The organism is Calyptranema fuscum S582, from assembly GCF_055793305.1.
Genome location: NZ_JBSLYH010000054.1, coordinates 1 through 48,017, shown reverse-complemented (window position 1 = coordinate 48,017; position 48,017 = coordinate 1). Strand labels below are relative to the sequence as shown.

The window sequence follows — 48,017 nt, the reverse complement described above, 5'->3', positions numbered from 1 at the left end:
GGGCAGTTTCCAGGGGAGTTCCGCGGCTTCAGTGACAATGGACAGCAGGTGCTCACGTCTATTTCAGCGGAAGACATTAGCCGTCTGTATGACCTGGACGGCAATATCGTGGCGGAGTTTTCCGGGGTTGCTTTTTACAATGATCCAACAAACCCTTTTAGTAAACCCTTATTGCGCCAGTCTCTTGGGTTTAGCCCAGATGGACAACATCTGATGACGTTATCTAATGACGGTTATATTCGCATCTGGGCACTGGATAACGGCTTAGATGATTTGCTCAATCGTGCCTGTAACTGGCTGCGTCCGTATCTTGACAGCAATAATCCAACGGTGACCAATGATCAGCGGGCGCTGTGTGGAGTGGCACCGAGGGAGGATTGAGTGGGGGAGATGGGGAAGATGGGGGAGATGGGGGAGATGGGGGAGAGTGGTGACTTATGCGATCGCATCTCCATAAATTGCATAGGATAATAGGGATTATGAAGAGATTATCGAGTCATCAATCCTATGCAAATTGAAAATTATCCATTTGTCCAAGAATTAGTGACTGATACCTCTGGTCGAGTTTGCAAGGTTGTTTTAGAACTAAAAGACTATCAGCGTTTACTGGAAGCAATCGAAGACGAAGGGCTTTATCGCGCCATGCAGGTTGCTCGAAATGAAACGCCATTGAGTCGTGAGCAAGCTCTTCAAGAACTTGAGTAGCTATGAATGTTGAATACTTGCCTACATTTCTTAAGGATCTGAAGGCACTTAGAAGCACGCCAGTATTTGAGTCAATCAAGCGTTTGGTGTTTGAAGAAATTCCTGGCTACTCTGGTCTAGAAGAAATTGTCGGACTAAAAAAACTTAAGGCAAATGATAATGCCTACCGAGTCCGAGTAGGAGACTATCGTATCGGTTTTACAATTACTGGAAACGTAATTACATTTGTCCGTGTATTGCATCGGAAGGAAATTTATCGCTATTTCCCATAATGTTTATGTTCTGACTAACAATCGCATAGTGAGATCAGAGATTTGATAGGCGATCGCATAATGAGAGCTGAGACTTGAATGGCGATCGCACGGTGAGAGCAGAGACTTGAAAGGCGATCGCATGGTGAGACATAGGCTTGAATGGCGATCGCATGATGAGAGCAGAGACTTGAATGGCGATTGCAGAATGAGAGCAGAGACTTGAAAAGCGATCGCATAATGACAGCAGAGACTTGAATGGCGATCGCATGGTGAGAGCAAAGACTTGAATAGCGATCGCACTGATAGGCGAGGTATGATGTAACAGTATGAAAGGGTGATTTTCCAATCTCGAATTTCTGATGCCTACTCCAGAACAGATGCTGGCTTGTATACGAATATGCCAGACACTCTCCAACTTTTATTTGGATATCCATCTGTTTCGCTTCGACACCAGACATAAAACGTTTTATCTTCTGGCAGGAAACACAATCGGAGTTAGCATTTTTGCCGATGGGTTATGGGAGTTTGACGATGACACAGAAGCCTGATTTCCACAAAATATCCCGTAAAGAACTCAGACGCTATGTTTTGACCCATCGAGAAGATGAGGAAGCGCTACAAATCTATATGGAACGGCTCAAAAATGAACCGGGCGTGATTCGATATCAGGGTGGTTTGGCAGAGGAAGATTTAGCACAACTCGAACACCTGATTCACGAGCGAGTGCATCATCCTAATCTTTAAAGTTTTCTAGAGAGCGATCGCCCCAGATCCTCAGCATCTTTCTGGAAACTTGCTCACTGAATGCAAATCTGGTTAACAGATGCCGATGATTTAATAGCCCGTGCGATCGCTTTGTTTTATCGAGCGGCGATCGCGGCTTCCGTTTTGGCGATCGCTAGCAATGTTTTTAGTACCGAATCAGGGTTGAGGCTAATGGAATCAATCCCTTGTTCGACCAAAAATTCGGCAAATTCGGGGTAGTCGCTGGGGGCTTGACCGCAAATCCCAATCTTGCGATTAAATTGTTTGGCGGTTGCAATTACGCGCCGCAGTTTGCGTTTAACCGCTTCATTGCGTTCATCAAACAGGTGTGAAACTAGGGCTGAATCGCGATCGAGTCCGAGGGTAAGTTGGGTCAAATCATTGGAGCCGATGGAGAAGCCGTCGAAGACTGCACTAAATTCATCGGCTAATTCAACATTGCTGGGCAGTTCGCACATGACATAGACTTGCAACCCATTTTCGCCTTGCACCAAGCCATTTTTTGCCATTTCTGCCAATACTTTTTTACCTTCTTCGGGAGTGCGACAGAAAGGAATCATCGGAATTACGTTAATCAAGCCCATATCATTTCGCACCCGTTTGAATGCCTGGCATTCAAACCCAAAGGCGGCTTGATATTTCGGATCGTAGTAGCGTGAAGCACCACGCCAACCCATCATCGGATTTTCTTCGTGGGGTTCAAACTCTTGACCACCAATCAAGTTGGCATATTCGTTACTTTTTAAGTCAGACATGCGAACGATGACGGGATTGGGATAAAAGGCAGCCGCTAACATCCCAATTCCCGACGCCAGCTTGTCTACAAAGTAGGCAGAGCGATCGTCATATTGCAGCGTCAACTGGCTGATTTCCCACTTGGCAGCTTTATCTTTAAGCGTGTCGAAGTTTAGCAAGGCAAGGGGATGGACTTTGATGTGATTGGCAATAATAAATTCGGTACGTGCCAACCCTACTCCTGCATTAGGAATCAAGGATAGACGAAAGGCTTCTTGAGGATTGCCCACATTCATCATGACTTTGGTGCGGGTTTGGGGCAATTCATCCAGGTGTAATTCTTCAATCTCAAAGGGCAGTAAGCCATTGTAGACGCGCCCTTCTTCACCTTCCGCACAGGAGACAGTGACGGCTTGGTCGTCCCATAAAATATCGGTGGCATTATCGCAGCCCACGATCGCCGGAATTCCTAATTCGCGCGCAATGATAGCCGCATGACACGTGCGTCCCCCTTGATTGGTAATCACGGCACTGGCTTTTTTCATAATGGGTTCCCAGTCGGGGTCGGTGCGGGTTGTCACCAATACTTCACCGTCCTGAAATTCATCCAGCTTGCGAATATCGACGATTGTCCGAACCTTACCCGCCCCAATCATTTCGCCGACCGCTCGACCTGTCAGCAAGGGGTTTAGCGATGACGCCATTTCTCCTTGTTCGTTGCCTTCCTGCCCTTGCAAACGATAGGTGCGCAAGACATTCGTTGTTTTCTGCGAATGTACCGTTTCAGGACGGGCTTGCACGACAAACAATTCATTTGTTATGCCATCTTTTGCCCACTCGATATCCATGGGACTGTACGTGCCACGCACGGTGGAATAATGGTCTTCAATCACACACGACCATTGGGCTAATTGCAAGACTTCTTCATCACTCAGAGCAAATTTGGCTTGATCTGCTTTGGGCACCGGGATATTGGTCACCGTGCGACTACCACCAATGTCGTAAATCATTTTGATTTCTTTGCTGCCCAACCGCTTTTCTAAAATCGGTTTGAAGCCTTGTTTCAAGGTGGGTTTGAAGACAATATATTCATCCGGATTGACCACCCCTTGCACCACATTTTCCCCTAATCCGTAAGCAGCCGTCACCAGGGAAGCATTTTTGAAGCCCGTTTCTGTATCAATCGAAAACATCACACCAGAGGTTGCCAGGTCAGACCGCACCATTTTTTGTACTCCCACAGAGAGCGCAATATCGAAGTGGTCAAAGCCTTTGGTGGTGCGGTAGGAAATGGCGCGATCGGTGAACAGGGACGCAAAGCACATATGGCAAGAGTCCAAAACACCGTTGATGCCATTGATGTTGAGATAGGTTTCTTGTTGTCCGGCAAAGCTGGCGTCGGGTAGGTCTTCGGCAGTGGCACTGGAGCGTACGGCAACGTCCACTCCACTATGACGGCTGAGACAGGCGTCTAGCTCATTGCCGCTCAGGGTTTCACAGACTTCGACACTAACACCATAGCGTTCGGATAACTGCACATAGGCATGGATGATGGCATCTTCTAGTTCGGCTGGAAAGGGGGTGTCTAAAATCAGAGTTCGTGCCTGTCTGCCTCGTTCTCGCAGATTGTTAACATCTTCCACATTCAAGTCGTGCAACAGGTGACGCAGACGGGCTTCCAAGCCAGCTTTTTGCATGAAGTGGCGGAAGGCATAGGAGGTTGTGGCAAAGCCCGTGGGGACATTGACGCCTTTGGCACCGAGTTGACGAATCATCTCACCCAGTGATGCATTTTTACCCCCAACTAAGGGGACATCGATGATGCCAACTTGTTCAAACCACAACACCAATGCGGTTTCTTTTAAGGGTTGATCTAATACAGGAATCTCTAATTTCTTAACAGTAACCATGCTGAATCGTTCCAGTTAATAGGGGTTGAGAAGATGCAATGTTTTACTAAACTATTCTTTTGTAAAAAGATGACTGTAACGCTATCGATAGAATGATGGGATGCGATCGCCGATCTATTCATTCATCTCTTTGTAGTCATGAAAAAATACTTGAACAGCGACTAATTTTTCTCTCGCAAAAAAGAGAGTTTTAATCCGAACACATCGCCCAAGTTCCAATACAACTCAGCTTAACGAATCCAATCGGGTGCCAATTGGAAAACTTCATGAAGTATTAAGAGCCTATTCAAAATATTGAGGCTGAGAATGGGGTGAAATGACGATGTAAAGATTGATGATGACGCCCCACATGCTGCCGAAACAGTCCTTTAAGATCACAGTTCTAAATGAGTTGTAAGATCGACGGGCTGTGAGAGGCGAGCCCCGCAGGGGTGCGCCTCTCACAGCCCGTTTGAAATGACGATAGTGCCGATTACCTGTACGTACACCGTACTCTTAAAAGAGGAGAAATTGGTGCTAAAGTCTTCCTTCAAAAGGAAGATTTATGGAGAGCTGAAACAGATTGCTCCTCCTCATAGGCTGTTCTAAATAGCTGCTAAACAGCATGTGCTTGAGCGAAAAGATAGACGAAAATGAAAGAAAACAAAGGATCTATTTCTTCATTCTTCGTAATATTTTATCGAATCATTAATCGTTGTATTTTTATAGCGTGTAAACCAGTAAGCTGAATTTATATTGCTTTCTGTTCTCGTAATAGAAATCCTATTTGATTCTTGCTGATTCTTGAATCTAAATTGTGGTGCGTAGCATTACAGTTCAAATAAACAGTTCAAATAAGATAGCTATCGCGTTTTAATCAGTTTTTTCTTTTTAAGAAATGCTTAACTTAAACACAAAACAAGATACCGATCAGGCAACTGTTCAATCCGGTACGATCGCCACTGATCGAGTTAAATTGGGTGCGATCGCGACGAGTAAAGCCGATGCCATTCAGCAAGTGGGCTTGTTGTTGGTGAATGCCGGACGGATGAAACCGGGGTATGTCAACAGCATGATGGCACGGGAAAAGGTGGCGAATACCTATCTAGGGAATGGCATTGCGATTCCGCACGGCTTGCCCAAAGATCGAGAGTTGATTTTGGAAACGGGCATTGCCGTGTTGCAAGTCCCTGGGGGAGTGGAGTGGAACCCTGGTGAAACGGTGCATTTAGTCATTGGGATTGCGGCAAAATCAGACGAACATATCGAGATTTTGTCGAATCTGACGCATATATTGACCGATGAACTGGCGATTCAGCAGCTTGCCAAAACCACCAATCCGGTCGAGATTGTCGAACGGTTGACGCAGTCGCGATCGCCATCTTCCACCAGTGAACCTGCTGAACCAGATTTTGCCAAATATGTTGATGTCGTGATTCCAGGAAAAGCGGGGCTACATGCGCGTCCTGCCACTGCCTTAGTCAATCTAGCCAAAGAGTTTGAATCTGAAATTCGGGTGCGTTATGGGCAACATACTGCCAGTGCCAAAAGCTTAGTGTCGTTGCTGAAGCTGGGAGTAGAAGGTGGGCAAACCATCCGCCTGATGGCACAGGGACGTGATGAAGACCAGGCTTTAGAGGCTTTAAGAGCCGCGATCGCAGCGGGTTTGGAAGATGAGGAAGAAGCTCCGGCTGCCATCACCTTAGGGCGGGAATTGGTGTTTGAAACAGCGGCAATTCCAGGGATTTCTGCCTCTCCTGGGTTGGCGATCGCGCCGATCTATCAACTCAAGCGGGGCAAAATTGTGTTTGCGGCGACTGCCGTTAGCCCGGTGGAGGAGCAAAGCCGTTTGCGACAGGCGATCGCGGCTGCTCAAGTACAATTGCAAGACTTGTATGAGGAAGTGAAAGCTAAAGCCGGAGCCGCCAAAGCCTCGATTTTTCAAGCCCATCAAGAGTTTCTCAATGACCCGGATCTGTTGCAAGAAGCGATCGCACCGTTGCACGATAACCGCAGTGCTGCCTGGGCATGGCGACAAGCCTATGAACAACGGGCAGAAAGCCTGGAGAAGCTGACGGATGCTCTGTTGGCAGCACGGGCGACCGATCTGCGAGATGTCGGGCGGCGGGTGCTGCGCTTGCTGGCAGAAAAGGTAGAGGATGACCCCACCTTGCCCGATTATCCGGTGATTCTGATTGCCGAAGATCTGACCCCCTCTGATACGGCACAACTCAATCCATCGCTGACCTTAGGTTTTTGTACCGCCTATGGTGGTCCAACCTCCCACTCGGCAATTATTGCGCGATCGCTGGATATTCCAGCCGTTGTCGGGGCGGGCCCGGCGATTTTAGAGTGGGTCGATGGTACCCCCTGCATTCTGGATGGTGAAAGTGGCAATCTCTATGCCAATCCGTCTGAATCCGATTTGGCGATCGCTCAGGCGGCGCAGCAAGACTTGCGCGCCATCCGCGAAGCCGAGAAGCTAGCCTGCTACCAACCGGCGGTGCTAACGGATGGCTATCGCATGGAAGTGGTTGCCAATATTGGGGCAGCGTCCGAAGCCACGCAAGCAGTTGATGCCGGAGCAGAAGGGGTCGGGCTATTGCGCACCGAATTTCTCTTCCTCAATCGCTCTGAACCCCCGACCGAAGACGAACAATTCACCACCTACAGCCAAATGACCCAAGCTCTCAACGGGTTGCCGTTGATTGTGCGAACGTTGGATATTGGTGGCGACAAAGTGATTCCTTACCTCAACTTGCCCAAAGAAGATAATCCTTTTTTAGGCATTCGTGGCATTCGTCTCTGTCTGCAACGGCAAGATCTATTTAAAACCCAACTGCGTGCTATTTTCCGGGCAGCTCAAGGCGGCTCTATCAAGATCATGTTCCCGATGATTGCAACGCTGGATGATTTTATCAGTGCCAAGCACATTGCTGAAACGGTACGGGCGGAAATTGGGGCAGACCCAATCCCCTACGGCATGATGGTGGAAGTGCCATCCGCCGTGATGATGGCAGCAGAATTTGCCCAACTCGTTGATTTCTTTTCCATTGGCACCAACGACCTGACCCAATATACCCTGGCAATGGATCGGGGGCACCCGATTTTGGCAAAACAAGCCGATGGTCTGAATCCTGCCGTTTTGCGGATGATTCATCAAACGGTGCAGGCAGCAAAAGCCCAGGGCAAATGGGTGGGCGTTTGCGGTGGGGTCGCCGGAGAGCCGTTGGGCGCAGCCATCTTAACGGGATTAGGCGTGACGGAACTGAGTGTCAGCATTCCCAGTGTGGCTGCTGTGAAAGCTAAACTGCGAGGTCTATCCTTAACCCAAGTCCAGGCTCTGGCAGATCGGGCGCTCAAGTGCCGCAGTGCTCAAGATGTTCGCGCTTTGCGGTAAGGCGTTACCCTCCGTTCCGTTGATAGTTGCAGCTCTACCTTTATTGCTTAACCATGGTGCCTAACATTGCTACGATTACGCTCAATCCTGCGGTTGACCAAACTGCTGCCATTCCTAACTTTCGCGCAGGTGAGGTAAATCGGGTGGCGTGGGAGCAGTCTGATCCGGGCGGCAAGGGTGTGAATGTGGCGTCTTTTTTGACGGATTTTGGGTTTAAGGTCACCGTATCGGGATTTTTAGGAAAAGACAATTCGGAGATCTTTCAAACGTTTTTCGATCGCAAGCAGATCACGAACCGATTCGTATTAATTGCGGGACGGACGCGCACCAATGTCAAAATTATTGACGAGGTGCAAAATCAGGTGACGGATATCAATTTTCCCGGTCAACCGCCAACAGCGGAGGATCTGTCTGCGTTATACCGAGTCGTCGATGAATTGGCGATCGCCCATGATTGGTTGATTCTGTCGGGTAGCCTGCCTGCCAATGTTCCTGCCGATATCTATCGAGACTTAACCCACCGGCTAAAAGCCCAGGGTAAAACGGTGGTGTTAGATGCCAGTGGCGACAGCTTGCGTCATGCTCTTGCTGCCAGCCCCTATGCCATCAAACCCAATCTTGCTGAACTCGAAGAATTGTTAGGGCGATCACTGACCACTCCCAGCGACATTATCCAGGCTGCTCGTGAACTGGTTGCCCAAGGGATCACCTGCGTCGTCGTATCGATGGGGTCAAAGGGAGCCATGTTTGTGACCGCAGACGCTGCCATCTGGGCACGTCCCCCGCAAGTCGAAGTCGTCAGCACCGTTGGGGCTGGCGATGCCATGGTCTCCGGCTTTGTCACAGGCACCCTGCGGGGGCTGGCATTAGCCGACTGTGCCCGACTGGCAACGGCCTTTTCCATCGGTGCTCTCAGCCAGTTGGGTCCTCGTCTGCCCCCCCGCGAAACTGTTGAAGCCTTTGCCGCCCAGGTCAGCGTCGAGGCGGTATCCACATCGTATAAAATTGCATTGAAGGGAAACACCGATGACATCTAAAAAAATAGTGGCGGTGACCGCCTGTCCCACCGGGATTGCCCACACCATTATGGCGGCGGAAGCCTTGAAAAAAACTGCTCAGGTGATGGGACATGAGATTCAGGTTGAAACTCAAGGATCTGATGGGATCAAACAAGCACTTTCACAATCAGATATTGCCGCTGCCGATCTGGTGATTGTTGCTGCCGATATTTATGTTGCCCTCGATCGCTTCGCCGATAAACCCGTCTATGCCGTTTCGACCAGCAAGGCAATTCGTGAGACGCAAGCTGTGATCGAGGCAGCGATTGAAGAAGCCGATCACGTCGTCGCCATTCCCCAACCTGTTGCGGCACCTGTGCCAGCAGCCGTTGATACGCCTAAATATTTGGTTGGCATCACCTCATGTCCTACGGGCATTGCTCACACCTTCATGGCAGCTGAAGCCTTACGCAAAGGGGCTTTGGAATTGGGTCATGAGATCAAAGTCGAAACTCAGGGGTCGGTCGGGGCAAAAAATCAACTGACGGCTGAAGACATTGCTCGCGCCGATGCGGTGGTGATTGCAGCAGATACCCATGTGGATATTTCTCGTTTTGGCGGCAAGCGGCTCTACCAAACCTCTACAAAGCAAGCGCTTAAAAGCGGGACAGGAGTGATTCAAGCAGCGTTAGATTTACCCGAACCCGTTGCCGCAGGTGCGGTTGGCGAAGAAGATTATTTGCAATCCGTACGGCACGCCAAAGCCGAGCAATCTGCCAAGCGTTCCGGTCCCTACAAGCATTTGCTCACGGGTGTTTCTTATATGCTGCCTGTGATTGTCGCAGGGGGATTGATCATTGCCCTCTCGTTTGTGTTTGGCTTAAATCCACCTGCCGGAACCTTTGGCGGTGCGTTGATGCAAATTGGTGGCACCGCTGCCTTTGCTCTGATTGTTCCAGTCTTATCGGGCTTCATTGCGTTTTCCATTGCCGATCGCCCAGGTTTAGCGCCCGGTCTGATTGGCGGGATGTTAGCCTCAAACCTGGGCATGGGCTTTTTAGGTGGGATTCTTGCCGGATTTTTAGCCGGATACATTGCGTTATGGGTGCGTGAGAAAGTCAACCTGCCGCCCAACCTGGAGGGCTTAAAACCTGTATTAGTGATTCCTCTACTATCGACGTTGGCAGTTGGGTTATTGCTGGTCTATGTCTTTGGCGCACCTGTCAAAGCAATTTTGGATGGTTTGACAGAATTTTTGATGAATATGGGACAAGCCAATGCTGTCATTTTGGGGTTACTCCTGGGTGGCATGATGGCAGTGGATATGGGCGGTCCCGTCAACAAAGCTGCCTATACCTTTGCCGTTGGGCTATTGGCCAGTAATGTGTTTGCACCTATGGCAGCCGTCATGGCAGCGGGGATGACACCCCCGTTGGGTTTAGCGCTGGCAACGTTGATTGGCAAGCGACTGTTTACCCAAGAAGAAAGAGAAGCGGGTAAAGTTGCCACAGTTTTAGGGATTTCGTTCATTACCGAAGGTGCGATTCCCTTTGCGGCGAAAGATCCTCTGCGTGTCATACCATCTTGCATTGTTGGCTCTGCCGTCACCGGAGCCTTGTCGATGTTTTTTGGCTGTACATTACGTGCGCCCCACGGTGGCATCTTTGTGTTGGCAATTCCCAATGCGGTGACTCAGGGTGGCTTGTATGTCGTGGCGATCGCCGTTGGCACGTTGGTTACGGCATTAATTGCGGTTCAGCTAAAACGCTGGCAACCCAAACCTAAAGTAGAACCGACCCCAGAGACATTGTCTTCGGTGCATTAGCTATTAGCTGTTAGCTGTTAGCTGTTAGCTGTTAGCTGTTAGCTGTTGGCTGTTGGCCATTAGCTATTAGCTGTTAGCTGTTGGCTAATAGCTATTAGCTAATAGCTGTTAGCTGGGATGGGGTTCCGGGAGCTGTGCCCCCGGAACCCCATCTTTTAAGTTTACGTTTCCTCTTCTTCGACCGTAATCTCGATCAAAGATGCGATCGCCAGTGTGGTAATTTTTTCGCCTCTATTGGGTTTGAGGATGCGATCGCCAGTACCATCTTTACCCCACACTTTTAGATCATCAATGGCAACGCGAGCCGTGCGATCGCTACTGGTCAGCACCGTGATATCCGTGCCTGGAATCGCAGGGATAATGCCAGCCAGAGAATCGGTTTTGTTGGCAAATTGCATCGCTTGTAGCCCCAAATCACCCCGATTTGCCAGACGCAGCGTGGTCACGGGAATTTGTTTGGCATAGCCCTGCGTAGACACCACCAGGAAATGCTCCGCCTCGCTCAACGCCACACACCCTACCAAATGTTCTTGCTTACTTGTGCGTTGGGCAGGTTGACCCTGGGTGGTGCGACTGGTGATGGGCAATTGCTCATCATCTACGGCAAACCGCAGCATCCGTCCGCCCGATGACGCCACAATGATCTGTTCGCCGGGTCTGGCAATCACCGCATGGGCGAGTTCGTCATCATCTTTCAGTTTTAGCGCCGTCAGTCCCCTGCCCGTCAGGTTGGCAAATTCAGTGAGCGGCAAGCGTTTGATCCGTCCCTGTTTGGTTAGCAAGATCAGATCCAACCCGCCGATCTCAGTGGGCAGTGGAAACTGAGCCGCGATAATTTCTGGATCGCCCTGCGCTGTCTGCGGTAAGAGGGTCACCAGTGGCGTGCCCTTAGAGGTGCGATTCGTTTGGGTAATATTGTCAATCGGGATGGTATAAGCCTTGCCACTGCGCGTCAGAATCAGCAGATCTTGCTGGGTCGAGGCAGACTCAATTTGCAAAACCACATCCTCGCTTTCTTCCAGGGTCGGTTGGGCGGATGCTTCCTGTCGGGCTTGCTGTCGCTGAAATGCTTTGGGCGTCGAACGGCGTACATAGCCCCGTTGGGTAAATTCTAAAATTACTTCTTCTTCGGTCGCCGTTTCCTGTGCGATCGCTTCTGCCAGGGCAGTCGATTCTTGCTGACGCTGTTCATCGGTCTGAATTCGGGTGCGACGCGGATCATTAAACTTGCGCTTGAGTGCCCGCAAATCTTTTTTCAAAACTTTGAGAAATTCGCGGCGATTGGTCAACAACAGCTCTAACTCTTGCCGCCGTTGATCGAGTTCTTCAAATTCAGTTTGCAGATTTTGCTGTTCTAAGCCCGTCAGGCGGCGCAGAGGCATTGCCAAAATTGCATCTGACTGGCGATCGCTAAAGCCAAACTGTTCCTGGAACGTAGCTTTAGCCGTGCTGCCATCGGGTGCATGGCGCAGGATATCGATCACCGCATCCAGATTTTCTAACGCCCCCAGCAACCCTTCCAGGATATGAATCCGATTCTCTGCCCGTTCCAACTCATAGCGATATTGACGAGTCAGCGTTTCTTCGCGGAATTGGAGAAAATGCTGCAACATCTCTCGCAACGACATTTGCCGGGGTTGCCCTTCTGCCAACGCCAGCATAATCGCACCAAAGTTGGTTTGCAGCGTGGTCATTTTATACAGCTGGTTGAGCACCCGTTGGGGGTTGACCTCGCGTTTGAGTTCGATCACCACGCGCATGCCATCGCGATCGCTTTCATCGCGAATATCTTGAATGCCTTCAATACGGACCTGGTTGACCAAATCGGCAATCTTTTCAATCCAGGCGGCTTTATTCACCTGATAGGGTAACTCTGTTACCACAATTGCTGTGCGCCGATGGCGACCCCGCCCTGATTGAATCTCTTCAAATTGGGCAATGCCTCGTACCGGAATGCTGCCCCGTCCGGTTAAGTACGCCTCTCGCACACCCTGCGTATCAATGATTTCCCCTCCCGTAGGAAAGTCAGGCCCCGGAATCAGGGTGAGCAGTTGCTCATCGGGCAGATTGGGATTATCAATCAACGCGATCAATCCATCTACCACTTCACTCAGGTTGTGGGGTGGAATATTCGTTGCCATTCCGACGGCAATTCCGGAGGAGCCGTTTAACAGCAGAAAAGGCAATTGGGCAGGTAAAACGATTGGCTCTTGCTGGGAGTTGTCAAAATTGCCAATAAAGTCAACCGTGGCTTCGCCAATTTCATCAAGCAAGGCTTCGTTGCCAATCGCCGCAAGGCGAGTCTCGGTATACCGCATGGCAGCGGGTGGGTCATCATCGACCGAACCAAAATTGCCGTGCCCTGCCAGGACTGGATAGCGACTGGAGAAATCTTGCACCATCCGTACCAGGGCATCGTAAACGGCTTGATCCCCGTGGGGGTGATATTTACCCAACACATCCCCAACGACACGGGCACATTTACGGAAGGGGCGATCGGGGGTTAAACCTAGCTCATGCATGGCGTAGAGAATGCGTCGATGGACGGGTTTCAACCCATCCCTAACATCGGGCAAGGCGCGCCCTACAATGACACTCATGGCATATTCCAGGTACGATCGCTGTACCTCGGTATGCAGAGCAGTCGCAATAACTTGTCCCGATGATAGGTTTAACTGCTTAGCCATGAAATCTGTTCCCTAGTAGACCAAATCAAAAATTTTAAAGACGCTGGAGGAAATTCATTCCTTTGTGGAGGTGCAGCCTCACCTCCGAATATTGCAAAATTGAGTGCGTACAACTACGAGTAGACTCAATCTTTAATGTTGCTCGGGTAAAGGGATAAACCCTTATCTGGGAGACGTAGCCCCCATACCCTCTATCTTTAGCTGGATAGCGATCGCCATATACTCTGAAGTAGATACTCTATCGGAGATTGGTAATGCAAATAAACACGATTAGGAGTGATAACTTTAAGTTACATTGAGTTACATTTCACAATAACTTCACAGTAGTACTAAACCGCACTGCCGCAAAATGCTTCATCCTGAGATTAACAATGCAAGGAAAGCGATATGAGAACTGTTTTGATTGTGGAGGATGATTTAATCAATGCCCGTGTATTCTCTAAGATCTTGACAAAGCGGGGGGGCCTGGATGTTAAGCACACCGAAAATGTGGACGAGGTGATGCAGATTGCTCAAGCGGGCGAAGCCGACATCATTTTGATGGATGTCTCGCTGGCGCATAGCGTGTATCAGGGTAAGCCTGTTGACGGCATCAAGATTACCCAGATGCTGAAGTCTGATCCAAAAACTGCCGATTTGCCCATTATTTTGGTAACGGCTCACGCGATGCAAGGCGATCGCGAAAACTTCTTGAAACAAAGTGGCGCAGACGATTATATTTCGAAGCCTGTCGTAGATCATCAGAAGTTTGTTGATCAAATTATGGCATTGCTGCCAAAAGGATAAGTGCATATGTACTATATTGGCAAGTTTTTAAACGATTGGATGCACTAGTCACAGGATCTTGGGTCAACCCAATTCCTGAAAATCTCACCCCCCGTTCTGCAACCTGAAACCTCAACCCTTTATGATTGATGTCGGAATGTGTGGTCTCTAGACTCGTTCTGAAGACTCCTTCTGAGCAGCAGACATCAGTAGATCAAGGACAAACGCCTGTGCGGTTAAAGCGATGGTTTGGGTTAATTGGGGTAGGTCTGGGGCTGGTGGTCGCCCTGCTGGGGCATCTCACCACAACTGCGATCGCACAATCTCTTTCCCCCGATTCTTTAAATGCTGTTCCAGCCAGCCCCACGACTGAACTTCGTGGCGTTTGGCTGACCAATATTGACAGCGACGTGTTGTTTTCCCGCGAAAACCTTGAGCAGGCAACCCAACGCCTGAACCGACTTCACTTTAACACCATTTATCCGACCGTTTGGCATGGCGGTTACACCCTGTATCCCAGTGCAGTTGCCGAACGGGTCGTCGGTCGAGCCATTGATCCCCATCCGGGTTTGCAAGGGCGCGATATGCTGGCAGAGGCTATAGAACTAGGGCACAGTCAGGGTTTAGCCGTTATTCCCTGGTTTGAGTTTGGGTTAATGGCTCCTGCCGATTCCGACCTGGTACGGCGGCATCCCGACTGGCTGACCCATCGACGCAATGGCGACCAGGGAGTAATGGAAGGCGAGTTTCCCAGGGTCTGGCTTAACCCTGCTCATCCCGAGGTGCAGCAATTTTTTGTGGATCTGATTGGCGAAGTCGTAACGAACTACGACATTGACGGCATCCAATTTGACGATCACTTTGGTATGCCGTTTGAGCTGGGCTACGACGAGTATACGGTGCAGCTTTATCAACAAGAGCACGATGGGCGGTTACCCCCTGACGACCCGCAAGATGCCGAATGGGTCAACTGGCGATCGGTGCAACTGACTCGCTTGCTGGTCAAGCTGTTTTTTGCTGCCAAGAATGTCAAGCCAGACTGTCTGATCTCCCTGTCTCCCAATCCCCGGTTATTTTCCTATCAAATGTATCTCCAGGATTGGCTCACCTGGGAGCGTCTGGGGTTTCTTGATGAGTTAATTGTGCAGGTCTATCGCAGTGATATTAATCGCTTCATCTGGGAATTGGATCGTCCAGAGTTGGCGATCGCCCGTGAGCAAACTCCAGTCAGTGTGGGGATTTTGACGGGATTGCGGGTGTTGCCCGTCGGCATCGAGCAAATTGCCCAACAAGTCCTGACCAGTCGCGATCGCCAATTTCATGGCGTTTCTTTCTTTTTCTACGGAACCTTGGGCGATCGCGATGCTGCCTTTGAACAGCTATTCCCTGCCCCTGCCCGTCGTCCAGAGTAAAAGTACAGCAATTGACGTTGCGGATAGATCTTTCCGGAGAAAAAGGGTGTGTGCGGCGACGCCGCACACACCCTTTTTCTCATCAAAAGTGGCTTGGATTTAAGCGGGTGTGCCAAATAGCTGCGTCCAGTAACGGTTGCATGTGATGTTTCCGGTATCATTTGCCAGATTAACGTAGCCCACCCCAATATTCTCTAACTCAGGAGTCAGAAGATTGGCACGGTGTCCTGGACTATCGATCCAGGCTTGCACCACTTCAGCCGGTGTGATTTGACCAGCAGCAATATTTTCTGCCGCCCGAGTATATTGATAACCAGCCGCTTCCATCCGATCCCAGGGCATGGAGCCATCTAACCCGACATGATCAAAAAAGTCTTGGGTTGCCATCGCATGGCTATAGGTTTGTGCAGCCTGAGATAGTTGCGTATTTACTGCCAATGGTAGTAGCCCATGTTGCTGACGATAGTTATTGGTGAGTTGCACCACCTGGTAGGCAAAACTCCTGGATGTCGTGGCTTTTGCCGATAGGGTGAGGCTATAGGTTGTTTTATTTCCCGGTTGGGGAGTAACCCGCAAAAAATAGGTGCCTCGCTCTAGCCCCACAATCTCGATGGAGTCAGATCGCCGTCCAGGTGCAGTAGAATTAGCAATCAACTCGCCCGGATCGACCCGTCCATTTTGGTTGCGGTCTTGAACCAGTTCTAAATTGGCATTGGCTCTTAATGCACCTATTTTGGCAGTCAGACTACTTTGGCTTTTAAGATTAAACCTAAAAAAGTCTTTGATATCAGTCCCGCCAATTCGGTCTCGATACGTGCTTGCCTTGGCACTCACTGCGATCGCCTTTGCCCGTTTCATCATATTTCCGGCTAGATCTGGCATGTGTTGCTCCTTGCAAGTCGTTGGATTTCCTCCTCTATTAAGCAAGTGTGAAGACGCAGGAACATCCAAAAATTTACGGGAGTTAATTTTTGGGCTAAACAAAACGTGCGGGGTTTTCTCGCATAGCAAATCCGCTTAAGAAGATTTCCCGAGTTGTTGATGTGCCATCACTAAATATGCGGAGTCACCCTTTAACACCAAGGGATTCAGGTCAATGGCAACTGGCGATCGCCCACTATCAAGCGGGTCAATTGACCGATGCCGCTTCAATTTGCCACATAATTCTGCAAAAACAGCCGCATCACGCGTTAGCCCTGCATTTACTCGGTGCGATTGCCTATCGGCAGCAGCAATTTGATACCGCGATCGCCCATTTTCAAAATGCTCTGGCAGAGCACCCCCATCCGGCAGAGGTGCATAACCATCTGGCAGTGGTGTTAGATGCGGTCGGACAAGGGACAGAGGCGATCGCCCATTATCATCAAGCCCTGGCGCTGAACCCTGACTATGCGGAGGCGTGGCAAAATTTAGGAACGTCGTATCAAGCACAAGACCAGATTGCAGCAGCGATTAAATGCTATCAACGGACACTGGCACTCAAGCCCAATTCTGCGGATGCATACAACAATTGGGGCAGTGCTTTACGTCAGGCAGGACGGTTGCCCGAGGCATTGACAGCATACAATCGGGCGATCGCATTCAACCCCAACCATGTGTCTGCCCGATGTGGACGTGCCGATGTCTGGTTGCGTCTGGGCGATTTTCAATCTGGCTTTCGAGACTATGAATGGCGCTGGCGTCATCCGAGTTGCCCCCCTCGCAACCTGCCTCAACCCCTTTGGGACGGCTCGGCATTTCATGGAAAAACACTCTTACTTCATGCCGAACAAGGATTGGGCGATACGATTCAGTTCATTCGTTACTTACCCCTTGTGCGGGAACGGGGCGATCGCATTGTACTGGAACTCAACCAACCGGGCTTGGAGCGTTTATTGAGCGGACTGGAAGGCTTAAGTCAGATCGTGGTGAAAGGTGAAGCGTTGCCCCCATTCGATCTGCACATCCCGTTGATGAGTTTACCCCGCATCTTTGCGACGACGCCCAGCACCATCCCAGCCCAATTTCCCTATTTACACGCTCCCCCCGGCATACCATTGCCGCGTCAGAGTGACACAGACCCGGTGAAACTTCCCAAGGTTGGCATCGTCTGGATCGCCAATCTACAAAACCAATCGGGGCGCGATCGCTCCTGTCCATTTTCCCTATTCCAGTCGATTTTAGACTGTCCCAATCTCCAGTTTTATAGTCTGCAAAAGGCAATCCCTGAAAGCGATCGCCACCTCTTACAGGCTCGCCATATTCCTGATTTAGGAACGCAATTTCAAGACCTGGCAGATACCGCAGCGGCGATCGCCCAACTGGATTTGGTCATCACGGTCGATACGGTGACTGCCCACCTGGCGGGGGCACTGCACAAACCTGTCTGGGTGTTGCTCCCTTTTCTTGCCGATTGGCGTTGGCTGCAACACCGCAGCGATAGTCCCTGGTATCCGACCATGCGCCTGTTTCGTCAACCCCAACCCCGCGATTGGGCAGCAGTGATGCAAACGCTAGTGCGATCGCTCAAGCATAATATAGCAGCCGAGAGGCGGGTTGAACGGGGTGCAGGGGTTCCACCCCTGGCTGGGGGCACAGCCCCCACACCTCCACTATTCTAACCATCCACTCAATTGCTATAAATGGGACATACAGCCATGTTCAATTGCTTAAGCCACAGATTTTTTGTTGTGTGCCGCGCGGAGCGCGGCACACAACAAAAAATCTAACCATATTCAAGCGCGAAGCGCTGTAAACAAGGAACAACATGAGCCGACTGGATGGAAAAGTAGCACTAATTACAGGGGTGGGTTCTGGCATTGGTAGGGCAGCCGCTCAATTGTTTTGTCAACAGGGTGCCATTGTGTTTGGGGGCGATCGCAATCAAGCAGCGGGTGAAGCATTAGCCGCAGACCTGCAAGCCGCAGGATATGCGTTCTATTTTGGTCACGCCGATCTTTCGACCGAGGCAGGCTGTATTGCCCTGGTAACGCAGTGTTATCAGACCTGCGGACGGATCGATATTCTTTATAACAACGCAGGTATTTCAGTCGTGACTCCGTTTACATCAACGGATGCGGCAACGATCGAACAGATTCTGGCGGTTAACTTTTTGTCGGTATTTTACCTGTGTCAACAGGTGATTCCTATCATGCTGCAACAAGGCAGTGGCACGATCATCAATACCGCATCCGAATTGGCGATCGTGGCACAACCGTTGTATAGCGCTTACTGCGCCAGCAAAGGAGCCGTGCTCTCATTTACGCGATCGCTGGCACTGGAATATGCCCAATCCAACATTCGCATCAATGCCCTGTGTCCGGGCCCGATCGATACACCCATGTTGCAAATGGAATTTGATGTAGATCCCGATCCAGTCCAAGCCAGAGAATTGGGAATTGCGACGATGCCGATCGGACGGCTGGGGAAAGCAGATGAAATCGCCCAGGTTGCCCTGTTTTTAGCCAGTGATGCACCTGCGTTGATGCAGGGCTCAGCCATTGTCGTGGATGGGGCAAAAACGATTCTCTAATCACATCCGGGGGCGTTGTCGCTTCATAGTTGATTGGTCGCGTCAGAAAGGCGAGCCAATACCGCGATCGCAACAAAACCACCGATCAATCATTCAAATTAGTCGGATGCCAGGGTTATGCGTCAGTAGGAAATAGTAAGGATATGTACCGATTCCGACCGGCACTGCCGACCGAATGAGTGTGGCTGAGTTTCAATGACACAACGCTGATGTTTTGATTTCAGCAGGTCAGACGATGACTCTTGGCGACCGAGTTCAGTATCCTAGAAGTTCTAGACTACCTGACCTGAGCACAAAATTGCTCTTCCAATTATATCCTGCATTACTTTTATGGCTGTTACGCCCTGGAATCGTCGCCACGTTATTTCGTTGACTGACTTCACTCCTGAAGAATATGACACCGTTTTGCAAACTGCTGCCAGTTTTGGAGAAGTTTTATCCCGACGAACCAAAAAAGTGCCAGCCCTGCAAGGCCAGGTGATTGCCAACCTGTTTTTTGAACCCTCTACTCGCACCCGCAGTAGTTTTGAACTCGCCGCAAAGCGGCTTTCAGCAGATACTTTAAACTTTGCGCCGGGTACCTCTTCGATGACGAAGGGAGAGACGATTTTAGATACGGCAAAAACCTACCTGGCAATGGGCACCGACATGATGGTGATCCGCCATCGCGAAGCAGGGGTGCCCCAGGCGATCGCCAATGAGATGGATCGACTGGAAACCAGAGTCGGGGTCTTGAATGCAGGCGATGGTTTGCATGAGCATCCTTCCCAAGCCTTGCTCGACCTGTTTACCATTTGTTCCTTAATCGATCCCGACTATCCCCGCTTGGAATTGCTCAAAGATAAAAAGATTGTGATTGTGGGGGATATCTTACATTCACGGGTGGCTCGCTCGAATATTTGGAGCCTGACTGCCAGTGGTGCCAGCGTGCATCTAGCGGGACCCCCCACGTTATTGCCGAAATTATTTGCAGACTTTGTTAGCCCCAGAGGAAACGAAACCCGAATCACGGATCAGAGCAACCGGATCATGGCACATGGTCAAGCGGCGGAGCCAGACCCGATCTGCCATCCGTCCAGGAACCTCTTCCTGCATTGGCAATTGGAACCAGCGCTGCAAGATGCCGACTTTGTCATGACACTGCGATTGCAAAAGGAACGGATGACGCAGCATTTGCTTCCTAGCTTGCGTGAATATCATCGTTATTTTGGTATCACCAGCGATCGCCTCAAACTGTGTAAACCGGACGTACGAGTCTTGCATCCGGGGCCGGTCAATCGCGGCGTCGAAATCAGTTCTGAACTGATGGATGATCCTAAATTCAGCCTGATTTCTCAACAAGTTACCAGCGGGGTGGCGGTGCGGATGGCATTGCTCTATCTCATGGGCAGTGGAAAATTTTAAGCCACGCAAATGGAAACACATCCGGCACAATAAAGGTAGCGTTTACAAAAGCTGTAATGACCGCGATCGCCTCTTCCTTTTCTAGCCCAACCTCAACCGCAGACCATTTCAGTATCACCTTTGCACCCTTATCGCTGGATGAAGTCTATGCCCTGGCAGATAATGCTGCCAATGGTGCAATCGTGGTCATGAGTGGTATGGTGCGCAATAGCACCGATGGTCAAGCCGTTGTAGCACTGGAATACCAGGCTTATGAACCGATGGCGATCGCCATATTCAAACAAATTGCCGCAGACATTCATCAAACCTGGTCGGATGCCACCCATGTGGTGATTCACCATCGCATCGGACGACTCAAAGTTGGAGAGATCAGCGTTTTGGTTGCTGTCGGCTGTCCCCATCGCACAGAAGCATTTGCTGCCTGTCAATATGCGATCGATACGCTCAAGCACAATGCCCCAATTTGGAAAAAAGAACACTGGGCAGATGGTTCGAGTAGTTGGGTCAGCATTGGTGCCTGTGAACAAACAGGAGAGGGATGTTAAAACCGTTGATTGCTAATGAACAATCTTGAGGACGGGAGGTATGCGATCGCCCCAGGGTGCAGCAGCTTCAAAGGCAGCAGATGCTTTCAGGACGAGTGGATCATCTAAGTGACGCCCTGTAATTTGCAGTCCAACAGGTAATCCGTCATTGGTCCATCCGGCGGGAATGCTGGCGGCGGGCTGTCCCGTCAAGTTCATGGGAAAGGTGAAGCAGAGCCAATCGGTACGCCGTACCCGTTTTTCATCAATGCGATCGGGACCAACCGGAATTCCAACTGGAAAGGGGGGAACGCTGAGGGTAGGCGTCAGCAACAGATCGTATTGCCGCATAAATTTCCACATTTTGTTGCAAACCGCTTTACGAATCATATTGGCATTAGTAAAGTCTTCGGCTGTCCAGGGTTTGGAAAGGAAATCGCGTAGATAAGGAGTCATCTGATTGCCCAATTGGCCTGCCATTGCACGCATTCCCACCAGGTCACTTTCCATTGCAATAATGGCGGCGAACGCATCCGCCGGATCTTCCCAGCCCGGATGGGCTTCTTCAACGATGCAGCCCAAATCTTGCTCAAACACCCGAACGGCTTGTTCGACAATGTGGCGTACTTGCGGATCAACGGCAGCGTATCCCCAATTTGGACTGTAGGCAATTTTCAAGCCTTTAATCTCTCCCTTCAAGGTTTCCATCCAGTCAAAGTTGGCGGGGGGAAGGGTGTGGCGATCGCGGTCATCGGGGCCAGCAATCACTGACAGCATCAGGGCACTATCGGCAACGGTGCGGCTGACGGGGCCAATATGCTCGATCGACTCCCAGCTTGAAACCCCTGGATACCGTTCGTCCCGGCAACCCGGATAGGCAGGAACGCGACCCATTGACGCTTTGATGCCATAGACCCCACAAAAGCTGGCCGGAATGCGGATGGAACCACCCCCATCGCTGGCGATCGCAAAAGGACACATGCCAGTGGCTACAGCAACCGTTGAGCCACCGCTAGACCCGCCAGGCGTTTTGTCCAAATCCCAGGGATTGCGGGTGGGTCCAAAAACTGAATTATCGGTGACGGCAACATAGCCAAATTCAGGCACGTTGGTTTTGCCTAAGATAATCGCGCCTGCTGCTTTGAGCCGTTCCACAACAACATCATCTTCATCGGGAATAAAGTGTTCATAGGCTTTAGAACCGGAGACGGTACGAATTCCTTTCGTGCAAACCAGATCTTTAATCGCCACGGGAACGCCTGCCAATTCACCCACCGGATTGCCTGCCATGATGTCTGCTTCAATCTGCTTTGCTGCTTGCCGTGCCAGATCAGGGGTTGGAGTGCAAAAGGCGTTGAGCATGGGGTCAAGTTTTTCCATGCGATCGAGTGCTGCATCCACCACTTCAACGGCAGACAGTTGTTTAGCACGAATCAGTTTTGCAAGGGTAACGGCATCTATCTGGCAAATTTCATCAGCAGACATGACAAACCTCTCTGCGATCGCAGGTTTTAAAGGGGAGTAGGGTGTGGGGTGTGGGGTGTGGGGTGTGGGGTGTGGGGTGTGGGGTGTGTGGGTTGAATCTAGACCCCTAGATGTTGGTGGATTAGGTCGTTATCAAAACTCAATTGGTGAACACTGAGATAATCGACCAGTTCGCCTTTGACCATGATGTGAACGTGCTGAGCGATCGCCTGCACGACTTCCAGGTTTTGCTCAACGAGGATAATGGTCGTGCCCATCACCTGATTAATTTCTTTCAGCTTCTCGACAATTTCTAAGACAATATTGGGCTGAATGCCATCGGACGGTTCGTCTAACAGCAGAACTTTGGGACGCGCAACTAAGGCTCTGGCGATCGCTAACTGTTGCTGCTGTCCTCCAGAAAGACTGTCGCCTCGCTGGTTCAGTTTGGCTGCCAGCATGGGAAACAAATCCAGTAACCATTCGATATTGTTTTCGGTGGACTGGATGCGCTTGTATTGCCCTGACACAATGTTTTCTCGGACAGATAGGGAAGCAAAAATTTCGCGCCCTTGAGGGACATAACCAATTCCGCGTTTAACCCGCTCATAGGGGGGTAGGGGAGTCAGGTCGCGATCGTTAAGATGCACGTGCCCTGATGTGATGGGTAATAAACCGACGATCGTTTTCAGCAGCGTTGTTTTCCCAGAACCGTTGCGTCCTAGAACTGCCAAAATCTCTCCATCGCCAACCGTTAGGGAGACTCCATTGAGCACAGGAGCCATGCGATAACCGGAGTGAATCTGCGTCAGTTTAAGCATGAGCCTTTCCCAAATAGACCGATCGCACCCGCTCATCTTGTTGAATCGTGTCCATACTACCCTGGGTAAACACCTGCCCCTGAACCAACACGGTGACATCCGCTCCTAACTGCCGCACAAATTCCATGTCATGTTCCACCACAATGACGGTCGATCGCTGCGAAAGCTGTTGCACTAACGCAACGGTTTTCAAGGTTTCTCCCCGGCTCATGCCTCCGGTGGGTTCGTCGAGCAGCAAAAGTCGGGGATGGGTAACGGCGGCCATCCCGATTTCGAGCCACTGCTTTTCGCCATGGGAGAGGGTGGATGCAGGGGTGTTGAGGCGATCGCGCAATCCGATAATCTCCACGATCTCTGCCATTTGCAGTTGCCGTTGTTTCATATCAGAGGTGTGAACTGCCACTGCCAGCCAGAGGTTTTCGTAGACCGTTAATTCCTGATACACATTGGGAACTTGTAGTTTGATGCTGATGCCTCGTTGCGCCCGTTCATGAGGCATGAGAGCGGTGATATTGTTGCCCTCATAACGAATCTGTCCACTGGTGGGAGTGAGCCGTCCAGTCAACAAATTAAACACGGTTGATTTGCCTGCTCCGTTGGGACCAATGATGCAGTAGGCTTGACCCCCCTTAAATTGCAGATCGATGCCATCCACGGCCCAAAAGTTACCAAATTGCCGTTTGAGTCCGTACAGTTCCAGAATGGGTTGGTCTGGGAAGGGGGAGAGTGGGGAGGTGGGGGAGGTGGGGAGTGAGGAAGTAGACGGGTGGGGGAGTGAGAAGTGAGGGGTAGTGGGAATCACGCGATTCCAGAGGGATTCGAGGGCAGGGGCGAATCCTTCGGGCAAACCCAGCACAATCACCACCAAAATGATGCCTAGAATGAGCGGCGTTGCCTGCTGCGCAACGGTGCCCAAATAGTTGGATAACGCCTGGATCAGGGCGGCTCCCAGAAATGCACCCCAGAGTTTGCTGCGTCCGCCGACAATCACCCAGATGGCTACCAGCGTTGATTGATTGATGCTAAACACGGTGGGACCAATCGTGTTACCCCAGCAGGTGTGTAAAACTCCCGCCAAGCCTGCGATCGCCCCTCCAATGCAAAAACCAATTAGCTTGATGGCGCGAACATCGTAGCCCAGTAGCTCAGTCCGTTCTTCATTGACGCGAACGGCATTAAACACCCAACCAAACTGGCCGCGACGCACCCATTGCAAACCCAGCAAAACCCCAGCCGAAACGAGAATGACCAGCCAGTAGAATCCAGCGACATCTAAGTCCAACACAGTCGGAACTCGCTGCATCCCGTTAAAGCCACCCAGTGCTGCCTGTCCGATTTTGTATTGTTCGCCAGAGGTGGTAAGAAACAGGTTGTAGCAAATCAGGGTCGTTGCCAGCGTAATAATCGCAACGGATAAACTGCTGACCCGTCCATAGAACATAAAGTAGCCCAGGATCGCAGCCGCGAGGGTGGCGATCGCGACTCCCAGCACCAACCCAATCACCGTTGAACCGGGGAAATCCAGATTTTGGCTGACAACGCCGTAGGCATAGCCCCCTAATCCAAAAAAGACGGTTTGCCCAAAGCTAAAGATACCGCCGACTCCCCAAACAAAGGTGAGGCTGAGGGCCAGCAACCCCGAAATAAACCAGTAGGTTGAGTTCACCAGTGTGAACAGATCCACTGCTAACGGTAAGAGCAGCAGTAGCCCTAAGAGCAGCAAACCGGGAAGCGCGTGAAGCAGTTGACGGGAATGGGGCAGTTTGAAGGGAATCATAGCGATCGCCTCCAGGATCCAGAAATTCCGTTGGGAAAGAGCCGTAATATCACGACTGAGCAAACCAGTAGTGCCACCTGTCCCAAAACGGGAGTCGTGATCAGGGCAACCACGCTTTCCACAATGCCTAACGCCGCTGCCGAGGTCGCTGTCCCTAGAAGGATGGCAGGCCCTCCTGTAATCGAGGTCATAAATGCCCGCGCCATAAACAGCCCAGACATCGATGGTGTAACCGTCGTAAAGGGAGCCAGAATTGCTCCGGCGATGCCTGCCAGGGCAGAACCAAACACAAATGTCCACATATTGGTGCGGGCAGCGTTAATGCCGACCGCCGCCGCCATACTCGGATTCAGGGTGGCGGCCCTGGCCTCTAACCCGTAACGGGTGCGAGTCAAGACAAGGTAGGTGAACACGCTGAGGAGGAGGGCCAGCCCAATCATCAATACCCGATACAGGGCGATCGTTCCTTCTCCAATTGAAATGCTGCCAAACGGCATGGGAATGCTGCGCGTATCAGAGCTAAACAAAATGCGAGCCACCTGAATCAGGAACATGCTGATGCCAGCGGTCGCCAGCAGGGTATCAATCACCCGTCCATACAACCAGCGAATCACCAGTCGCTCAATCACCCAGCCCACTAATCCAGCCATCACTGGAGCCGCTAGCATTGCCAGCAAGAGCGGCAGACCTTGTTGCGTTAACACCAGCACGGTATAGGCACCGACCATGACCAACTCACCATGCGCTAGGTTGATCACCCCCATCATGCCCACTGTCACTGCAATGCCTAACGACACGATAACCAGGAGGGCAATTCCTGTCAGGGCATTTAATGACAGCAAAATCAGTTGATCTGCATCCACAACGTCATATCCAGAGATTAGCTAAATTGAGGGGTAAATTGCTCGAAGGTGTCGGGTTTGCCGATCAAATCACAGCGTCCTTGGTCGTCTGTGGCACGAATATCCGGGAACGGACCTGCTACCTTCTCAAACCGTTGGTTTTTGCTGGCTTGCAGAACGTAAACCGTGTGGTTGGTGTGGTGGGTTTTGTCGTAGGACACCGCCCCTTGAGGCCCGTTGTACACCATGCCGTCTTCCAAAATTTTGGTGACGGCTTCGCGTTCGGTCGTTCCTGCCTGTTGAACCGCTTGCGCCCACATCATGGGCACGACGTAACAGTCAAATCCCAACTCAAACAGATATTTGTCAGTGCCGTAGCGATCGCCAAAGCTCTTGACAAATCCCTTCATGCTCTCTGAGGGGTCATCCTGGAAGTAAGAACGAGAGGCATACACACCCGCTTTATCCAGCCGTTCGGAGCCATCGTTCTCATAGGCCATCGATAACGTCGGTGAGATCACCGGAATCTTTTCCTTCATGCCGGATGATGTCCACTGTCCGTAGAAGCCATCGTGAGTATCGCCCACCAAAATTGACATCACCACATCGGGTTTGGCCTGCTGAATCTTGGTAATGGTCGTGCTAAAGTCTGACACATCAAGGGGGAAGTACTCTTCGGCGATCACCTCCATGCCATATTTTGAGCCGTAGAACTTTGTCCACGCTGCTGAAAGCTGACCGTAGTTGTAATCTGCCCCAATGGTATAGACGGTTTTTGCATTCAGGGTTTTTGCTGCGAAGTCCATCAGTTTATCCAACTGTCCTGAAGGCGTTACACCACCGCAAAAGGTATATTTGTCACAAACGCCTCCCTCATATTGAGTGGGGTAAAAGTACAGCGTTTTGTACTTACCCACGATGGGTCGCACAGCCTCACGCGCCGCACTGGTGAGACAGCCCATGAGCACATCGACCTTATCCTGCAAAATCAACTGCTGTGCCAGTTGGGCCGCTTTCTGCACATCGGATTGAGCATCGTACAGCTTCGACTCAACTTTGCGCCCCAATATCCCACCCGCTGCATTAATCTCGTCGATCGCCATTTGATGGCAGGCAATTTGTCCCGCTCCCAAACTACTCAAGGGGCCCGTCTGGTCATAAATTGCTCCCACGATGATGGGTTTGTCTGATGAGGGCGAAGCAGGGGCGCTTGCATCCGTTTGAGAAGCAGTGGTGCACCCTTTCAACAAAAACGAACTGCCAAACGCGGCTGAACCATAGAGCAAAAACTTACGTCGATCTAATTTCCACGACATCCCCAAAAGCCTCCATCCCAAACAACATCAGTTCGATCGCCCGTTTATCGAATTCCCGTCAAACAGGTTGGAAGGATTATCAGCGATCGCTCCCTGGTTGTCGATACAGGTGAATTCCCCTCATGGAGATCTTGAAATTCCAGATAAATTCCGGTTTGTTCCGGGTAAATGTATCGCCGTATACGTAGAAGCAATAACGCTTCTATAACAATGTGAGCCACAGGCGATCTGTAATGGGACGGATGGACATTCAAGCTGCACTGGATTTAGCAGACGAGTTAGTGCTGGGAAAGACAGGTGAGCATCTCAGCGATTTGCAGCGAGAAATTTTAAGAGCCTCCTGGTCGTGGGAACACCAGAGCTATGACCAAATTGCAGCAACCTACGGCTATTCCGCCAATTACCTGAAAAAGCACGTCGGCCCCGAATTATGGAAATTGCTATCTGATGTTTTACAAGAAAAAGTTAGCAAAACGAATGCTCGCTCTGCGTTTGAACGTCGCTTAAAACGACACGCTGTACCCACAGTTAATGCACCTGAACGGCAACGGGAAGCCGTCGGAGTGTTACAGAGTTGTTATTCCCAGGAAATCATCAGCTTCACTCCCGATTTCCCTCGTCCCCTGTTGTCTCCTCAAATCGATTGGGGAGAAGCGATCGCCCTGGATGCATTCTATGGTCGCCAACAAGAACTGCACCTGCTTGAACAGTGGATCACGAGCGATCGCTGCCGTTTAGTAGGCGTTTTTGGAGTGGGTGGCATCGGCAAAACATCGTTGTCTGCCAGTCTGACCCAAAAGATTGCAAATACTATCCCTGCGCACTCTCAGCCCTTTGAATATGTGATCTGGCGATCGCTTCGCAATGCCCCATTACTAAATTTCCTGCTCACTGATCTGATTCAAGTCTTGTCTAATCGAGAAGACGTTTGCATTCCTTCAACGGTTGAAGAACAGATTACTCAACTCATCAGCTATTTGCGAAACCATCGCTGTTTGTTAGTTCTGGATAATGGTGAGACGATTTTGCAAGGTGGCAATTGCTCTGGACGGTATCGGTTGGGATATGAAAATTATGCAGATCTGTTCAAAAGTATCGGTGAAACGCTGCATCAAAGTTGTTTGCTGTTGACCAGTCGAGAAAAGCCGAATGAAATTGCCTGGTTAGAAGGGGAAACCTTACCTGTGCGATCGCTTTCCTTACAGGGATTACAGGTGGCAGAGGGGCAACAATTATTTCAGCTAAAACTGGCCTATTCGACCCATGAAAGTGCAGCACTCGTTCAACAATATGGTGGCAACCCACTCGTCCTAAAAATTGTCGCAACCACGATTCAAGAAGTATTTGATGGTGATATTGCTGCCTTTTTAAGTCAAGGGATTTCTATTTTTGATGGTGTTGGCGAATTGTTAGATCAACAGTTCGATCGCCTTTCGGTACTTGAGCAAGCGATCTTATTTTGGCTGGCGATCGCCTGTGAACCAATTTCTCTAGAAACCATTCACAGCGATGTGTGTCCCCCCGTTTCACAGCGGCAGGTCCTAGAAGCCCTTCGATCGTTAGGGCGGCGATCTCTGATTGAGAAAGCAAAGCCAACCCCGCTTGAAAAGAGTACGGCACTGTTCACCCTGCAACCCGTCATTACTGAATATTTAATCGATCGCTTAATTGAACACGTTGTTGCCCAACTGAGTGCTGATATCAACCGTTCCAGTGAGCCTGTTTTACTCAACACCCACGCTCTGATCAAGGCACAGTCCAAAGATTACATTCGAGAAACCCAAACTCGCCTGATCCTCAAACCCCTTGCCGAGCGAGTATTAGCAACCTGGAGAAGCAAAGATGCGATCGCCCATTTATCAAAGCAATTGTTGGAACACTGGCGATCGCAACCCGGATTTGCAGTGGGGTATGGAGCCGGAAATTTACTCAACCTGTTGCATTACTTAGACATTGACCTCCAGGGGTATGACTTTTCTCATCTCCCCGTCTGGCAAGCCTATTTAGAAGGGGTGAATCTGCAACACACCAGCTTTGCTAACGCCGATTTATCAAAATCTGTGTTGGCGGAAACCCTCTCTAAAACCCTCAGTGTTTGTTTTAGCCCCGATGGAAAGCAATTTGTCACCGCAACCTCTAGCGGAGAAATCAATCTTTGGCGCACCACCGATGGTGAAAAACTGTTGACCTGCCAGGGGCATCAGGGATGGGTGCATTCCGTTGTGTTCAGCCCGGATGGTCGCTGGTTAGCCAGTGGCAGTGAAGATGAAACGGTACGCCTTTGGGATGCCTCTACGGGGCAATGTTTACGAACACTACACCTCGGTATTTGGATTTGGTCAGTTGCCTTCAGCCCAGATGGGACAACAGTCGCCAGCGGGAGCAACGATCATCTCGTTCGTTTGTGGGATGCTCACACCGGAGACTGTTTAACAGAACTACACGGACATTACGGATGGGTGCGATCGGTTACCTTTAGCCCTGATGGTCGCTTACTCGCCAGTGGGAGCCACGACCAGACCATTCGCATTTGGGATATTTCAACTGGGCAATGCCTGCAAGTATTTAATGGGCACACAGACTGTATTCAATCCATTAGCTTTAGCCCGAATGGCCAATTGCTTGCCAGTGCCAGTAATGACCAGCTTGTAAATGTGTGGGATATCAGAACAGGAATTTGTCTACGCACCCTTAAAGGACACTCAAACTGGGTGCAGTCTGTCTCATTTAGCCCTGATGGAACCTGTTTAGCCAGTAGCAGCAACGACCAATCCATTCGCATTTGGGATATGGAGCAAGGTTCCTGTCTGCAAGTATTGCAGGGGCAAATGAAGGATATCTGGTCGATTGCCTTTAGTCCCGATGGGTCTATCTTAGTCAGTGGTAGCAGCGATGAAACTGTAAAACTGTGGGATGTGCAAACCGGATTGTGCTTAAGGACGGTAAGAGGCCACTCAAATTTAGTGCGATCGGTCGCCTTTAGTTCCAACGGTCAATTACTCGCCAATGGGGGTGACGATCAACTGGTGCGAATTTGGGATGTGTCATCGGGACGGTGTATCAAAACCCTCAAAGGGCACAGCAACGGCATTTGGTCGGTTGCCTTTAATCCGGTTTATCACGATTGGTTAGCCAGTGGCAGCAATGATCACACCATTCGTCTGTGGAATATTCAAACTGGGGAATGTGTTAGAACCTTTCAGGGACACACCAGCTGGGTGCGATCGCTCACCTTCAGCCCTGATGGTAAAACAATCGTCAGTGGCAGCACAGACCAAACCGTTAAACTGTGGAACATCTTTACAGGTGAATGTTTGAGAACCCTAAAAGAACATACAAACTGGGTTCGGGCAGTCGCGTTTAGCCCTGACGGTAACACGATCGCCAGTGGCAGTGATGACCACACCATTCGTCTTTGGGATGCTCATACCGGAGACTGCAAAACAGTTCTCAAAGGGCATACAGAAGGCATTTGGACAATTGCCTTTCACCCCAGTCAACCCCTTCTTGCCAGTGGTAGCGATGACCACACCGTTTCTCTCTGGTGTCTTTGCAGCAACACACGACACCATCGTCTGAACGGACACGGGGATTGGGTGCGATCGCTGTCCTTTCATCCAACCGGGAGATACTTAGCTACTGCCAGTGACGATCGCACCATTAAACTCTGGAATGTTGAAACAGGAAATTGTCTAAACACACTGTACGACCACAAAGGCGGTGTTTGGAGCGTTGCATTCAGCCCAACCCAACCTCTACTTGCCAGCGGCAGTGAAGATGAAACGATTAAGCTTTGGCAAATTGAGAGTGGAGAACGATGCACTACCTTAAAAGTTGAACGGCTCTATGCGGGCATGAACATTACAGACATCATGGGTGTCACAACTACCCAAAAAGCAACATTGCGATCGCTAGGGGCAATTGAGTATTAAAACTAGACGATGCGTTAGGTTTGGCCCGTAACCCAACACTCTTTTAGGGAAGAAAGAACACTGGGAGGATGGCTCGTCTACTTGGGTGCGTAATGGGGCGTGTGAGCAGCCAGGGCAGGTTTGAAAAATAATCTTAGATGTGTCGTTTAGATTATGGCAAAACCTGCCCCTACGAGCGATCGCCGTTTTTGTTGTAGTTTGGTTGTAGGCGATCGCTTTCAACTGCTTCGCCACAACCATCCATAGGAGTGTGTTCTGCAAACTATGATCAGTGGCATCTTTGAGCATTGTATTGGTTCTCAGCAAGAGCAGCAGACGCTTCGATACTGGGCAGAGTTGGGGTATCGGGAGATTGAGCGAGGGCAGTTGTCGGCGGAAGCGGCTCATGCGCTCTATGGTCATGCCTCTGAGCTGACATCAATCCGTTTGCAAAATGGCAGCTCAGCGGATCATGGTCTGGTTCGCGTCATGGTTTGGGAGCAGCCGCGTAACGAAGGGCTGCAAAAATCACACCCGTTTGTGATTGGTAGTCGCTGGTTTGCTTCGTTGGTGCAGGATATTTATGCCGTTGCGGATGCCTTTAATGATGACAAGGTCAATGGTGGCGATTGGGTTGTGACAGAACCCATTCGTGGGATTGAATTTGTTGGTCAACCGGGCACTAACTTCTATGAACGATTTACGGGTGTGCGCGAATTTTTTGTTCTTGGCTCCGAAACGCGGCAGGCTTTCTTTCAACGCTACAACTATACTCGTCCCGGTTATGGGGTAATTGATCCGGCGTCTCCTCTGGGTGTTAGTGAGGGCACTCACTCCAGTATTGTCACAGCGGATCATGATACTGCTGAGTTTTACATTGATGCCTTTGGATTAGTGCCTGCTAACAATACTCGGAAGCGATCGGGTTATAAAAATCCCGCCACTCGGCAGATTCTCATGTTAGACGAGGGAGAGGAGTTTCTTTTATCTTCATTCATGTCACCCAAAACGGATGTCGGTGTTTTACAAGTCTACACGCCGCTATATTCGACGCCTGATAAGCTTGAGTTTGCTCAACCTGGAGTGTTGGGGATGTGTCTTTTCACCTATCAGGTTGATGATATTCAGGAGTTTCGCGATCGCGTCAGTCGTAGTAATGCGCGATCCGTGACGCCCATTTTATCGAATGAGTTTAATGAGCGCTCGTTTCGTTTCATTGCACCAGACGAAATGACTTGGGTGATTGTTGGGCAAGAAGCATGATGATCGTTGTTTAAACCACGCTCTAGCTATGACTACAGAATCAGCCAATACATTAGCAGTTGCTCGGCAAGCGTTTGCCCAGTTTGAACATGGACTGGCAACTGGAGAATGGCAAGTGTTCTTTGATATGCTTACTGACGATTTTTCGTTTTGGTTTCCGCTGGGTCAGTTTCGGGGATTGAATGTTGGAAAAGCACGTGCGATCGAGTTTTTTAACTATGTTTCTGAGGTTTATAGCGAGGGGTTAACGTTGACGCTCGATCGGATTACCAGCAACGAAACAACGGTTGTTTTTGAGTTTCGTGATGAAGGGCTGATGTGGGGAAAACCTTACAAAAATCGAGTCGCGGTTTCGTTTGATGTGCGGGGCGATAAGATTTGTGGATATCGTGAGTATTTAGGCAGCGATGGGCAATCGAATTAATTAGCAATTCATGAGCAATTGAGAACAGATTTAACGTGAATTCGATAGCGCCATTTCAGCCGCCCGACGGGCGGCTGAAATGGCGCAAAATGGTGCCCCACGCGGAGCATGGGGCACCATTTTGCGCCTTGGTTGAACTCACGTTGGATTAACTCTCTTCGGGTTGGGGCAAGGGAAACGTTTCTCCTGCTAAATAAGCATCAAAATTCTTTTGAAAATACAGCCAGGAGGTTGCATCTTCTCCATCCAAGTAGGATGGAGGGGCTTTTTTATAGAGAGGGACGCGAGTATTAATCTCATCCTTCAGTAGTTGCGGCAATTCGTCGAACCCGTTGACTTTGCCACCAGAGGCACTGTAGACGAGTTGACCGGGGCGATCGCCCATTTTCATCCAGGGCACCCACGGTCCGATCCGATCCCAATAAAGCTGTAATTGCGACACAGATAGAACTTCGGGATTTAAGAGTTCTTCCGTCGGAACGGTGAGTTTAAATAGCTCGGCAGCTTGATAGGTGGGATTGGGGCTGTAATCGGCAAATTTGGGCTCTGTGGCGAGCGGATTGGGGTAAGCCATAAAGATGTCAAACACAAAGGTTGTATTCTCTCTATGCACACGGGCCGGAAATTTGCCCTTGAAGTGACCCTGGACGGGATTATTGGCAACATGCATCACGGTGAGTAATTCGCCAGTCCAGGGGTTTTCCCACTGGCGCAAAATCTCACCCGTTTCTGGATGCAGGTAGTATGTCAATTCCCGAGAGGTAAAATCCCACTTCCCCTCTTCCACAGGAATACATCGGCTGACACTGACACCCACCATCTGAAACAGGCAGTTTCGCTTCTCGCCGGGAATAAATGCGTAAATGGCACCTGACCAGGTTAAGAAGCTGGATTCGTTGGGATCGAGGGATGAGCGTGTCTTGACCCAGTGCTGAGCCTCAAAGTCTTGTTCAGTAGCCATAACAGGTTCCTCAATATTTCACTAAACTGAACGCTTGAATGCCGGCGATCGCCTCAAATATTGTCCCTGGGGTGAACCGACGATTTGGCCGCGATCGTAAATTAAATTGCCGCGCAGGAAGGTCTGCTGGACCTGTCCGGTTAACTCCATGCTTTCAAAGGGGGTATAGCCCTGCTGAGAGAGGGATTCAGCCGCACGCACCACAAAGCTCTAATTAGGGTCGAGCAGCACCAGGTCGGCGTCATACCCGACGGCAATATCGCCTTTTTGGGGTAGACCAAACCGTTGAGCCGGATTCCAGCACAAAAGCCTTGCCATGTGATTGTAAGACATGCCCCGTTTGCTGCCCTCGCTGACCACGCCGGAGAGCAAATATTCCGTTCCACCAAAGCCAGCTTTCGCCAACCAGATATTGTCTGGATCCTGGAGGCTGGTCTTCTGCTCGGCTGAACAGCAGGCGTGATCGCTGACAATCCGATCGATTTGATTCTGCAATACGGCGTTCCATAAAAACTCAACGTCGGCTCGGGGACGAATTGGGGGATTTACCTTGGCTCATTTGCCGGTGGGCGTTTCCACATCTAACAGGAGATGGCGTATGGTAACTTCGCGCCTGAAGTTGATGTGGGGAAAGGTCGTTTGCATCATCAAAGCCGCTTCGACTGCCTTACGGGAACTGAGGTGGAGCAGGTTGATGTTGGCACAGTTCGTTTCGTGCGCCAGGTAGGAAGCAATGCAGATGGCTAGTCCTTCTGAATGGGGAGGACGGGCGGCGCTGTAAGCATTCAGGCCGGTCAGCGTGGCGTCTTGCTGCACGATTTTGGTGTAAGCATTGAGAATATCGGCGATTTCACAGTGCAGGCTGAGACTGATCGAGTCTTGCAGGGCGGGATAGCGTTCTCTGAGCTGAGATAGACCCCGCATGATGAACTCGAAATGGGCAAAGTCGTAGCGATCGCCCTCATTGATCATCAGAAATAAATTCTGTTGATTGAAAAGACCATGCAGCCCGTAGCCCCCGTAGAACATAAAGATTTTGAATGAGGCGACCCCATGTTCCTCAAACAGCCACTCTATTTCATCAATATGCTGAGGGGCGATCGGCAATTGGGACAACACACAACTTCTAAGGCTGATCGGCTACAGTGATTGCTTAGGAGCATTTTCCTTTAATAGTCTGCTGGATCGCTACCTCCGCAGCGCCGACCTCCGCAGCGCCGATCTCGATCAGACAAATTTCGAAGACGTTCGTTGGGATGCTGAGACCCGCTGGGAGAATGCTTACAATCTGCATAGGTTGCTTAATGTGCCAGACGACCTGAGCCAACATCCGACCTTTGCAGTCGCCGTTCATCTCAGCGAGGGCACGGCTCTGGCACAGCAGGGAGAAATTGAGGCGGCGATCCAAGCTTATGAAGCAGCCCAGCAGCGCAACCCCAATCTGGCAGTCGATGCAGCTCACTGGCAACACTTATGCTGGTTTGGCTGTTTGCACAACCATGCCGAGCCAGTGCTGTTTGCTGGAGAAAGAGCCGTTGAACTACTTGGAGATGAGCCAGAAACGTCGTGTTTGGAAGCCAGAGGCATGGCACGGGCACTCACTCAAGATCTAGCGGGTGCTCTGGAGGATCTGCAAGCTGCCCAAAACAGCGATCGCTACTTTTATACAGTCATTTCTGAGCAAAACCGATCGGATGAGGAAGCCAAAGCCCAGCGCGTTCTATGGATTGCCAGCCTGAAACACGGCGTAAACCCCTTCACTCCCGACGAACTCGCTAGCCTACGGCAGATGATATCCTGACTCCGCCAATCTCCCGAATCTGTAGCGATCGCGTTTCGACCCAACAGGCGGCGTTAGGGTTTGCGGTTAAGGGTAAGGCGATCGCATTTATGACGCAGCACACCGAGAGGCAATGCGAGCAAACCAGATGAGCCAAACAATGGGCTATTACTGGGGGCAGCACGATGCCGCAGAGATCCTGGCAGCATTGGCAACCGATCAGGCATCAGCACATCCCTCTTACTAAGAGAGCAGCGGCTCTGCCACTGCTCTCTTAGTAAGAATTGAATTTTATTAAATCCCCAATCCTCAGGATGATTGAGGTAAGTTTTGGCTAGAAGCCATCAACGGAGAGGGAGGGATTCGAACCCTCGGATAGACCTAAATCCATCAACAGATTAGCAATCTGCCGCTTTCGACCACTCAGCCACCTCTCCACGGTGGAAAGCTTTCCAATCATAGCAGATTGTAGCAAATATATTGCGGCTTAGAAAATTAAATCTGCCTAATTCTTGTAGCGCTGTTTCAGGTGACGGGGCACAAAAAACGGGGTGCAGGAGTTCCTGACTAAATTGGGCAGTGCTTATACCAATCTTTTATGAAGTTGCGCCAAACTAGAACCCCCTGTAGTCCCCTTTGGCAAGGGGGACGGCGACAGCCGGGGGTTGAATAAGACGCAGCTTCACATTAAATCGGTATTAGTAGCAGGATACGTTTGAACGTGAACCCAAAGGGTTCACATTCAAACTATGCCCAAAATCAGCACCGCTTTAAAGTTGCACCCGATCGGCATTGAGTAACTTTGGCTCTTTGATGGCAATGCGGGGAAGCCGATGTTTAAAGCTACACATAATTTCCCAGGAAATGGTGCCCAGCAACTCTGCCCAATCATCTGCCGAGATGGCGTCTTGCCCATCATGCCCCAATAAGGTGACAACTTCGCCGACCTGTAAATTGGGAATCGTGCTGACATCCAACATCAGTTGATCCATCGTCACAGCACCAATTTGAGGCACCCGCTGCCCCCGAATTAGAGCGGTCATTCGGTTAGAAAGGTTGCGATGAATGCCATCGGCATAGCCAATGCCCACCACAGCTAACATCAGGTCGCGATCGGCAATAAATTGATAGCCATAGCTCACCCCCGTCCCTGCCTGGATTGGCTTGACCTGAGTAATTCTGGCTTTGACCTGCATCACAGGTTTCAGTGCCACGCGATCGCGCAGATGGGGAGCCGGATGCAAACCATATAACCCCAGTCCCACCCGGACGAGATCATAATGGAGCGCTGGATCAATCAACGTTGCTGCCGTATTAGCCAGATGCAGACGCGGGGGACAAATGCCTACCGATCGCAGTTGGGCGATCGCCGCTTCAAATCGAGTCTGTTGCTGCTGCATCACCGTTGGGTCGGGATCATCTGCCGTTGCAAGATGGGAATAAACACTGGCAACGTGCAAATGGGGCAAGCGTCTGACCAGTTGAGCAAACTCCACCGCTTGCTGCCAGGGCGACCCCAACCGCGACATGCCTGTATCTAACTTCAAATGCACCGGCAGGGGCGCAGGGTTAGGCAAATTGGCTAGAGTTTCCGAAAAAATTAGCGCCTGTTTGGGGTTGCACAGCGTCGCTTGTAACTTCCATTTGGCGATCGCCCTGACCTGGTCGGGTGTATTGGTTGCCCCTAACAATAAAATCGGCGCTTTGATCCCGGCTTCTCGCAGTTCAATGCCTTCTGGAATGGTCGCCACCCCCAGCCATGTGGCTCCGTTTTGTAACGCCGTTTGTGCCACCGTCACAGCACCATGCCCATAGGCATCTGCCTTCACCACTGCCATTAGCTCAGCCGTGGGGGACAACACCTGTTTAATCTGGCGGACATTGTGCGCTAATGCGGATAAATCTATTTCTACCCAAGCTCTATCTCGCTGCAATGGCAACAGGCTTGGGCTATGCTCCCAACTTAACATGCTTGCGCTACTCCTCTGAGACTCACACCACCGTTTGGATAGCCCCATTCTACAGACTCATGCTAAAAACACTAAGATCCGATCTGAAGAGTTGAGGGTGGGTGCCCTGCGGGCACCCACCCTCAACTCTTGGGTCTGAAGCGGCTAGTTACAACGGGTTCCTGGATGCAGAGCCTTTAAAGGATATTCCACCCCGGAGTATTAGAACGAGGGCGACTCTAAAATTCATCCCTAAAATCAGCAACGCCAAAACAAAACAAGCGTTTAGAGTAAGATTTTTGGCAAGTCTAAACGAAAATCTCTCTCCAGACGAATGGGTTAAGCTCCACGGTCGTCTTAAGGTAGAAGGTATTGAAATTGTATCGTTTGCTATCTAACCTTGCTCTTGCCTGCTCACCCATGCTGTCACTCCCAACGGCTCGCCTTCGGCTCAATCCTTACAGTGTTGCGTGTATTGCTGTAATGTTGGCTTTCCTGCTAATGCTGCTGCTTGATCCAGTTGCGAAGATGAGCCAAACGCCATTTTTGTTATTTTTTGGAGCGGTGGTTGTTAGTGCGTGGCGGGGTGGCATTCGGGCAGGGCTGTTAGCGACGGGTTTGTCGGCACTGCTCAGCAATTATTATTTTGTCCATCCTGCCAATTCTTTTCTGTTCACCGTCGAAGGCAGCATCCGGTTATTGGTTTTTGTCGTCGAGTGCCTGGTGATCAGCTCTCTCTGTGGCTCTCTGCGACATACCAATCAGAAGCTTGACGACAATGTGCTAAAGCTAAAAGCCAGTGAATCATCGCTACGTAGCGCCAATCAGCGGGTTACTGAACTGTTAGATAGCATTGTGGATGGGTTTTATACGCTCGACTCAGAGTGGCGGTTTGCCTATGTCAATAGTCAAGCCAGTGAATACTTAAAGCGATCGCGCCAGGAGTTATTGAGCCAACCCATTTGGGATACATTCCCCGCATTGCAAGGCAGTCTGGTCGAACAAAACTTTCGCCGTGCGATCGCCGAACAACGCGTCATCGTGTTTGAAACATTTAGCGTAGTCAACCCAGAGCGATGTTTTGAAGTGCATGTCAATCCGATTGCAACGGGGTTAGCCGTTTACTTTCACGACATTACTCGCCGCAAATACGACGAACAAATGCGGCAACAGCAAATGCAAATGCTCGACTTTGCCAATGACAGCATTATCATTTGCAATCTAGACGACGATCGCATTACATACTGGAATCAAGGGGCAGAACGCCAGTACGGGTGGTCAAAAGCGGAAGTCTATGGTCAAAAGATCCATGAGCTTTTTCAAACCGTGTTTCCCCAACCGCTTGAAGAAATCAACCAAATTGTCTTACAGCAAGGCTACTGGGCAGGTGAACTCATTCAGTTTAAGTGGGATGGCACACCGATCACGGTCAACAGCCGCTGGACGTTGCAACACACGCCGGAAGGACGACCCGGTGCCATTCTCGAAATTAACTACGACATTACTGAGTACAAAAAAACAGAAGTCGCCCTGCGCGAAAGTGAAGAACGGTTTCGCCTGGCAGCGCGCGCCGTCGATGGCATTGTGTATGATTGGCATCCCCAAACCGGGGAGGTGTATCGATCAGAAGGATTGCATCGCTTAATTGGCTATCATCCCGATGAAGTGCCGCCGCATCAAGATTGGTGGGCACAGCAGATTCATCCCGATGACTTTGCCCGAATTCAACTGGTGATGGAAACGATTCTGGCAGAAAAGCTCGATCGTTACGAATTTGAATATCGCCTGCGCCACCGCTCAGGGCGGTGGATTACTGTGTGGGACAGGGGCTATTTGCTGCGAGATGAACAGGGGCAACCCGTTCGGGTCGTCGGTTCCACAACAGATATTAGTGCCCGTAAACGAATTGAAGAAACCTTAGAAGAAAGTGAGCGACTGTATCGAGCCATCGGCGAAACGATCGATTATGGCATTTGGGTATGTGACCCCGAAGGGCGCAACGTCTATGTCAGCGAATCTTTTTTAGATCTGGTTGGGTTGACCCAACACGAATGCGCGGCGTTTGGCTGGGGAGCAGCACTGCATCCCGATGATGCAGAACACACGATTGCGGCATGGCAAGACTGTGTGCGATCGGGTGATTTTTGGGATATGGAACATCGATTTCGTGGGGTAGATGGACGATGGCATCCAGTATTGGCAAGGGGGGTACCTGTGCGTGACGAAAAGGGCGACATTATTTGTTGGGCAGGTATCAATCTCGATATTAGTCGCCACAAGCGAATCGAAGAAGAACTACGGCAAAGTGAAGAACGCTATCGCTATTTAGTAGAATCCATTCCCCAACTGGTGTGGACTGCCAATCCTCAGGGGATCTTGTTAGATGTCAATCAACGCTGGATCAACTTTACAGGGCTAACGCTAGAGGACGTCCAACTGCAAGGGTGGGAAGTCGTCGTGTATCCAGACGATATGCCGACGTTGAGTCAGCATTGGGCGATCGCGCAAGCAGACGGATCGTATTACCAGGCAGAAGGGCGAATGCGTGCTGGTGATGGCACCTATCGCTGGCATTTACATCAAGCGATTCCCCTAAAAAATGACCAGGGGCAGGTGATCAAATGGTTTGGCACTGCTACAGATATCGAAGACCAGAAGCAACTGGAGCAACAGCGCAATTTGACGTTGCTCCAGGAACAGATCGCCCGCGAAGAAGCAGAACGGGCAAATCGCATTAAAGATGAATTTTTAGCCGTGCTGTCTCATGAATTGCGATCGCCACTGAACCCGATTTTGGGCTGGACACGGTTGTTACGCACGCGCAAATTTGATGAAGCCACAACCGATCGCGCATTAGAAACGATCGAACGCAATGCCAAGTTGCAAACCCAGTTAATCGACGATTTGTTAGATGTTTCTCGCATCTTACGCGGCAAGCTGATCTTGAATGCCGGCCCCGTTGATTTAGCTAGCATTATTGATGCGTCTATCGGCACCGTGCGACTGGCAGCCGATGCCAAAAATATTCAAATTCATACTGAAATAGATACCGAGATTGGCAAAGTGTCCGGTGACCCAGGTCGGCTTCAGCAAGTGGTCTGGAATCTCTTATCCAATGCCATTAAGTTCACCCCCGACGGCGGACAGGTATATGTGCGATTGAATGAAGCTACGGATGAGCAATTGCATCAGTGGATGCATGAATCGAATAATGGGCACACATCCACCCATTCACCGATTTATTCCTACGCTCAAATTACGGTAACGGATACGGGGAGAGGAATTAAGCCAGAATTTTTATCTCATGTATTTGAATATTTCCGGCAAGCCGATAGCACGACGACGCGTAGCTTTGGTGGATTGGGGTTGGGACTGGCGATCGCCCGTCATTTGACGGAGTTGCACGGTGGCACCATTCATGTAGACAGCCTTGGCGAAAACCAGGGAGCTACCTTTTGTGTACGACTGCCCTTGATGGCACTGGCACCCTCGACTCCCTTGCCGGTTGAACACCACCCCGATATTGACCTGACCGGATTGAGCCTGCTGGTAGTTGATGATGACGCCGATTTGCGCGAGCTGGCAGAGGTGATTTTGCAACAATATGGGGCGACGGTTTGGGTCGCTGCATCCGCTGCCGAAGCATTGCTGTTATTAGATCGTCATCGTCCCGATGCCCTGATTAGCGACATCGGTATGCCCCATATGGATGGCTATATGCTAATGCAGCAGGTGCGAAAATTGCCCGACGAACAAGGGGGCAAAATTCCGGCGATCGCCCTCACCGCCTATGCAGCGGAGTACGACCAAAAGCAAGCATTAACCGTTGGCTTTCAACAACATATTGCCAAACCCGTAGAACCGGAAACCCTGGTTAGAGCGATCGCCATCCTGACAAAACGCAACCCCAATCATCATTCCGGATGAGAGCGCGACGTTGCCGCGCTCCTATCCTCCGGTAATGCTTATGCTTCATGTGCCATCACGGGTTCAGGCGATGGCATGACGGGCACGATCGTGGTTGGGTTAGCTGTGGCGATCGCCGCTTGCACCAAGCCTTTGAACAATGGGTGAGGGGTGCTAGGATGCGACTGAAACTCTGGATGAAACTGGGTCGCAATGAAAAAAGGATGACTGGGCAGTTCTATAATTTCGACCAATCGACCATCGGGTGAGGTGCCGCTGATAACATAGCCCGACTCCAGGAATAAATTACGATAGGCATTATTAAACTCATAGCGATGGCGATGCCGTTCGTAGACCACTTCTTCCTGGTAAAGCCGTTCTGCCAGCGTATTCGGTGAAATCCGGCAAGGATATAACCCCAGACGCATCGTTCCACCCAAATCCACCACGTCTTGTTGTTCGGGCAGCAGGTTGATTACTGGATTTTGGCTGTCAGCGTCAAACTCGGCACTGTTGGCATTGTCAAGTTGAACAATATGGCGTGCCCACTCAATCACCGAGCACTGCATCCCTAAACACAGCCCCAAAAATGGGATCTGATGCTCACGTGCATAGTGAATTGCCGCAATCTTGCCATCGATACCGCGTGTGCCAAACCCACCCGGCACAATAATGCCGTTGACCCCCGCCAAAATCTTCTCTGTTGTTTCGGGGGTGAGGTCTTCAGAGTTGACCCAGCGAATATTGAGTGCGCCACCCGTGGCGATCGCCGCATGGCGTAAGGCTTCTACCACCGATAGATAGGCATCACTTAAGCGAATATATTTACCGACAATGGCAATTTCTAACGAGTGGGTGGGGCAATAGAGCCGTTCGACCAGAGTGCGCCATTGCTCTAAATCGGGCGGTCGTTGTTGCAACTGCAACAGGTCTAACACCTGATGTGCCAGCCCTTCTTTTTCTAAAATCAACGGCACTTCGTAAATGCTAGGAGCATCTTGAGCCGTGATCACACACTCAACCGGGACATCACAAAATTCTGACAACTTATCTTTAAGACCCAACGGCAGAGGGCGATCGCAGCGGCAAATCAAAATATCTGGTTGAATCCCAATCGACCGTAACTCTTTGACCGAATGCTGTGTGGGTTTGGTCTTCATTTCTCCGGCAGACGGAATCCAGGGAATCAACGTCACATGCATATAGATGACATTGCGCCGCCCCACCTCTTTACGAAACTGACGGATCGCTTCCAAAAAGGGCAACGACTCAATATCCCCTACCGTGCCGCCAATCTCAGTCAGCACCACATCGGGATTAGTATTCTTTGCCACCCGCAAAATCCGTTCTTTGATTTCGTTGGTAATATGCGGGATCACCTGCACCGTACCCCCCTGATAGTCGCCCCGACGCTCCTTATTCAGCACTGCCTGATAGATCGAACCTGTCGTCACACTATTTAGCCGTGACATCGATGTATCGGTAAAGCGTTCGTAATGCCCTAAATCCAGATCCGTTTCTGCGCCATCTTCGGTGACAAACACTTCCCCATGCTGAAACGGACTCATCGTACCGGGGTCAACGTTAATGTAGGGGTCGAGTTTGAGGATGGAAACCGAGTAATCTCTTGACTTCAGCAAGCGACCCAAACTTGCTGCCACAATACCTTTGCCGATACTCGAAACGACTCCACCCGTTACAAATATAAATTTAGTCATAAACTGCCACCTGACGCCCAGCTTGCTGCAAATACAACCCATTTATTGTGGCATAGGGTGTCTAAATCCAACTTTTAATCATCCTTTTGTTTTCGCAATTCCGACATCGATCTATCCCTAAGGATCTTCATGCCAATACCTTGAAGAACTTTTTTGGGAGAGTGCGGCTCCGCCGCCGCTCTCTCAAAAAAATCGGGTTTTAACGTTGTCAGGATACTAAGCAAGCGATCGCTTCACTACTCGGAGCGGAGAGCCGTAACCGGATCAAGTTGACTGGCGCGCAAAGCCGGTACAAAGCTGGCACTGACACCAACCGTCAGAGCTGCACCCAGAGCGATCGCAGCGGTATTTGCATCAAAGGCATAGGGCAACTCAAACCGCTGGGCAACAATTAACGTTAAGCCATGCACTGTGGCGATCGCAACTATTCCTCCAGCTAAACTTAAAATCACCGCTTCTAAAACAAACTGCGTCATAATTTCTTGTTGCGTTGCCCCGATCGCCCGCCGAATGCCAATTTCAGAGGTGCGTTCGGTTACTGCCGCAATCATAATATTGGCGATTCCTACCCCTCCAACTAACAACGACACCACCCCAACCGTTGCCAATGCTCTGGATGCCAGCTGCAAAATATTTTGCTGTTCCACAATATCTTCAACATTATTCCAGGCGTAGAAATTTCGACCTGGAAATCGTTGTGTTAGAAGCTGTTTAGATTCTTCGCCCAGTTGCTCCAACGTATTCAAATCATAGGGACGAATGCGAATCATCCCAATTGTCTGATTACCCGTCAGCGCACTATAAAACGCCATGGGCATCAACATCGCTCCGCTACTGGGAGCGTTTTCACTATCGCTGGGCTTATTGACGAAGACTCCGACCACGGTATACGGTTGTTGTCCGGCATAAACAATTTGACCGATCGGCTCTTGACCATGAAACAACTGATTTTCCAAAACTTGATCGATCACCACAACCGGGCGATAGTTCTCAAAATCGGCTGGGGTAAAAAATCGACCGCTCGATAGCTTGCGCCCAGAGGTCTGCAAATACTCTTGGGATACCGCTAATAAATCGGGATTGGCTTCGTGATCTTGAAACAAAACGGTGGCAGACCCTGCCCAACGCAATGAACTGATGGATTGTATGCCGACCAATCGTTGTTGCAAATACTGCATATCTGCCTGACTCAGCCTCACCCGCCGCGCCGGATCAGGCGACCAATCTGGAAAAAGCGTCATTTGGGGCGCTTCTTGACTCTCTAACTTTTGCGCAATGACAGCGCGACTAATTGTACCCACTTGTAGCGTGGCACTGACCGCCGCAACGCCCATAAATGTACCCAACGTAGTCAAGAGCGATCGCACAGGATTGCTCACCAACGAACGACAGGTCAGATGCAACAGATCGGAAAATTTGAGGCTCATAATTAGATTAGCTGTTAGCTGTTAGCTGTTAGCTGTTAGCTGTTAGCTATTAGCTATCAGCTTCTTCCCCTTCTTCTTCGGGATTGACGGGCATACCGGGTTCCAGGACGGTATCGGGGGGAGGCAAGATGATTTCATCTCCTGCTTTGAGACCCGATGTCACTTCGACGGTGGTCAAGCCTTCTAAACCCAATGTGACAAATTGTTGTTCGGCTCGTCCCGCATCATCCATTTGCCACACAAACGGACGGGCTTCATTGCGTTGGATTGCTTCAGCCCCCAATGTGATGACATTTTGGTGTTGCTTTAACACAATCTCAACATTGACTTGACTGCCTGGAATCAAGCTGCGAGTCGGTTTATCTAACAACACGGTAGTGGGAACGATCGCCTGTCCATCTTCCTGGGTTGTGCTTTGCTCGGTGCTGGGGCGCAACGCTTGCGGATAAATGCTGCGAACCCGTCCGACAAAGATTTCTGGGTCGGGACCAATGACACTAACGCGAGCTAATTGATTTAAGCGCACCTGGGCAGCATTCAACGTTGAAAGTTGGAGTTTGACCAATTCTTCAGAGGGGTCGCCCAGGGTCAACAACTCGGTGCGTAACTCGACGCCATCGCCATCTTTCACCTGAACATCTAAAACAATGCCATTAATCGGGGCTGTAATCACCGTGTCTTCGAGTTGTTGCTGAGTCCGCTGTTGTTGTAGATGTAAGCTTTGCAATTCTAATTCAGCCGTATCTGTAGTCGTTTGTGCCTGTCGCAACGTCGATTGCAATTCCCGCACTGTATTTTCTTGATCGAATACATCATCTTGAGGTACAGCTCCCTCGGCTGCGATCGCCCTCAAATTATCTAACCGTCGTTGTTCTAAGACCAATTTCTCCTGAGCTTCGGCAATTTGTTGACGACTGCGTGCCAGGGTAATTTCTTGCTGCGTAATTTTGATGTCTTGATCTTGCACAGCCGTTTGCCGATCGGGATTGCGCAACGTAATCAAAACTTCACCCGCCGTAACGCGATCGCCCGGTTGCACTAATACTTGCTCCACCGCTCCTTCTGCCGGAGACACCAGGGTTTGCTGACCGCTGAGTTCTACAGTGCCACTTTCATTCACCACCGTTTCAACCGTACCGCGCTCAACCTTTAGCACTTTCACCATGACGGCTTCAGGCGGACGGTTTAACACCAGCATATACACTGCCCAACCGCCCACACTAATGGCTGCCAATGCACCCGACCAAACGAGCGATCGCATCCCCAGTTTGAGTCGCCGGTCAGTTTTTCGTTTCACCCCATCTGGTGGATTCATTGTGGTAGACACCCTAAATTCTCCCAATCAGATAATTTGGCTTTTCCTACAGTCCTATCACCCCAAATTCCAGAAATTATGACGTTACTGATTTTGGGGATGAATTTGAACGTGAACCCTTTGGGTTCACGTTCAAATTCATCCTGCTATTAAGCAATGCCGAAATTATGGCAGCACCTCAATTCTCTGTTCCTGGAAAAAACTCGCTTTTCCCTGTATAACCTTTCTCACCCCCAAGTCTACCGTTAAGATGAAAGGCAGAGCAGGACTGTGCCAATTATGAGCGATGTTTTAACTGATATCTACAATGCCATCGATCCGTTCCAGCCCTTGCAACCGGGCGATCCTGCCTATGTCGATTGTCAGGCAGAACGGGGTGACGCAAACATATTGGTGGGGTTAGGCAAAGAAATTTTGCGTTCTCATCGCGTGACCTGCCAACTCTATACCGGGCATCGAGGTGCAGGCAAATCCACCGAGTTGTTGCGGTTGAAAGCCGATTTAGAAGCAAAAGGATGCTTTGTTGTCTACTTTGCCGCAGTTGGGGATGATGGGGACATCGACCCGCAAGATGTGGAGTATACCGATATTCTGTTGGCGTGTGCCAGACATTTACTCAACGATCTCAAAACAGCTGACCCCAAACCATTGATTAACTGGTTTAAAGAACAGGGGCGAAGCTTACAAGATGTGCTGCAAACTCGCATCGAACTGGAGTCTTTGAATGTAAACGTACTGGCAAAACAATTTGCCGAGTTGACCGCAACCCTACGGGCAGTTCCCAGTCAGCGTCGCAAAATCCGAGATCTCGTCAATCCTCACACAGTGACGTTGGTGAAGGCACTTAACGAATTTATTGCGGATGCTCGGTGCAAATTGCCGACCGGCAAATCGCAGATTGTGGTGATTGCAGACAATCTTGATCGGATTGTGCCGTTGCATGATGACTACGGACACAGCAACCACGATGAAATTTATCTGGATCGCAGTGAACAACTCAAAGGACTAGATTGCCATCTGATTTACACCGTACCGATCTCGATGGTGCATTCCAATCGTGCCAACGACTTGAAAGAACTGTATGGCAATCCCGAACTGTTGCCGATGATTATGGTGCAAACCCCAGATGGTATCCCTTATCCCCCCGGACTCGACAAAATGAGAGCCGTGATAGCCCATCGAATCAGACTCTTTTTACCCCATGCCAAACTCGAACAAGAGATTTTTGAAACCCCAGACATCGTGCAATCGCTTTGTCTTGCCAGCGGTGGTCATGTCCGAGAGTTGCTGCTGTTGATGAAAGAAGCACTGAATCAAACTGATACTCTGCCTATTCCGACCAAAGCTGTGCGTCGTGCCATTGCCGAAACCCGTGACACCTACCGTCGCACGGTGGAATCTGATCAGTGGCAAATTTTAGCGACCGTTGCCCGACACCGTGCCATCAAAAACGATGAACCCCACCGAGACTTATTGTTTCGTCGTTGCGTGATGGAATATCGTTACTTTGATGCAGACGATACCCTGCAATGTTGTATGACGTCCATCCGTTGATCAAAGCCATCCCCGAATTCAAAGCTGCATTGGCACAGATTCAGCCATGACCACCAGCCTGCCAGAGTGGGAAGACGAACTGACCCACGACCCCGACGAAGAATATCGAGCATTGCTACGGGCGCTGAGGCGCACCCGTGGTTTTGGCTTGCTGTTTGTCCAGTGCAACCCGGCAGAAGGAGAACGCATTACCCACCAAGTTCGACACGATCTGAGCCAAAAACAGATTGCAGTTCTCAGCTTTGACGACCCAATCAAAGATGGCAACTTTTTTAAACGAGTGCAACAGTTTCTTAGCGACAAGGGACAGGTAGATGTTTTATTTATCCAGGGGTTAGAACACTCTCTGATTGACTACGAAGACACCAAGCGACAACTGGGATGGACGAGCAAAGACACCCATGCCTATAGCTGGAAAGGCGTGCCGCCGATTATGGTCAACCTCAACCAGCAACGAGAAAACTTTCGGGACAGCTTCAACACCTGTTTTGTCTTTTTAGTACCTCTGTTTGTGATCAAATATCTAATCCATCGTGCCCCCGACTTCTTTGACTGGCGATCGGGCATTTTTGAATTGCCGATGGATGCAGATCGCTTACAACAAGCCACACAACAGGCATACATCAAAGAACCTACGAAAGAAAAATTTCAAAATCTAACTCTCCAAGAACGACGAGATAAAATTCTGCACATCCAATCCTTGTTGGATGAAGAC

General features: G+C 50.3%; 34 protein-coding genes, 1 tRNA gene and 2 pseudogenes. 21 read left to right on the top strand and 16 right to left on the bottom strand.

From position 1 onward, the window contains the following. From ACR6Z4_RS26825 to ACR6Z4_RS26815, 3 genes are all read left to right on the top strand, one after another. On the top strand, positions 1 to 381 hold a 381-nt coding region (locus ACR6Z4_RS26825; protein ID WP_479720411.1), incomplete at its 5' end, for a hypothetical protein. Positions 382 to 507: 126 nt separating this feature from the next. After that, the gene (locus tag ACR6Z4_RS26820) at positions 508 to 705 is read left to right on the top strand and encodes a hypothetical protein (protein ID WP_479720410.1); all 198 of its coding nucleotides are present in this window, start codon (positions 508 to 510) and stop codon (positions 703 to 705) included. A 2-nt stretch (positions 706 to 707) separates the two neighbouring features. Further along, positions 708 to 977: a type II toxin-antitoxin system RelE family toxin gene (locus tag ACR6Z4_RS26815; RefSeq protein WP_479720409.1), complete on the top strand. Its 270-nt coding sequence runs from the start codon at positions 708 to 710 to the stop codon at positions 975 to 977. Between the two features lie 34 nt (positions 978 to 1,011). Here ACR6Z4_RS26815 and ACR6Z4_RS26810 read toward each other — a convergent pair whose 3' ends face one another. Continuing rightward, positions 1,012 to 1,305 (bottom strand): hypothetical protein, encoded by a 294-nt coding sequence (locus ACR6Z4_RS26810; protein WP_479720408.1) that lies wholly within the window; start codon positions 1,303 to 1,305, stop codon positions 1,012 to 1,014. 13 nt (positions 1,306 to 1,318) lie between these two features. On the opposite strand from ACR6Z4_RS26810, the gene ACR6Z4_RS26805 reads away from it, so the two are divergent. Both ACR6Z4_RS26805 and ACR6Z4_RS26800 read left to right on the top strand, forming a co-directional pair. Then, positions 1,319 to 1,507, top strand: coding sequence for a DUF6888 family protein (locus ACR6Z4_RS26805; RefSeq protein ID WP_479720407.1), 189 nt, complete (start codon positions 1,319 to 1,321; stop codon positions 1,505 to 1,507). Continuing rightward, the gene (locus ACR6Z4_RS26800) at positions 1,491 to 1,703 is read left to right on the top strand and encodes a DUF6887 family protein (protein ID WP_479720406.1); all 213 of its coding nucleotides are present in this window, start codon (positions 1,491 to 1,493) and stop codon (positions 1,701 to 1,703) included. The genes ACR6Z4_RS26805 and ACR6Z4_RS26800 overlap by 17 nt, the downstream gene beginning before the upstream one ends. Before the next feature lie 116 nt (positions 1,704 to 1,819). Here ACR6Z4_RS26800 and ppsA read toward each other — a convergent pair whose 3' ends face one another. Then, positions 1,820 to 4,369 carry a phosphoenolpyruvate synthase gene (gene ppsA / locus ACR6Z4_RS26795; RefSeq protein WP_479720405.1) on the bottom strand — a complete coding sequence of 850 codons (2,550 nt, stop codon included), beginning with the start codon at positions 4,367 to 4,369 and terminating at the stop codon, positions 1,820 to 1,822. 877 nt (positions 4,370 to 5,246) lie between these two features. Here ppsA and ptsP point away from each other — a divergent pair. From ptsP to ACR6Z4_RS26780, 3 genes are read left to right on the top strand one after another with little or no spacing between them, the layout of a single operon-like run. After that, positions 5,247 to 7,748, top strand: coding sequence for a phosphoenolpyruvate--protein phosphotransferase (ptsP, locus tag ACR6Z4_RS26790; protein WP_479720404.1), 2,502 nt, complete (start codon positions 5,247 to 5,249; stop codon positions 7,746 to 7,748). A 53-nt stretch (positions 7,749 to 7,801) separates the two neighbouring features. After that, positions 7,802 to 8,785 (top strand): 1-phosphofructokinase, encoded by a 984-nt coding sequence (pfkB, locus tag ACR6Z4_RS26785; protein WP_479720403.1) that lies wholly within the window; start codon positions 7,802 to 7,804, stop codon positions 8,783 to 8,785. Continuing rightward, the gene (locus tag ACR6Z4_RS26780) at positions 8,775 to 10,571 is read left to right on the top strand and encodes a PTS fructose-like transporter subunit IIB (protein ID WP_479720402.1); all 1,797 of its coding nucleotides are present in this window, start codon (positions 8,775 to 8,777) and stop codon (positions 10,569 to 10,571) included. The genes pfkB and ACR6Z4_RS26780 overlap by 11 nt, the downstream gene beginning before the upstream one ends. Positions 10,572 to 10,732: 161 nt before the next feature. Here ACR6Z4_RS26780 and gyrA read toward each other — a convergent pair whose 3' ends face one another. Continuing rightward, positions 10,733 to 13,258 carry a DNA gyrase subunit A gene (gene gyrA, locus ACR6Z4_RS26775; protein ID WP_479720401.1) on the bottom strand — a complete coding sequence of 842 codons (2,526 nt, stop codon included), beginning with the start codon at positions 13,256 to 13,258 and terminating at the stop codon, positions 10,733 to 10,735. A gap of 387 nt (positions 13,259 to 13,645) precedes the next feature. On the opposite strand from gyrA, the gene ACR6Z4_RS26770 reads away from it, so the two are divergent. Then, on the top strand, positions 13,646 to 14,044 hold the full coding sequence (locus ACR6Z4_RS26770; RefSeq protein WP_479720400.1) for a response regulator: 399 nt from the start codon (positions 13,646 to 13,648) through the stop codon (positions 14,042 to 14,044). Positions 14,045 to 14,184: 140 nt separating this feature from the next. Then, on the top strand, positions 14,185 to 15,435 hold the full coding sequence (locus ACR6Z4_RS26765; RefSeq protein WP_479720399.1) for a glycoside hydrolase family 10-like protein: 1,251 nt from the start codon (positions 14,185 to 14,187) through the stop codon (positions 15,433 to 15,435). Between the two features lie 99 nt (positions 15,436 to 15,534). Here ACR6Z4_RS26765 and ACR6Z4_RS26760 read toward each other — a convergent pair whose 3' ends face one another. After that, positions 15,535 to 16,317: a CAP domain-containing protein gene (locus ACR6Z4_RS26760; RefSeq protein ID WP_479720398.1), complete on the bottom strand. Its 783-nt coding sequence runs from the start codon at positions 16,315 to 16,317 to the stop codon at positions 15,535 to 15,537. A gap of 176 nt (positions 16,318 to 16,493) precedes the next feature. On the opposite strand from ACR6Z4_RS26760, the gene ACR6Z4_RS26755 reads away from it, so the two are divergent. The 4 genes from ACR6Z4_RS26755 (at position 16,494) to ACR6Z4_RS26740 (ending at position 20,895) form a co-directional block, all read left to right on the top strand. Beyond that, positions 16,494 to 18,035 carry a tetratricopeptide repeat protein gene (locus ACR6Z4_RS26755; protein WP_479720397.1) on the top strand — a complete coding sequence of 514 codons (1,542 nt, stop codon included), beginning with the start codon at positions 16,494 to 16,496 and terminating at the stop codon, positions 18,033 to 18,035. A gap of 146 nt (positions 18,036 to 18,181) precedes the next feature. Continuing rightward, on the top strand, positions 18,182 to 18,946 hold the full coding sequence (locus ACR6Z4_RS26750) for an SDR family NAD(P)-dependent oxidoreductase (protein WP_479720396.1): 765 nt from the start codon (positions 18,182 to 18,184) through the stop codon (positions 18,944 to 18,946). Positions 18,947 to 19,276: 330 nt separating this feature from the next. Continuing rightward, positions 19,277 to 20,350 (top strand): aspartate carbamoyltransferase catalytic subunit, encoded by a 1,074-nt coding sequence (locus ACR6Z4_RS26745; protein WP_479720395.1) that lies wholly within the window; start codon positions 19,277 to 19,279, stop codon positions 20,348 to 20,350. Positions 20,351 to 20,406: 56 nt separating this feature from the next. Then, a complete protein-coding gene (locus tag ACR6Z4_RS26740; protein ID WP_479720394.1) occupies positions 20,407 to 20,895 on the top strand; it encodes a molybdenum cofactor biosynthesis protein MoaE in 489 nt (162 codons plus the stop codon). Between the two features lie 12 nt (positions 20,896 to 20,907). Here ACR6Z4_RS26740 and ACR6Z4_RS26735 read toward each other — a convergent pair whose 3' ends face one another. The 5 genes from ACR6Z4_RS26735 to ACR6Z4_RS26715 all read right to left on the bottom strand — a co-directional run bounded on the left by ACR6Z4_RS26735 (position 20,908) and on the right by ACR6Z4_RS26715 (position 27,094). Further along, on the bottom strand, positions 20,908 to 22,359 hold the full coding sequence (locus tag ACR6Z4_RS26735) for an amidase (protein ID WP_479720393.1): 1,452 nt from the start codon (positions 22,357 to 22,359) through the stop codon (positions 20,908 to 20,910). A gap of 98 nt (positions 22,360 to 22,457) precedes the next feature. Continuing rightward, on the bottom strand, positions 22,458 to 23,159 hold the full coding sequence (locus tag ACR6Z4_RS26730) for an ABC transporter ATP-binding protein (protein ID WP_479720392.1): 702 nt from the start codon (positions 23,157 to 23,159) through the stop codon (positions 22,458 to 22,460). Beyond that, positions 23,152 to 24,999, bottom strand: a complete 1,848-nt coding sequence (locus ACR6Z4_RS26725) for an ATP-binding cassette domain-containing protein (RefSeq protein ID WP_479720391.1) — start codon at positions 24,997 to 24,999, stop codon at positions 23,152 to 23,154. The genes ACR6Z4_RS26730 and ACR6Z4_RS26725 overlap by 8 nt, the downstream gene beginning before the upstream one ends. After that, positions 24,933 to 25,799 carry a branched-chain amino acid ABC transporter permease gene (locus ACR6Z4_RS26720; protein WP_479720390.1) on the bottom strand — a complete coding sequence of 289 codons (867 nt, stop codon included), beginning with the start codon at positions 25,797 to 25,799 and terminating at the stop codon, positions 24,933 to 24,935. Before ACR6Z4_RS26720 ends, ACR6Z4_RS26725 begins: the two co-directional genes overlap by 67 nt. Positions 25,800 to 25,816: 17 nt before the next feature. Then, positions 25,817 to 27,094: an ABC transporter substrate-binding protein gene (locus tag ACR6Z4_RS26715; RefSeq protein ID WP_479720389.1), complete on the bottom strand. Its 1,278-nt coding sequence runs from the start codon at positions 27,092 to 27,094 to the stop codon at positions 25,817 to 25,819. A gap of 233 nt (positions 27,095 to 27,327) precedes the next feature. Between ACR6Z4_RS26715 and ACR6Z4_RS26710 the strand changes: the two genes are divergently transcribed. The 3 genes from ACR6Z4_RS26710 (at position 27,328) to ACR6Z4_RS26700 (ending at position 32,692) form a co-directional block, all read left to right on the top strand. Then, on the top strand, positions 27,328 to 31,026 hold the full coding sequence (locus ACR6Z4_RS26710) for a WD40 repeat domain-containing protein (RefSeq protein ID WP_479720388.1): 3,699 nt from the start codon (positions 27,328 to 27,330) through the stop codon (positions 31,024 to 31,026). A gap of 264 nt (positions 31,027 to 31,290) precedes the next feature. Next, positions 31,291 to 32,268 carry a hypothetical protein gene (locus tag ACR6Z4_RS26705; RefSeq protein ID WP_479720387.1) on the top strand — a complete coding sequence of 326 codons (978 nt, stop codon included), beginning with the start codon at positions 31,291 to 31,293 and terminating at the stop codon, positions 32,266 to 32,268. Positions 32,269 to 32,296: 28 nt separating this feature from the next. Beyond that, complete coding sequence (locus tag ACR6Z4_RS26700; protein ID WP_479720386.1) at positions 32,297 to 32,692, top strand: nuclear transport factor 2 family protein; 396 nt, start codon at positions 32,297 to 32,299, stop codon at positions 32,690 to 32,692. Between the two features lie 148 nt (positions 32,693 to 32,840). Here the strand turns inward: ACR6Z4_RS26700 and ACR6Z4_RS26695 are convergent, their stop codons facing one another. Both ACR6Z4_RS26695 and ACR6Z4_RS26690 read right to left on the bottom strand, forming a co-directional pair. Further along, positions 32,841 to 33,653: a DUF1838 domain-containing protein gene (locus tag ACR6Z4_RS26695; protein ID WP_479720385.1), complete on the bottom strand. Its 813-nt coding sequence runs from the start codon at positions 33,651 to 33,653 to the stop codon at positions 32,841 to 32,843. Positions 33,654 to 33,674: 21 nt separating this feature from the next. Continuing rightward, positions 33,675 to 34,757 (bottom strand): annotated as a pseudogene (locus tag ACR6Z4_RS26690) (dihydroorotase); the annotation flags it as partial. 202 nt (positions 34,758 to 34,959) lie between these two features. Between ACR6Z4_RS26690 and ACR6Z4_RS26685 the strand changes: the two are divergent. Then, positions 34,960 to 35,454: a hypothetical protein gene (locus ACR6Z4_RS26685; protein WP_479720384.1), complete on the top strand. Its 495-nt coding sequence runs from the start codon at positions 34,960 to 34,962 to the stop codon at positions 35,452 to 35,454. A gap of 327 nt (positions 35,455 to 35,781) precedes the next feature. Here ACR6Z4_RS26685 and ACR6Z4_RS26680 read toward each other — a convergent pair. Continuing rightward, positions 35,782 to 35,870, bottom strand: a tRNA-Ser gene (locus tag ACR6Z4_RS26680). A 333-nt stretch (positions 35,871 to 36,203) separates the two neighbouring features. Then, the gene (alr, locus tag ACR6Z4_RS26675; RefSeq protein ID WP_479720383.1) at positions 36,204 to 37,403 is read right to left on the bottom strand and encodes an alanine racemase; all 1,200 of its coding nucleotides are present in this window, start codon (positions 37,401 to 37,403) and stop codon (positions 36,204 to 36,206) included. A gap of 399 nt (positions 37,404 to 37,802) precedes the next feature. Between alr and ACR6Z4_RS26670 the strand changes: the two genes are divergently transcribed. Next, positions 37,803 to 41,309 (top strand): hybrid sensor histidine kinase/response regulator, encoded by a 3,507-nt coding sequence (locus tag ACR6Z4_RS26670; RefSeq protein ID WP_479720382.1) that lies wholly within the window; start codon positions 37,803 to 37,805, stop codon positions 41,307 to 41,309. A 38-nt stretch (positions 41,310 to 41,347) separates the two neighbouring features. Here the strand turns inward: ACR6Z4_RS26670 and ACR6Z4_RS26665 are convergent, their stop codons facing one another. From ACR6Z4_RS26665 to ACR6Z4_RS26655, 3 genes are all read right to left on the bottom strand, one after another. Next, complete coding sequence (locus ACR6Z4_RS26665) at positions 41,348 to 43,006, bottom strand: CTP synthase (RefSeq protein WP_479720381.1); 1,659 nt, start codon at positions 43,004 to 43,006, stop codon at positions 41,348 to 41,350. A 236-nt stretch (positions 43,007 to 43,242) separates the two neighbouring features. Beyond that, on the bottom strand, positions 43,243 to 44,433 hold the full coding sequence (locus ACR6Z4_RS26660) for an ABC transporter permease (RefSeq protein ID WP_479720380.1): 1,191 nt from the start codon (positions 44,431 to 44,433) through the stop codon (positions 43,243 to 43,245). Positions 44,434 to 44,482: 49 nt separating this feature from the next. After that, positions 44,483 to 45,760, bottom strand: a complete 1,278-nt coding sequence (locus tag ACR6Z4_RS26655; protein ID WP_479720379.1) for an efflux RND transporter periplasmic adaptor subunit — start codon at positions 45,758 to 45,760, stop codon at positions 44,483 to 44,485. Between the two features lie 267 nt (positions 45,761 to 46,027). Here ACR6Z4_RS26655 and ACR6Z4_RS26650 point away from each other — a divergent pair, with 267 nt between their 5' ends. Both ACR6Z4_RS26650 and ACR6Z4_RS26645 read left to right on the top strand, forming a co-directional pair. Continuing rightward, positions 46,028 to 47,302 carry a P-loop NTPase family protein gene (locus tag ACR6Z4_RS26650; protein ID WP_479720378.1) on the top strand — a complete coding sequence of 425 codons (1,275 nt, stop codon included), beginning with the start codon at positions 46,028 to 46,030 and terminating at the stop codon, positions 47,300 to 47,302. Positions 47,303 to 47,348: 46 nt separating this feature from the next. Then, positions 47,349 to 48,017 (top strand): annotated as a pseudogene (locus tag ACR6Z4_RS26645) (tetratricopeptide repeat protein); the annotation flags it as partial.

Coding starts and splice junctions, on each gene's coding strand:
- ACR6Z4_RS26820 (WP_479720410.1), top strand. CDS start 508: ATGCAAATTGAAAATTATCCATTTGTCCAAGAATTAGTGACTGATACC.
- ACR6Z4_RS26815 (WP_479720409.1), top strand. CDS start 708: ATGAATGTTGAATACTTGCCTACATTTCTTAAGGATCTGAAGGCACTT.
- ACR6Z4_RS26805 (WP_479720407.1), top strand. CDS start 1,319: ATGCCTACTCCAGAACAGATGCTGGCTTGTATACGAATATGCCAGACA.
- ACR6Z4_RS26800 (WP_479720406.1), top strand. CDS start 1,491: ATGACACAGAAGCCTGATTTCCACAAAATATCCCGTAAAGAACTCAGA.
- ppsA (WP_479720405.1), bottom strand. CDS start 4,369: ATGGTTACTGTTAAGAAATTAGAGATTCCTGTATTAGATCAACCCTTA.
- ptsP (WP_479720404.1), top strand. CDS start 5,247: ATGCTTAACTTAAACACAAAACAAGATACCGATCAGGCAACTGTTCAA.
- pfkB (WP_479720403.1), top strand. CDS start 7,802: ATGGTGCCTAACATTGCTACGATTACGCTCAATCCTGCGGTTGACCAA.
- ACR6Z4_RS26780 (WP_479720402.1), top strand. CDS start 8,775: ATGACATCTAAAAAAATAGTGGCGGTGACCGCCTGTCCCACCGGGATT.
- gyrA (WP_479720401.1), bottom strand. CDS start 13,258: ATGGCTAAGCAGTTAAACCTATCATCGGGACAAGTTATTGCGACTGCT.
- ACR6Z4_RS26770 (WP_479720400.1), top strand. CDS start 13,646: ATGAGAACTGTTTTGATTGTGGAGGATGATTTAATCAATGCCCGTGTA.
- ACR6Z4_RS26760 (WP_479720398.1), bottom strand. CDS start 16,317: ATGCCAGATCTAGCCGGAAATATGATGAAACGGGCAAAGGCGATCGCA.
- ACR6Z4_RS26755 (WP_479720397.1), top strand. CDS start 16,494: ATGCGGAGTCACCCTTTAACACCAAGGGATTCAGGTCAATGGCAACTG.
- ACR6Z4_RS26750 (WP_479720396.1), top strand. CDS start 18,182: ATGAGCCGACTGGATGGAAAAGTAGCACTAATTACAGGGGTGGGTTCT.
- ACR6Z4_RS26745 (WP_479720395.1), top strand. CDS start 19,277: ATGGCTGTTACGCCCTGGAATCGTCGCCACGTTATTTCGTTGACTGAC.
- ACR6Z4_RS26740 (WP_479720394.1), top strand. CDS start 20,407: ATGACCGCGATCGCCTCTTCCTTTTCTAGCCCAACCTCAACCGCAGAC.
- ACR6Z4_RS26735 (WP_479720393.1), bottom strand. CDS start 22,359: ATGTCTGCTGATGAAATTTGCCAGATAGATGCCGTTACCCTTGCAAAA.
- ACR6Z4_RS26730 (WP_479720392.1), bottom strand. CDS start 23,159: ATGCTTAAACTGACGCAGATTCACTCCGGTTATCGCATGGCTCCTGTG.
- ACR6Z4_RS26715 (WP_479720389.1), bottom strand. CDS start 27,094: ATGTCGTGGAAATTAGATCGACGTAAGTTTTTGCTCTATGGTTCAGCC.
- ACR6Z4_RS26710 (WP_479720388.1), top strand. CDS start 27,328: ATGGGACGGATGGACATTCAAGCTGCACTGGATTTAGCAGACGAGTTA.
- ACR6Z4_RS26705 (WP_479720387.1), top strand. CDS start 31,291: ATGATCAGTGGCATCTTTGAGCATTGTATTGGTTCTCAGCAAGAGCAG.
- ACR6Z4_RS26700 (WP_479720386.1), top strand. CDS start 32,297: ATGACTACAGAATCAGCCAATACATTAGCAGTTGCTCGGCAAGCGTTT.
- ACR6Z4_RS26695 (WP_479720385.1), bottom strand. CDS start 33,653: ATGGCTACTGAACAAGACTTTGAGGCTCAGCACTGGGTCAAGACACGC.
- alr (WP_479720383.1), bottom strand. CDS start 37,403: ATGTTAAGTTGGGAGCATAGCCCAAGCCTGTTGCCATTGCAGCGAGAT.
- ACR6Z4_RS26670 (WP_479720382.1), top strand. CDS start 37,803: ATGCTGTCACTCCCAACGGCTCGCCTTCGGCTCAATCCTTACAGTGTT.
- ACR6Z4_RS26665 (WP_479720381.1), bottom strand. CDS start 43,006: ATGACTAAATTTATATTTGTAACGGGTGGAGTCGTTTCGAGTATCGGC.
- ACR6Z4_RS26660 (WP_479720380.1), bottom strand. CDS start 44,433: ATGAGCCTCAAATTTTCCGATCTGTTGCATCTGACCTGTCGTTCGTTG.
- ACR6Z4_RS26650 (WP_479720378.1), top strand. CDS start 46,028: ATGAGCGATGTTTTAACTGATATCTACAATGCCATCGATCCGTTCCAG.